Origin of the sequence: Streptomyces sp. NRRL S-37 (genome assembly GCF_000721605.1) — a bacterium.
In the GTDB taxonomy this organism is placed as follows: domain Bacteria; phylum Actinomycetota; class Actinomycetes; order Streptomycetales; family Streptomycetaceae; genus Streptomyces.
Genome location: NZ_JOIZ01000004.1, coordinates 230,229 through 285,078 on the forward strand (window position 1 = coordinate 230,229; position 54,850 = coordinate 285,078).

General features: G+C 71.4%; 56 protein-coding genes (1 of these 56 running past the window's edge). 33 read left to right on the forward strand and 23 right to left on the reverse strand.

Annotated features, from left to right (window positions below; translation table 11 throughout):
- From IH50_RS0106560 to IH50_RS0106585, 6 genes are all read left to right on the forward strand, one after another.
- Positions 1-422 carry the 3' portion of a 16S rRNA (uracil(1498)-N(3))-methyltransferase gene (locus tag IH50_RS0106560; protein ID WP_030858257.1) on the forward strand. 319 nt of this gene lie to the left of the window's left edge, so 422 of the gene's 741 nt are visible here — the last part of the coding sequence; its start codon lies off the left edge, out of view; its stop codon occupies positions 420-422.
- Between the two features lie 241 nt (positions 423-663).
- Positions 664-1,173 (forward strand): hypothetical protein, encoded by a 510-nt coding sequence (locus tag IH50_RS0106565; protein ID WP_420709018.1) that lies wholly within the window; start codon positions 664-666, stop codon positions 1,171-1,173.
- Between the two features lie 45 nt (positions 1,174-1,218).
- Entirely contained in the window at positions 1,219-4,425 is a 3,207-nt protein-coding gene (locus IH50_RS0106570) for a S41 family peptidase (RefSeq protein ID WP_030858261.1), read from the forward strand.
- 227 nt (positions 4,426-4,652) lie between these two features.
- Positions 4,653-5,006: a histidine triad nucleotide-binding protein gene (locus tag IH50_RS0106575; RefSeq protein ID WP_030858263.1), complete on the forward strand. Its 354-nt coding sequence runs from the start codon at positions 4,653-4,655 to the stop codon at positions 5,004-5,006.
- 6 nt (positions 5,007-5,012) lie between these two features.
- Positions 5,013-5,918 (forward strand): ribonuclease Z, encoded by a 906-nt coding sequence (locus IH50_RS0106580; protein ID WP_030858265.1) that lies wholly within the window; start codon positions 5,013-5,015, stop codon positions 5,916-5,918.
- A gap of 20 nt (positions 5,919-5,938) precedes the next feature.
- Positions 5,939-6,937 carry an adenosine deaminase gene (locus IH50_RS0106585; RefSeq protein ID WP_030858267.1) on the forward strand — a complete coding sequence of 333 codons (999 nt, stop codon included), beginning with the start codon at positions 5,939-5,941 and terminating at the stop codon, positions 6,935-6,937.
- A gap of 9 nt (positions 6,938-6,946) precedes the next feature.
- Here the strand turns inward: IH50_RS0106585 and IH50_RS0106590 are convergent, their stop codons facing one another.
- Together IH50_RS0106590 and IH50_RS0106595 are read right to left on the reverse strand one after the other, a co-directional pair.
- Complete coding sequence (locus tag IH50_RS0106590) at positions 6,947-8,284, reverse strand: MFS transporter (RefSeq protein WP_030858269.1); 1,338 nt, start codon at positions 8,282-8,284, stop codon at positions 6,947-6,949.
- 186 nt (positions 8,285-8,470) lie between these two features.
- The gene (locus IH50_RS0106595) at positions 8,471-9,253 is read right to left on the reverse strand and encodes an IclR family transcriptional regulator (RefSeq protein WP_030858271.1); all 783 of its coding nucleotides are present in this window, start codon (positions 9,251-9,253) and stop codon (positions 8,471-8,473) included.
- Positions 9,254-9,482: 229 nt separating this feature from the next.
- Between IH50_RS0106595 and IH50_RS0106605 the strand changes: the two genes are divergently transcribed.
- The 9 genes from IH50_RS0106605 (at position 9,483) to era (ending at position 17,822) form a co-directional block, all read left to right on the forward strand.
- A complete protein-coding gene (locus IH50_RS0106605; RefSeq protein ID WP_030858272.1) occupies positions 9,483-10,790 on the forward strand; it encodes a glucarate dehydratase family protein in 1,308 nt (435 codons plus the stop codon).
- 95 nt (positions 10,791-10,885) lie between these two features.
- Complete coding sequence (locus tag IH50_RS0106610; RefSeq protein WP_030858275.1) at positions 10,886-12,007, forward strand: carbohydrate kinase family protein; 1,122 nt, start codon at positions 10,886-10,888, stop codon at positions 12,005-12,007.
- 469 nt (positions 12,008-12,476) lie between these two features.
- A complete protein-coding gene (locus tag IH50_RS0106615) occupies positions 12,477-13,547 on the forward strand; it encodes a PhoH family protein (RefSeq protein WP_030858277.1) in 1,071 nt (356 codons plus the stop codon).
- 12 nt (positions 13,548-13,559) lie between these two features.
- The gene (gene ybeY / locus IH50_RS0106620; RefSeq protein ID WP_030858279.1) at positions 13,560-14,057 is read left to right on the forward strand and encodes an rRNA maturation RNase YbeY; all 498 of its coding nucleotides are present in this window, start codon (positions 13,560-13,562) and stop codon (positions 14,055-14,057) included.
- Complete coding sequence (locus tag IH50_RS0106625; protein WP_030858282.1) at positions 14,054-15,370, forward strand: hemolysin family protein; 1,317 nt, start codon at positions 14,054-14,056, stop codon at positions 15,368-15,370. The genes ybeY and IH50_RS0106625 overlap by 4 nt, the downstream gene beginning before the upstream one ends.
- Positions 15,367-15,726 (forward strand): MmcQ/YjbR family DNA-binding protein, encoded by a 360-nt coding sequence (locus tag IH50_RS0106630; protein WP_030858284.1) that lies wholly within the window; start codon positions 15,367-15,369, stop codon positions 15,724-15,726. The genes IH50_RS0106625 and IH50_RS0106630 overlap by 4 nt, the downstream gene beginning before the upstream one ends.
- Before the next feature lie 31 nt (positions 15,727-15,757).
- Positions 15,758-16,111, forward strand: a complete 354-nt coding sequence (locus tag IH50_RS0106635) for a cytidine deaminase (RefSeq protein WP_030858286.1) — start codon at positions 15,758-15,760, stop codon at positions 16,109-16,111.
- Positions 16,112-16,282: 171 nt separating this feature from the next.
- Positions 16,283-16,762 carry a hypothetical protein gene (locus IH50_RS0106640; protein ID WP_030858288.1) on the forward strand — a complete coding sequence of 160 codons (480 nt, stop codon included), beginning with the start codon at positions 16,283-16,285 and terminating at the stop codon, positions 16,760-16,762.
- Positions 16,763-16,868: 106 nt separating this feature from the next.
- The gene (gene era / locus IH50_RS0106645; RefSeq protein WP_030858290.1) at positions 16,869-17,822 is read left to right on the forward strand and encodes a GTPase Era; all 954 of its coding nucleotides are present in this window, start codon (positions 16,869-16,871) and stop codon (positions 17,820-17,822) included.
- A 4-nt stretch (positions 17,823-17,826) separates the two neighbouring features.
- Here the strand turns inward: era and IH50_RS0106650 are convergent, their stop codons facing one another.
- The 3 genes from IH50_RS0106650 to IH50_RS0106660 are packed head-to-tail and all read right to left on the reverse strand — an operon-like array spanning position 17,827 to position 20,554.
- Positions 17,827-19,137 carry a GH1 family beta-glucosidase gene (locus tag IH50_RS0106650; protein WP_030858292.1) on the reverse strand — a complete coding sequence of 437 codons (1,311 nt, stop codon included), beginning with the start codon at positions 19,135-19,137 and terminating at the stop codon, positions 17,827-17,829.
- 58 nt (positions 19,138-19,195) lie between these two features.
- On the reverse strand, positions 19,196-19,462 hold the full coding sequence (locus IH50_RS0106655) for a protealysin inhibitor emfourin (RefSeq protein WP_030858294.1): 267 nt from the start codon (positions 19,460-19,462) through the stop codon (positions 19,196-19,198).
- A 21-nt stretch (positions 19,463-19,483) separates the two neighbouring features.
- Positions 19,484-20,554, reverse strand: a complete 1,071-nt coding sequence (locus IH50_RS0106660) for a M4 family metallopeptidase (RefSeq protein WP_030858301.1) — start codon at positions 20,552-20,554, stop codon at positions 19,484-19,486.
- A 347-nt stretch (positions 20,555-20,901) separates the two neighbouring features.
- Here IH50_RS0106660 and leuA point away from each other — a divergent pair, with 347 nt between their 5' ends.
- A complete protein-coding gene (leuA, locus tag IH50_RS0106665; RefSeq protein ID WP_030858302.1) occupies positions 20,902-22,623 on the forward strand; it encodes a 2-isopropylmalate synthase in 1,722 nt (573 codons plus the stop codon).
- Positions 22,624-22,808: 185 nt separating this feature from the next.
- Positions 22,809-23,510, forward strand: a complete 702-nt coding sequence (locus IH50_RS0106670; RefSeq protein ID WP_030858303.1) for a TerB family tellurite resistance protein — start codon at positions 22,809-22,811, stop codon at positions 23,508-23,510.
- Positions 23,511-23,554: 44 nt separating this feature from the next.
- Here the strand turns inward: IH50_RS0106670 and IH50_RS0106675 are convergent, their stop codons facing one another.
- A complete protein-coding gene (locus IH50_RS0106675; protein ID WP_030858310.1) occupies positions 23,555-24,100 on the reverse strand; it encodes a GNAT family N-acetyltransferase in 546 nt (181 codons plus the stop codon).
- Between the two features lie 332 nt (positions 24,101-24,432).
- On the opposite strand from IH50_RS0106675, the gene IH50_RS0106680 reads away from it, so the two are divergent.
- The 6 genes from IH50_RS0106680 to IH50_RS0106705 all read left to right on the forward strand — a co-directional run bounded on the left by IH50_RS0106680 (position 24,433) and on the right by IH50_RS0106705 (position 31,165).
- Positions 24,433-25,185, forward strand: a complete 753-nt coding sequence (locus tag IH50_RS0106680) for an SCO2525 family SAM-dependent methyltransferase (protein ID WP_037872139.1) — start codon at positions 24,433-24,435, stop codon at positions 25,183-25,185.
- A gap of 55 nt (positions 25,186-25,240) precedes the next feature.
- Complete coding sequence (locus IH50_RS0106685) at positions 25,241-27,082, forward strand: SCO2524 family protein (RefSeq protein ID WP_030858314.1); 1,842 nt, start codon at positions 25,241-25,243, stop codon at positions 27,080-27,082.
- A gap of 3 nt (positions 27,083-27,085) precedes the next feature.
- Positions 27,086-28,003 (forward strand): SCO2523 family variant P-loop protein, encoded by a 918-nt coding sequence (locus IH50_RS0106690; protein WP_030858316.1) that lies wholly within the window; start codon positions 27,086-27,088, stop codon positions 28,001-28,003.
- Complete coding sequence (locus tag IH50_RS0106695) at positions 28,000-28,962, forward strand: SCO2522 family protein (RefSeq protein WP_030858319.1); 963 nt, start codon at positions 28,000-28,002, stop codon at positions 28,960-28,962. Before IH50_RS0106690 ends, IH50_RS0106695 begins: the two co-directional genes overlap by 4 nt.
- Before the next feature lie 16 nt (positions 28,963-28,978).
- Positions 28,979-29,971 (forward strand): SCO2521 family protein, encoded by a 993-nt coding sequence (locus IH50_RS0106700; protein ID WP_030858321.1) that lies wholly within the window; start codon positions 28,979-28,981, stop codon positions 29,969-29,971.
- Between the two features lie 81 nt (positions 29,972-30,052).
- The gene (locus IH50_RS0106705; protein ID WP_030858323.1) at positions 30,053-31,165 is read left to right on the forward strand and encodes a hypothetical protein; all 1,113 of its coding nucleotides are present in this window, start codon (positions 30,053-30,055) and stop codon (positions 31,163-31,165) included.
- Positions 31,166-31,545: 380 nt separating this feature from the next.
- On the opposite strand, the gene IH50_RS0106710 is transcribed toward IH50_RS0106705, so the two are convergent.
- The 6 genes from IH50_RS0106710 to IH50_RS0106735 all read right to left on the reverse strand — a co-directional run bounded on the left by IH50_RS0106710 (position 31,546) and on the right by IH50_RS0106735 (position 36,155).
- Positions 31,546-31,866, reverse strand: coding sequence for a hypothetical protein (locus tag IH50_RS0106710; RefSeq protein WP_030858325.1), 321 nt, complete (start codon positions 31,864-31,866; stop codon positions 31,546-31,548).
- 173 nt (positions 31,867-32,039) lie between these two features.
- Entirely contained in the window at positions 32,040-32,591 is a 552-nt protein-coding gene (locus IH50_RS0106715; RefSeq protein ID WP_030858327.1) for a hypothetical protein, read from the reverse strand.
- A gap of 25 nt (positions 32,592-32,616) precedes the next feature.
- Positions 32,617-34,098, reverse strand: a complete 1,482-nt coding sequence (locus tag IH50_RS0106720) for an alpha/beta hydrolase (protein WP_030858329.1) — start codon at positions 34,096-34,098, stop codon at positions 32,617-32,619.
- A gap of 140 nt (positions 34,099-34,238) precedes the next feature.
- Positions 34,239-34,952 (reverse strand): DUF4328 domain-containing protein, encoded by a 714-nt coding sequence (locus IH50_RS0106725; protein WP_051767205.1) that lies wholly within the window; start codon positions 34,950-34,952, stop codon positions 34,239-34,241.
- 118 nt (positions 34,953-35,070) lie between these two features.
- Complete coding sequence (locus IH50_RS0106730) at positions 35,071-35,340, reverse strand: DUF397 domain-containing protein (protein WP_030858333.1); 270 nt, start codon at positions 35,338-35,340, stop codon at positions 35,071-35,073.
- Complete coding sequence (locus IH50_RS0106735; protein ID WP_030858335.1) at positions 35,322-36,155, reverse strand: helix-turn-helix domain-containing protein; 834 nt, start codon at positions 36,153-36,155, stop codon at positions 35,322-35,324. The genes IH50_RS0106730 and IH50_RS0106735 overlap by 19 nt, the downstream gene beginning before the upstream one ends.
- Positions 36,156-36,270: 115 nt before the next feature.
- Between IH50_RS0106735 and IH50_RS0106740 the strand changes: the two genes are divergently transcribed.
- Genes IH50_RS0106740 through IH50_RS0106760 form a run of 5 tightly spaced genes read left to right on the forward strand, consistent with a single transcriptional unit; the run spans position 36,271 to position 38,904 of the window.
- Positions 36,271-36,480, forward strand: a complete 210-nt coding sequence (locus IH50_RS0106740) for a hypothetical protein (RefSeq protein WP_030858337.1) — start codon at positions 36,271-36,273, stop codon at positions 36,478-36,480.
- The gene (locus tag IH50_RS0106745) at positions 36,477-36,692 is read left to right on the forward strand and encodes a hypothetical protein (protein ID WP_030858339.1); all 216 of its coding nucleotides are present in this window, start codon (positions 36,477-36,479) and stop codon (positions 36,690-36,692) included. The genes IH50_RS0106740 and IH50_RS0106745 overlap by 4 nt, the downstream gene beginning before the upstream one ends.
- A 21-nt stretch (positions 36,693-36,713) precedes the next feature.
- Positions 36,714-37,460 (forward strand): DNA repair protein RecO, encoded by a 747-nt coding sequence (recO, locus tag IH50_RS0106750; RefSeq protein WP_030858341.1) that lies wholly within the window; start codon positions 36,714-36,716, stop codon positions 37,458-37,460.
- 21 nt (positions 37,461-37,481) lie between these two features.
- Positions 37,482-38,315: an isoprenyl transferase gene (locus IH50_RS0106755; RefSeq protein ID WP_030858344.1), complete on the forward strand. Its 834-nt coding sequence runs from the start codon at positions 37,482-37,484 to the stop codon at positions 38,313-38,315.
- Positions 38,316-38,361: 46 nt separating this feature from the next.
- Positions 38,362-38,904: a hypothetical protein gene (locus IH50_RS0106760; protein ID WP_030858346.1), complete on the forward strand. Its 543-nt coding sequence runs from the start codon at positions 38,362-38,364 to the stop codon at positions 38,902-38,904.
- Between the two features lie 183 nt (positions 38,905-39,087).
- Here the strand turns inward: IH50_RS0106760 and IH50_RS0106765 are convergent, their stop codons facing one another.
- The 4 genes from IH50_RS0106765 to IH50_RS0106780 form a co-directional block, all read right to left on the reverse strand.
- On the reverse strand, positions 39,088-39,498 hold the full coding sequence (locus IH50_RS0106765) for a Fur family transcriptional regulator (RefSeq protein ID WP_030858347.1): 411 nt from the start codon (positions 39,496-39,498) through the stop codon (positions 39,088-39,090).
- A 65-nt stretch (positions 39,499-39,563) separates the two neighbouring features.
- Positions 39,564-40,466 carry a metal ABC transporter permease gene (locus IH50_RS0106770; RefSeq protein ID WP_030858349.1) on the reverse strand — a complete coding sequence of 301 codons (903 nt, stop codon included), beginning with the start codon at positions 40,464-40,466 and terminating at the stop codon, positions 39,564-39,566.
- A 5-nt stretch (positions 40,467-40,471) separates the two neighbouring features.
- Positions 40,472-41,242, reverse strand: coding sequence for a metal ABC transporter ATP-binding protein (locus IH50_RS0106775; protein ID WP_030858351.1), 771 nt, complete (start codon positions 41,240-41,242; stop codon positions 40,472-40,474).
- Between the two features lie 23 nt (positions 41,243-41,265).
- A complete protein-coding gene (locus IH50_RS0106780; protein ID WP_030858352.1) occupies positions 41,266-42,252 on the reverse strand; it encodes a metal ABC transporter substrate-binding protein in 987 nt (328 codons plus the stop codon).
- 161 nt (positions 42,253-42,413) lie between these two features.
- Between IH50_RS0106780 and IH50_RS0106785 the strand changes: the two genes are divergently transcribed.
- Positions 42,414-43,796 (forward strand): glycine--tRNA ligase, encoded by a 1,383-nt coding sequence (locus IH50_RS0106785; protein WP_030858353.1) that lies wholly within the window; start codon positions 42,414-42,416, stop codon positions 43,794-43,796.
- 41 nt (positions 43,797-43,837) lie between these two features.
- Here IH50_RS0106785 and IH50_RS39420 read toward each other — a convergent pair whose 3' ends face one another.
- Positions 43,838-44,104 (reverse strand): hypothetical protein, encoded by a 267-nt coding sequence (locus IH50_RS39420; protein WP_234328102.1) that lies wholly within the window; start codon positions 44,102-44,104, stop codon positions 43,838-43,840.
- 156 nt (positions 44,105-44,260) lie between these two features.
- On the opposite strand from IH50_RS39420, the gene IH50_RS0106790 reads away from it, so the two are divergent.
- Entirely contained in the window at positions 44,261-44,719 is a 459-nt protein-coding gene (locus IH50_RS0106790; protein WP_158801174.1) for a hypothetical protein, read from the forward strand.
- Here the strand turns inward: IH50_RS0106790 and IH50_RS0106795 are convergent, their stop codons facing one another.
- Positions 44,720-46,165 carry an MFS transporter gene (locus IH50_RS0106795; protein WP_030858355.1) on the reverse strand — a complete coding sequence of 482 codons (1,446 nt, stop codon included), beginning with the start codon at positions 46,163-46,165 and terminating at the stop codon, positions 44,720-44,722.
- A gap of 107 nt (positions 46,166-46,272) precedes the next feature.
- Here IH50_RS0106795 and dusB point away from each other — a divergent pair, with 107 nt between their 5' ends.
- Positions 46,273-47,427, forward strand: coding sequence for a tRNA dihydrouridine synthase DusB (gene dusB, locus IH50_RS0106800; RefSeq protein ID WP_030858356.1), 1,155 nt, complete (start codon positions 46,273-46,275; stop codon positions 47,425-47,427).
- On the opposite strand, the gene IH50_RS0106805 is transcribed toward dusB, so the two are convergent.
- Positions 47,428-49,131: a hypothetical protein gene (locus IH50_RS0106805; protein WP_030858357.1), complete on the reverse strand. Its 1,704-nt coding sequence runs from the start codon at positions 49,129-49,131 to the stop codon at positions 47,428-47,430.
- A 482-nt stretch (positions 49,132-49,613) separates the two neighbouring features.
- Here IH50_RS0106805 and ppdK point away from each other — a divergent pair, with 482 nt between their 5' ends.
- Complete coding sequence (ppdK, locus tag IH50_RS0106810; RefSeq protein WP_030858358.1) at positions 49,614-52,334, forward strand: pyruvate, phosphate dikinase; 2,721 nt, start codon at positions 49,614-49,616, stop codon at positions 52,332-52,334.
- 99 nt (positions 52,335-52,433) lie between these two features.
- On the opposite strand, the gene IH50_RS0106815 is transcribed toward ppdK, so the two are convergent.
- The gene (locus IH50_RS0106815; protein ID WP_030858359.1) at positions 52,434-52,754 is read right to left on the reverse strand and encodes a hypothetical protein; all 321 of its coding nucleotides are present in this window, start codon (positions 52,752-52,754) and stop codon (positions 52,434-52,436) included.
- A gap of 230 nt (positions 52,755-52,984) precedes the next feature.
- Between IH50_RS0106815 and IH50_RS0106820 the strand changes: the two genes are divergently transcribed.
- Positions 52,985-53,392 carry a hypothetical protein gene (locus IH50_RS0106820; protein WP_051767206.1) on the forward strand — a complete coding sequence of 136 codons (408 nt, stop codon included), beginning with the start codon at positions 52,985-52,987 and terminating at the stop codon, positions 53,390-53,392.
- Positions 53,393-53,423: 31 nt separating this feature from the next.
- Here the strand turns inward: IH50_RS0106820 and IH50_RS0106825 are convergent, their stop codons facing one another.
- The 3 genes from IH50_RS0106825 to IH50_RS0106835 all read right to left on the reverse strand — a co-directional run bounded on the left by IH50_RS0106825 (position 53,424) and on the right by IH50_RS0106835 (position 54,702).
- The gene (locus tag IH50_RS0106825; protein ID WP_030858362.1) at positions 53,424-53,858 is read right to left on the reverse strand and encodes an LAETG motif-containing sortase-dependent surface protein; all 435 of its coding nucleotides are present in this window, start codon (positions 53,856-53,858) and stop codon (positions 53,424-53,426) included.
- Between the two features lie 176 nt (positions 53,859-54,034).
- Positions 54,035-54,427 carry a type II toxin-antitoxin system VapC family toxin gene (locus IH50_RS0106830; protein WP_030858364.1) on the reverse strand — a complete coding sequence of 131 codons (393 nt, stop codon included), beginning with the start codon at positions 54,425-54,427 and terminating at the stop codon, positions 54,035-54,037.
- Entirely contained in the window at positions 54,424-54,702 is a 279-nt protein-coding gene (locus IH50_RS0106835) for a hypothetical protein (protein WP_030858366.1), read from the reverse strand. The genes IH50_RS0106830 and IH50_RS0106835 overlap by 4 nt, the downstream gene beginning before the upstream one ends.
- Positions 54,703-54,850: the final 148 nt, after the last annotated feature.

Genomic DNA, 54,850 nt, shown 5'->3' on the forward strand with positions numbered 1-54,850 from the left:
CGATCGTGCCGTGGGCGGCGTCGCGCTGCATCACGCAGTGGAAGGGCGAGCGGGGGCTGAAGTCCCTCGGCAAGTGGCGGGCGACGGCGCGGGAGGCCGGCAAGCAGTCCCGCCGGGTGCGCTTTCCGCGGGTCGCGGACGCGGCGACGAGCAAGCGGGTTGCGTCACTTCTGGCCGAAGCGGAGTTCGCTGCCGTGCTGCACGAGAGCGCTACGGAGTTCCTGGCGACCGCCGAACTTCCCGCCTCCGGGGACATCGTGCTGGTCGTCGGGCCGGAAGGCGGTGTCTCTCCGGAGGAGTTGGCGCTCTTCGAAGAGGCCGGCGCGCGTGCCGTGCGGCTGGGACCCAGTGTGCTGCGTACGTCCACGGCGGGAACGGCCGCGGCGGCGCTGCTGCTCGGGCGTACCGGGCGCTGGTCCTGACCTGAGGGTTTCTTCGCCCCCGCCGCCCTTACCCGTCCCATCCCGGGGGCGCTGCCCCCGGACCCCCGCTCCTCAAACGCCGGAGGGGCTGACTCCTAGCCCCTCCGGCGTTTGAGGAGCGGGGTCTGGGGCGGAGCCCCAGGTTCGGGACGGGAAGGGGCGGCGGGGGCGGACAACCAAGTGACCATATGCGCCCTACCGTCCCGCCGGTGACGGTGGCAGGCTGCCGTCCATGGGGGCGATGAACAGGGTTCCGCGTCAGTGGCGACGACAGGCACTCGCCGCCGGCTTCGCCGTGGCCGCCGTGGCCGGGATCACCGCGTGCGAGGGCGGCGGACTCAGCTCCGCGGCCGTCGCGTTCACGACCGACACGACCGTGACCGAGGAACTCGACCGGCGGAAGACCGACGTGCGCTGGCTCAGCTGCACCGGATCCTTCGGGGACAAGGGAAGCCAGGACACCGTCGCCTCCGTCGACTGCCAGGGCGAGACCCGGGACGGCAAGGAGATCACCGTCACCGGAAGGATCACCCACGCCGTCAACGGCGCCTGCGTACGCGGCAATCTCACCGCGAAGGTCGACGGGAAGCGGCTCTTCCAGGTCGACGGCCTGGGCGACTGCGACTCCACCAGCCCCCCGCGCGTGGGCGAACCCACGCACCGCGGCCCGAACCCCACCGTCACCGTGACCGTCACGACGACCGTGTGGTGCGAGCAGTACCCCTCCTGTCGCCCCGTCGAGGGCAAGTGATCCAAACCCCTGTCCAGGCGGCTCCCCCGTGCATAGGGTGATCGGGTGACACAGCCCGCATCGGTCGCATCCGCCGCTTATCTCCGGTTCCCGCATCTGCACGGCGAGTTGGTCGCCTTCACCGCCGAGGACGACGTGTGGCTCGCCCCGCTCGACGGCGGCCGGGCCTGGCGGGTCAGCGCGGACAACGTGCCCGTGACCCGGCCCCGTATCTCGCCGGACGGCACCACCGTCGCCTGGACCTCCACCCGCGACGGCGCCCCCGAGGTGCACGTCGCGCCCGTCGACGGCGGCCCCGCCAGACGCCTCACCCACTGGGGCAGCACCACCACCCGGACCCGCGGCTGGACGGCGGACGGCCGGGTCCTGGTGACCAGCTCCCAGGGCCAGGCCAGTTTCCGCCGCACCTGGGCCCGCGCCGTCCCCCTCGACGGCGGCCCCGCCGCCACCCTGCCCTACGGCCCCGTCGGCGACGTCGCCCAGGGCCCGCACACCGTGCTGCTGTCCGCGCCGATGAGCCGCGAGGCCGCCTGGTGGAAGCGCTACCGGGGCGGTACGGCGGGCAAGCTGTGGATCGACCGCGAGGGCGACGGCGAGTTCGTACGGCTGCACGAGGACCTCGACGGGAACATCGAGTGCCCGCTGTGGGTGGGGGAGAGGATCGCGTTCCTCTCCGACCACGAGGGCACCGGCGCCCTGTACTCCTCCCTCGCCGACGGCTCCGACCTCCGCAGGCACACCCCCCTCGGAGGCTTCTACGCCCGGCACGCCGCCGGCGACGGCACCCGCGTCGTCTACTCCAGCGCCGGTGAACTGTGGCTCCTCGACGACCTCGACGGGGCGGAGCCGCGCCGCCTCGACATCCGGCTCGGCGGGCAGCGCGTCGACCTCCAGCCGTTCCCGGTGAACGCCGCCCGCTGGTTCGGCGCCGCGTCCCCCGACCACACCGCGCGCGGCAGCGCCGTCTGCGTGCGCGGCACCGTCCACTGGGTCACCCACCGTGCCGGCCCCGCCCGCGCGCTCGCCGCGACCCCGGGCGTACGGGCCCGGCGGCCCCGCACCTTCCGCGCGGACGGCGAGGAGTGGGTGGTGTGGGTAACCGACGCCGAGGGCGACGACGCCCTGGAGTTCGCCCCCGCCACCGGACTCGCCCCGGGCGCCACCCCGCGCCGGATCGCCGCCGGGCGGCTGGGCCGCGTCGTGGGGCTCGCCATGGCCCCCGACGGCAGCCGCGCCGCCGTCGCCTCCCACGACGGCCGGGTCCTCCTCGTTGAGCGGGAGAGCGGCGAGGTCCGCGAGGTCGACCGCAGCGACAACGGCGACGTCTCCGGGCTGGTCTTCTCACCCGACTCCTCCTGGCTCGCCTGGTCCCACCCGGGACCGCGCCCGCTCAGCCAGCTCAAACTCGCCCACACCACCGACCTGTCGGTCACCGAGGCGACCCCGCTGCGCTTCCGGGACTACGCGCCCGCCTTCACCCTCGACGGCAGGCACCTCGCGTTCCTGTCGACCCGCTCCTTCGACCCGGTCTACGACGAGCACGTCTTCGACCTGGCCTTCGTCGAGGGCGTACGGCCGTACCTGATCACCCTCGCGGCGACCACCCCGTCGCCGTTCGGCCCGCAGCGGCACGGGCGGCCCTTCGAGACCCCGGACCGCGACGAGACCCCCGACAGCGAGGGCGCTCCCACCACCCGGATCGACCTCGACGGCCTCGCCGACCGCATCGTGCCGTTCCCGGTGGAGGCCGCCCGCTACACCAACCTGCGTGCCGCCAAGGACGGCGTGCTGTGGCTGCGGCACCCGGTGCGCGGCGTGCTCGGCGCCTCCCGCGCCACGCCCGACGACCCGGACCCCAAGACCGACCTGGAGCGCTACGACCTCGCCCAGCAGCGCATCGAGCATCTGGCCGTGGACGCCGACCACTTCGAGGTCAGCGGCGACGGCAAGCGGGTGCTGCTGTGGACGGACGGGCGGCTGAAGGTCGTCCCCAGCGACCGGCGCGCCTCCGGCGACGACGACAGCGACACCAACATCACCGTCGACCTGGACCGCGTACGCCAGTTCGTCGACCCGGCCGTCGAGTGGCGGCAGATGTTCGACGAGAACGGCCGCATCATGCGGGACAACTTCTGGCGTCCCGACATGAACGGCGTCGACTGGGACGGGGTCCTGGACCGCTACCGGCCCGTGCTCGACCGGCTCGCCACCCACGACGACCTGGTGGACCTGCTGTGGGAGGTGCACGGCGAACTCGGCACCTCGCACGCCTACGTCATCCCGCGCGGCGGCTACGGCGACGGGGCCCGGCAGGGACTGCTCGGAGCGGACATCTCCCGCCACGAGGACGGAAGTTGGCGGGTCGACCGGATCCTGCCCGCGGAGACCTCCGACCCGGACGCCCGCTCGCCGCTCGCCGCGCCCGGGGCCGCCGTACGGGTCGGGGACGCGATCGTCGCCGTCGCCGGACAGCCGGTCGACCCGGTGACCGGGCCGGCGCCGCTGCTGGTGGGGACGGCGGGGAAGCCGGTGGAGCTGACGGTGTCACCCGCGGGGGGCGGTGAGCCGCGGCACGCCGTGGTGGTGCCGCTCGCCGACGAGGAGCCGCTGCGGTACCACGCGTGGGTCGCGGACCGGCGGGCGTACGTGCTGGAGAAGTCCGGCGGGCGGCTGGGATACATCCACGTCCCCGACATGCAGGCGCCCGGGTGGGCGCAGATCCACCGCGACCTGAGGGTGGAGGTGCTGCGGGAGGGGCTGATCGTGGACGTGCGGGAGAACCGGGGCGGGCACACGTCGCAGCTCGTGGTGGAGAAGCTGGCCCGGCGGATCGTGGGATGGGACCTGCCCCGCGGGATGCGGGCGGAGAGCTATCCGCGGGACGCGCCCCGGGGGCCGGTGGTGGCGGTCGCCAACGAGTTCTCCGGGTCCGACGGGGACATCGTCAACGCGGCGATCCGCGCGCTGGGGATCGGGCCGGTGGTCGGCACCCGTACGTGGGGCGGCGTGATCGGCATCGACAGCCGGTACCGGCTGGTCGACGGGACGCTGGTGACCCAGCCCAAGTACGCCTTCTGGCTGGAGGGGTACGGGTGGGACGTGGAGAACCACGGGGTCGATCCGGACGTGGAGGTCGTGCAGCGGCCGCAGGACTACGCGGCGGGGCGGGACGTCCAGCTGGACGAGGCGGTTCGGCTGGCGCTGGAGGCGCTGGAGTCGACGCCGGCGAAGGTTCCTCCGGAGGTCGGGTGAGTCGGGGGCGTTGGTGTGTGCCGGGGGTGTCTGCGCAGCCCGGCGCTTACGGGGTGCCGCCGCGCCCACCCTCCCCCACTCTCGGCTTCGCTCGAGCGGGAGGTACCCCCACCGCCCTGGGGGTACCTCCCAGGCCCTTAAGGCACTGGGGGAGGCACGACTGCCCGCGGGAACGCCGGGCGCGGGTACGATGCTTCGTACGTGATCAGGTGGCTTGAGGAGGGTTCATGGCTGGGGAGCCTCAGGACGACTGTCTGTTCTGCAAGATCGTCGCGGGGAGCATTCCGGCGACGATCGTGCGGGAGACCGAGACCACCGTCGCGTTCCGTGACATAAACCCCCAGGCGCCCACCCATGTGCTGGTGATCCCGAAGGCGCACCACAAGGACGCCGCCGCCCTCGCCGCCGCCGCGCCCGAACTCGCCGCGGACGTACTGCGGGAGACGCAGGCCGTCGCCGACGAGGAAAAGCTGGAGAGCTACCGCATCGTCTTCAACACCGGCAGCGGCGCTGGCCAGACCGTCTGGCACGCGCACGCCCACGTCCTGGGCGGCCGCGGTCTCCAGTGGCCCCCGGGATAAGCAGCCTTGTCCGTACGTGAACTGGTGGTGCTCGGCACCGCCAGCCAGGTCCCCACCCGGCACCGCAACCACAACGGCTACCTGCTGCGCTGGGACGGCGAGGGCATCCTGTTCGACCCCGGCGAGGGCACCCAGCGCCAGATGCTGCGCGCCGGGGTCGCCGCCCACGACCTGAACCGGATCTGCGTCACCCACTTCCACGGCGACCACTCCCTCGGCCTCGCCGGAGTGATCCAGCGGATCAACCTCGACAAGGTGCCGCACCAGATCACCGCCCACTACCCGCGTTCCGGCCGGCGCTTCTTCGACCGTCTGCGCTACGCCACCGCCTACCGCGAGACCGTCGTCCTCACCGAGGCCCCGGTCGACACGGACGGCCCCCTCGACCGCACCCCCGGCTACACGCTGGAGGCACGCAGGCTCTCCCATCCCGTCGAGGCGTACGGCTACCGGCTGGTCGAACCCGACGGCCGGCGCATGCTGCCCGACCGGCTGGCCGCGCACGGCATCAAGGGCCCGGACATCGGCCGCATCCAGCGCGAGGGCGTGCTCGACGGGGTCCCGCTGGAGGAGGTCAGCGAGGTGCGGCGCGGGCAGCGGTTCGCGTTCGTCATGGACACCCGGCTGTGCGACGGGGTGTACGCGCTCGCCGAGGGCTGCGACATGCTGGTCATCGAGTCGACGTTCCTCGACGAGGACGAGGCGCTCGCCGTCGACTTCGGCCATCTGACCGCCGGACAGGCCGCCCGGGTCGCGCGCGACGCGGGCGTACGGCACCTCGTCCTCACCCACTTCAGCCAGCGCTACGCCGACCCCGAGGAGTTCGAACGGCAGGCGCGGGCGGCCGGGTACGAGGGCGAGCTGACCGTGGCACGGGACCTGCAACGGGTGGCACTTCCGAAGCGTCGGTGAAAACGCCGTACGATATTTCGATGCCCGTACCAAAAGCCGAATTGCACCTTCATATCGAAGGCACCCTGGAGCCCGAGCTGGCCTTCGCCCTCGCCGCCCGCAACAGTGTCGAGCTGCCCTACGCCGACACCGAGGCGCTCCGTGAGGCGTACCGCTTCGAGGACCTGCAGTCCTTCCTGAACCTGTACTACGAACTCATGGCGGTCCTGCGCACCGAGCGGGACTTCGAGGACCTCGCCGACGCCTACCTCGCCCGCGCCGCCGCGCAGGGCGTGCGGCACGCGGAGGTCTTCTTCGATCCGCAGGCGCACCTGGCGCGCGGTGTCGGCATGGGCACCGTCGTCGAGGGGCTGTGGCGGGCGCTGGGCCGGAGCCAGGAGACGCACGGGGTCTCCACCCGGCTGATCATGTGCTTCCTGCGGGACGAGTCCGCCGAGTCGGCGCTGGCCACGCTGGACGCCGCGAAGCCGTACCTGGACCGGATCACCGGGGTCGGCCTGGACTCGGCGGAGGTCGGGCATCCGCCGGCGAAGTTCCGGGAGGTGTACGAGGCCGCCGCCGCGCTGGGGCTGCGGCGGGTCGCCCACGCGGGGGAGGAGGGGCCGCCGGAGTACATCACCGAGGCGCTGGACGTCCTCGGCGTGGAGCGGGTCGACCACGGGCTGCGGTGTGTGGAGGACCCGGCGCTGGTGGAACGGCTGGTGCGGGAACGCGTGCCGCTGACGCTGTGTCCGCTGTCCAACGTCCGGCTGCGCACCGTGGACACCCTCGCCGACCACCCGCTGCCCGCGATGCTCGACGCCGGTCTGATGTGCACGGTCAACTCCGACGACCCGGCGTACTTCGGCGGCTACGCCGGGGACACCTTCGACGCGGTGCGCGAGACCCTGGGTCTCGGCCCGGAGCGCCTGCGTGAGCTGGCCCGCAACTCCTTCCTGGCCTCCTTCCTGGAGGACGACGAGGCGCTGCGGGCCCGGTACCTCGCCGAGGTGGAGGCGTACGACTTCTCGACCGTGTAGCCGCGGGCTTCAGTGGGGGGCGCCCGGTGCCCGGGTCGCCGCCGCCGTGTCGTAGGTGCGCCGGGCCGGGGCCGGGGTGCCGTCGAGGGGGATCTCGACCACCGGCTGTTCCGGGGCGCCGACCTCGGGGACCGCGCCCGTCGGGGTGCCGGTGGCCGCGGCGACCACCGCCGCCGGGTGGCCACCGCGGCGGCGGACCGCGCCCGGCAGCAGCGGACGCCCCCCGGTGTGCAGCGCGACCGCGGTCATCGGCAGCGCGACCAGCAGCAGACCGGTTCCGAGCACCGCGCCCATCACCGGGAACCCGGCCTGCGCGGACAGCACGCTGCCGGTCAGCGGCCCGGCGGCGGTCCCCAGGGACGACGCCGAGCCGACCAGCACGGCCCACCGCCCGCGCGGATCCAGCGAGGCCGCCAGCCCGATCAGGTACGACAGCACCACCGGGTAGACCGTGTTCCAGGCGATCTCACCAGTGGCGAAGCCGCCGAGACCGGTCGCGGAGGCGCTGAGCGCGATGCAGCCGGCGATGAGGACCGTGCCGCCGCCGATGGGCAGCGCCCGCCCCAGCCGCGATCCCAGCGCGCCCGCGCCCAGGACGCCCAGCAGTCCGGCGCCCAGCGCCACCGCGAAGACGACCCCCACGGTCGGCTCGGACAGGTGCGCCTGGCCGACCCCGATGCGCCCGCTCACGCCCCACAGCGCGTTCTGGGCGAGCGACCACAGCAGCATGGTGCCGGCCAGGACCGCGCCGGAACGCCGGTGCGGCAGCCGGGCGGCGGCGGTGTCGCCGGCCCCGGTGCGGCGCGGACCGGGCGTGCCGGCCGGCAGCCGGGACGTCAGCGGCCACACGGCCAGCGCGGTCAGGGCGATGGCGGCCAGGGTGAGCCCGTGTCCCGGCAGCCGCGGCACCGTCAGGTACACCACCCCCGCGAGCGCGGAGACGCTGAGCAGCCCGAGGGCGGACGCCCGGTGCGGATCGCGTTCGGCGGCGATCCGGGTGGCGGCGACCGTCGTGGCCGTACCGGAGCCGAACCCGCCGATCACCGCGCCGGCGACGACGGCCGGTACGGAGGTGGTGAGGGCGGCCCCGCCGTAGCCGACGGCGGCCAGCAGCAGGCCCAGCCGGGCCAGGGTCCGCGCCCCGGCCCGCTCCACGCGCGACGCCAGCAGGAACCCGGCGGTCGCCGAGCTCAGCAGCAGCGCGCTGCCGACGGCCCCCGCCTGGGTGGCGGAGAGGGCGAGTCCGCGTTCCAGCCGGCCGACGGTGGTCGGCAGCAGATACGGGGCGAGGTACCCGGCCGTGAAAAGGGCGACGAGGGGCCAGGGGGTGGTGCGGGGGGCGAACACGGGCGTTCCCAGGGCGTGCGGAAGGGACGGTGCGAGGACCGTGGGGAGGGAGGGGGCGACGACCGTCGATCGACGGGAGCGCGCGGGCAATTTGTATCAAGCGGGGGGAGGGCAGCGGGAGCGCGCGAGGTGTGATCTAGGTCACTATCGCGTTTGGGGTTCGGCGGGACTGGGTAACAGCGTCCGCTATCGCCAGTGAACGGCCCCGCCACCTGCGGGAATCGTCGTCTCCACCTTCGTCCGGATCTCCCGCATCACGGCGACGATCCGCTCCTCCCGCTCCGGCGTCAGCCGGGCCACCGGCACCGAGCAGCTGATGGCGTCCTGCGCCGGGGAGGCGTACCGCAGGGCGAAGCCGAAGCCGACGATCCCGGGCACGCCCTCCTCGCGGTCCACGGAGTAACCGCGTTCCCGCACCCCGGCCAGATCGGCGGCCAGCGACTCCCGTGAGGTGTGCGTGTTCGGCGTGGCCGCCTCGTACGGCCCCTCGGGCAGTTCCTCGTCCGGCCGCTCCGCCAGCAGCGCCTTGCCGAGCGCGCCCACGTGCGCCGGCAGCCGCCGCCCCACCCTGCTGATCGTCCTCAGGTACTCGTGCGACTCGCGGGTCGCCAGGTACGCCACGTCGTGGCCGTCCAGCCGCCCCAGGTGGATCGTCTCGCCCAGCGCGTCGGACGCCTCGTCCAGATACGGGCGTACGGCCCGCACGCGCGGGTCCGAGTCGAGGTAGCTGGTGCCGGTGAGCAGGGCGCGGATGCCGATGCCGTACAGCGAGCCGGTGACGTCGGTGCGGACCCAGCCGCGCGCGATCAGGGTCTGCAGCAGCGCGTACATCGAGCTGCGCGGCACCTTCAGCGTGTCCGCCAGCTCCTGGAGGCGCGCCGGACGGTCACCGCGCGCGGCGAGCAGCTCCAGTACCTCCATCGTGCGCGCGGCGGACTTGACCTCGCGCACGCCCCCTGTCTCCGGCATGCGCCGATCGTAGACCGGCCCGACGAGGTCCGGGACGGGCCATTGACGGTTCTCGTTCGCCTACTTAACCTTCATTTTCATACATGGATGACGTCTACATGGGGAGATGGGTGAGGGTGAGTCCCGATACGGACGGCTTCCGTGCCCCTCTCACCGACCCCGCCCCCGGCGACCTCGCCGACCTGCGCACTCTCCGCACCGCCGGACTCGACCTCGTAGGAGCCGCCCTGTGACCACGCCGACGTCCCGCGACCTGACCGTCACCGAGGTCCGCCTCACGCCGATCCTCGTCGCCGACCCGCCCCTGCTCAACACCCAGGGCGTCCACCAGCCGTACACCCCCCGCCTGATCGTCGAGGTGGTCACCGCCGACGGCACCACCGGCCTCGGCGAGACCTACGGCGACACCAAGTACCTGGACCTGGCGCGGCCCCTCGCCGACCGGCTCGTCGGCCGTCAGGCGGGCGACCTGAACCGGCTGTTCACCGAGGCCGACGACGTGGCCGTCGACAGCTCCCAGGTCTCCGGACAAGTCGACGTCGGCGGACTGCGCGGCGTGCAGACCGCCGACAAGCTGCGCCTGTCCGTGCTCTCCGCCCTCGAGGTCGCCTGCCTCGACGCCCTCGGCAAGAGCCTCGGCCTGCCCGTGCACGCCCTGCTCGGCGGCAAGGTCCGCGACGCCGTCGAGTACAGCGCGTACCTCTTCTACAAGTGGGCCGGCCACCCGGACGGCGTGCCGGCGGAGAAGGACGACTGGGGTGCCGCCCTCGACCCGGCCGGCGTCGTCGAGCAGGCCCGGATCTTCACGGAGCGGTACGGCTTCACCTCCTTCAAGCTCAAGGGCGGCGTCTTCCCGCCCGACGAGGAGATCGCCGCCGTACGCGCCCTCGCCGCCGCGTTCCCCGGACACCCCCTGCGCCTGGACCCCAACGGCGCCTGGTCCGTGGAGACTTCGCTGAAGGTGGCCGGGGAGCTCGGGGACGTCCTCGAGTACCTGGAGGACCCCGCGCTCGGCACCCCCGCCATGGCCGAGGTCGCTGCCCGCACCTCGGTGCCGCTCGCCACCAACATGTGCGTGACGACGTTCGCCGAGATCAAGGAGGCGTTCACGCGGGACGCCGTCCAGGTCGTCCTCTCCGACCACCACTACTGGGGCGGACTGCGCAACACCCAGCAGCTCGCCGCGATCTGCCGCACCTTCGGCGTCGGCGTCTCCATGCACTCCAACACCCACCTGGGCATCAGCCTCGCCGCGATGACCCACGTGGCGGCCACCGTGCCCAACCTGCACCACGCCTGCGACTCCCACTACCCCTGGCAGTCGGAGGACGTCCTCACCGAGCGCCTCACCTTCGAGGACGGAACCATGAGGGTCTCCGACGCGCCCGGCCTCGGCGTCGAGCTCGACCGCGACCGGCTGGAGGCCCTGCACCAGCGGTGGCTCGACGACGACGGCTCGCTGCGGGACCGCGACGACGCGGCGGCCATGCGCGTCGCCAACCCGGAGTGGGTCACCCCGGCCGTGCCGCGCTGGTGATCCTCCCAGGGGTGAACCTGGAGTGACGGCCGTCACGCTGTCGGTGGTGTGGTGCACACTGGCCTGAACCGCACCACGTCAGGGAGCGCACCGTGATGGCGTTTACCGGGAAGGCACGCGTCGAGGGACCGCCCTGCTCGTCCCAGGTCGATCCCCTCGCCGCCCTGCGCGCACCGGACGACCCGCCCTGGGACGTCTACCTCACCGGCACCGTCTTCCTCGACATCGTCTTCACCGGGCTCGGCTCCGCCCCGGTGCGCGGGACCGAGTCCTGGGCGCGCGGGATGGGGTCGAGCCCCGGCGGCGTCGCCAACATGGCCACCGCCCTGGCCCGCCTCGGTCTGCGCACCTCCCTCGCGGCGGCCTTCGGCGACGACCACTACGGCGAGTACTGCTGGGACGCGCTGGAACAGGGTGAGGGCATCGACCTCTCGCCCTCGCGCACGGTCCCCGGCTGGCACTCGCCGGTCACCGTCTCCATGGCGTACGACGGTGAGCGCACGATGGTCTCCCACGGCCACGAACCTCCGCCCGAGGAACCGGCCCCCGACTGCCCGCCCCGCGCGCGTGCCGCCGTGGCCTCCCTCACGCCCGGCCGCGGCGCGCCGTGGATCGCGCAGGCCGCGCGCAAGGGGGCGCGCATCTTCGGTGACGTCGGCTGGGACGACACCGGGGCGTGGGACCTGGCCGCGCTGCCCGACCTGCGGCACTGCGAGGCGTTCCTGCCGAACGCGGAGGAGGCGATGCGGTACACCGGCACGGACTGCCCGCGCGCGGCGGCGCACGCCCTCACCGAGCACGTTCCGGTCGCGGTGGTCACCCTCGGCGCGGAGGGCGCGTACGCGGTGGACCGGCGTACGGGGGAGACGGCGTCGGTGCCGGCGATCGAGGTGGAGGCGCTGGATCCGACCGGCGCGGGGGACGTGTTCGTCGCCGGGTTCGTCACGGGATCGCTGGCGGGGTGGCCGCTCGCCGACCGGCTCGCCTTCGCGGGGCTCACGGCGGCGCTGTCCGTCCAGGAGTTCGGGGGGTCGCTGTCGGCGCCGGGGTGGACGGAGATCGGGGCGTGGTGGCGGCGGGTGCGGTCGGTCGAGGGGCAGGACCCCTCGGCGCTGGGGCGGTACGCGTTCCTGGCGGGGCTGGTCTCGGGGGAGCTGGTGCGGCCGTGGCCGCTGCGGCGGGCGGTGCCGACGATCGGCTTCCGCCGGCCGGCCTGACACGGGGGCCCGCCCCCGTGGCCCCGTGTGAGGGCCTGCCCCCACGCTCCCGCAGCGGGGGCTCCGCCCCCGTGCCCCGTTCCGGGGGCTCCGCCCCCGCACCCCCGCCAGGGGGCTCCCGCCCCCTGGACCCCCGGCCTATGCCCGCCCACCACCCGACTCGGCCGGCTGGAAAGCGGGCCACGGGCCCGGGGCCGGTCTGACTCGGTGGGCCGGGGTGTGGGGCACGGGCCCGGACGCCGGCCCGACTCGACGGGTTCGAGATGCGGGCCGCGGGCCCGGGTGCCGGTCTGACTCGGTGGGCCGGGACGCGGACCCCGGCCGGGGCACAGGGCCGGATCGGTGGGGCGAGAGGGCACGTAAAAGGCCTACGGGGTTGTCACCCCTCCGTCGTACCCTGGGAATCGCGAGGCCGCCCTCCGCTGTGCGGCCGTGACGAGGAGGATCCGCAGGCCTTCAGAGCCGGCCCATGACTCAGACACCCACAGCTCACACCCCCGCGCAGGGACAGGCGAGAGTGCAGCTCACCGTCCCCGCCCAGCACCCCATGGTGACCGTGCTGGGGTCAGGGGACTCCCTCCTGCGCGTGATCGAGAAGGCCTTCCCGGGGGCCGACATCCACGTCCGGGGCAATGAGATCAGCGCGGTCGGCGACGCCACGGAGGTCGCCCTCATTTCGCGCGTGTTCGACGAGATGATGCTGGTGCTCCGCACCGGGCAGCCGATGACGGAGGACGCAGTGGAACGCTCGATCGCCATGCTCAAGGCGAGCGACAACGGGGAGAGCGACGGCCAGGAGACCCCGGCCCAGGTGCTCACGCAGAACATCCTCTCCTCGCGCGGCCGCACGATCCGCCCCAAGACGCTCAACCAGAAGCGCTACGTCGACGCGATCGACAAGCACACCATCGTCTTCGGCATCGGCCCGGCCGGCACCGGCAAGACGTACCTCGCCATGGCCAAGGCGGTGCAGGCCCTGCAGTCCAAGCAGGTCAACCGCATCATCCTGACCCGCCCCGCGGTCGAGGCCGGCGAGCGGCTCGGATTCCTGCCGGGCACGCTCTACGAGAAGATCGACCCGTACCTGCGCCCGCTCTACGACGCGCTGCACGACATGCTCGACCCCGACTCGATCCCCCGGCTGATGGCGGCCGGCACGATCGAGGTCGCACCGCTCGCGTACATGCGCGGACGCACGCTCAACGACGCGTTCATCATCCTCGACGAGGCCCAGAACACCAGCCCCGAGCAGATGAAGATGTTCCTCACCCGCCTCGGCTTCGACTCGAAGATAGTGATCACGGGTGACGTCACGCAGGTCGACCTGCCCGACGGCACCAAGTCCGGTCTGCGGCAGGTGCAGGACATCCTGGAGGGTCTGGACGACGTCCACTTCTCCCGGCTGTCGTCCCACGATGTCGTCCGGCACAAGCTGGTGGGCCGTATCGTCGACGCGTACGAGCAGTACGACAGCCAGCACGGCACCCAGAACGGCACCCACAAGGGTGGCCGGGGCAAGTCCGGGCACAAGGGGAAGTAGACCGAGCACCAGATGTCGATCGACGTCAACAACGAGTCCGGAACCGAGGTCGACGAGCAGGCGATCCTCGACATCGCCCGCTACGCGCTCGCACGGATGCGCATCCACCCGCTCTCCGAGCTCTCGGTGATCGTCGTGGACGCCGGCGCCATGGAGCAGCTCCACATCCAGTGGATGGACCTGCCCGGCCCGACGGACGTCATGTCGTTCCCGATGGACGAGCTGCGGCCCCCGTCCAAGGACGACGACGAGCCCCCGCAGGGGCTGCTCGGCGACATCGTGCTCTGCCCCGAGGTCGCCGCCAGGCAGGGCCAGGAAGCGGAGACGCGGCACACCATGGACGAGGAGCTCCAACTGCTCACCGTCCACGGTGTGCTGCACCTGCTGGGCTACGACCACGAGGAACCGGACGAGAAGGCCGAGATGTTCGGCCTGCAGGCCGCCATCGTGGACGGCTGGCGCGCGGAGAAGGGCCTCACCGGCCCGTCCCCGGCCCCGACCGTGTCATGAGTCCGGCACTCGTCCTCGGCGCGATCGCCCTGGTCGTCGTCGCCTGGCTGGCCGCCTCCGCGGAGGCCGGCATCGCACGCGTCTCCAGCTTCCGCGCCGAGGAGGCCGTACGCTCCGGCCGCCGGGGCGCCGCCAGGCTCGCGCAGATCGCCGGCGACCCCACCCGCTACCTCAACGTGGCGCTGCTGGTCCGCGTCGTCTGCGAGATGGCCGCCGCCTCCCTGATCACCTACGGCTGCCTGCGCGAGTTCGACGGGACCGCCGAGGCACTGCTGATCGCCATCGCGATCATGGTCCTCGTCTCGTACGTCGCCGTCGGGGTCTCCCCGCGCACCATCGGCCGCCAGCACCCGCTGAACACCGCCACGGCCGCCGCGTACGTCCTGGTGCCGCTCGCGCGGGTCATGGGACCGATCCCGAACCTGCTGATCCTCATCGGCAACGCGCTCACCCCCGGCAAGGGCTTCCGGCGCGGCCCCTTCGCCTCCGAGGCGGAGCTGCGCGCGATGGTGGACCTCGCGGAGAAGGAGTCGCTGATCGAGGACGAGGAGCGCCGCATGGTGCACTCGGTCTTCGAGCTCGGCGACACGCTCGTGCGCGAGGTGATGGTGCCGCGCACCGACCTCGTGGTGATCGAGCGGTACAAGACCATCCGCCAGGCCCTCACCCTCGCCCTGCGCTCCGGTTTCTCCCGCATACCGGTGACCGGCGAGAGCGAGGACGACATCGTCGGGATCGTCTACCTCAAGGACCTGGCCCGCAAGACGCACATCAGCCGGGACGCCGAGAGCGAACTGGTGTCCACGGCGATGCGGCCCGCGTTCTTCGTGCCCGACACCAAGAACGCCGGCGACCTGCTGCGCGAGATGCAGAAGGAACGCAACCACGTCGCCGTCGCCGTCGACGAGTACGGCGGCACCGCCGGCATCGTCACCATCGAGGACATCCTCGAGGAGATCGTCGGCGAGATCACCGACGAGTACGACCGTGAGCTGCCGCCCGTGGAGGAGCTGGGCGAGGACCGCTACCGGGTCACCGCCCGCCTCGACATCACCGACCTGGGCGAGCTGTACGGCCTGGAGGAGTTCGACGACGAGGACGTGGAGACCGTCGGCGGGCTGCTCGCCAAGCACCTCGGCCGGGTGCCGATCGCGGGCGCCTCGTCCCTGGTCGCCCTCCCCGACGCCCGTGAGCTGCGGCTGACGGCCGAGGCGGCGGCCGGCCGCCGGAACAAGATCGTGACGGTGCTGGTGGAGCCGATGGCCCCCGCGGACCCGCCCGCCGGTGAGGACGCGGAGGAGAAGCCGGAGTGACCCCGCAGGAGCTGCGCGCCCTCTGCCTCTCCTTCGACGCGGCGGTGGAGGAGTTCCCCTTCAACCCGGATACCTCCGTCTTCAAGGTCCGGGGTAAACTCTTCGCCCTGACCGCCCTCGACGCCGAGCCCCTCACGGTCAACCTCAAGTGCGACCCGGACGACGCGATCCGCCTCCGCACCGAGCACCCGGACCTGATCGTCCCCGGCTGGCACATGAACAAGCGCCACTGGAACACGGTGACGGTCGACGGCACCCTCCCGGACCGTCTGGTCCGGGAGCTGGTCGAGGACTCCTACGACCTGGTCGTGGCCGGTCTGCCGCGAGCGGACCGCCTCCGTCTCGACCGGCCCTGAGGCCCAGGGCACGCCCCCTTATGCTCGGATCATGACCGACACCACCGCGCTCGACCCCGAGGACCGCAAGATCGTCACCCTGGCCCGTTCCGCGCGGGCCCGCAACGGCGTGCCCGAGGGGGCCGCCGTACGCGACGAGACCGGCCGGACGTATGTCGCCGGGACCGTGGCCCTGGACTCCCTGAAGCTCAGCGCCCTGCAGACGGCGGTCGCGATGGCCGTGGCGTCCGGGGCGACGTCGCTGGAGGCGGCGGCCGTGGTGACCGAGGCGGAGTCCGCGTCGCCCGAGGACCGCGCGGCCGTACGGGACCTCGGCGGCCCCTCCACCCCGGTCCTGGTGGCCGGTACGGACGGCACGGTCCGGGAGACGGTCACCGCGGGCTGAGCACGCACTTGTTACCGACGGTAAGTAGGCCGGAATCCTCCCTTGTCGCGCGCCGCCTCCCGCGCATCAATGGAACCCGCCGGTACGGACGACACGTCGGCCGGCGTGATCGCGGCGGGTCCGGACCCACGCTGCCGAGCAGTTCCCCCCACGGAAAGGGACCGGAATCTCATGAGAGGCAAGCGATTCGGAACAGGTGTGTCCCTGGCGGCCGGCGCTCTCGCCGTCTGCGGCCTGGCCTTCGCCCCCACCGCCGCCGCCGTCGCCCCCGGGTCGGCGACCGTCAACGCCGACTGCGGCACCTGGGGCGGCGGCGACGCCACCCTCACCGCCACCCAGAACGGCACGTCCGCCACCGTCACCCTCACCACCTCCGCGGTGACCGCGCCCCTCGCGATCGGCCAGGACTCCCTGGTCTCGCGGCTCACCCTGGTGAAGGCCGGCGGCGGCACGGTCACCTTCAGCGGCACCGAGAACCCGGCCATGGCGACCGGCGACGCCCTCGAGGTCGGCCCGCTCACCGGCACCGTGGCCTCCGGCGACAGCCTGGAGGCCTTCGGCGGCACCCTGAGGGTGACCGCGTTCGGCTTCATCACCATCACCTGCACGGCGACCGCACCGCAGGCGCCGGGCCCGTTCGTCTTCGACTGACCTCACCGGGCGGACGGCCGGACCGGGCCCTCACGGGTGCCCGGTCCGGCCCCCGTCCCGGACGGGTGGTACGGCGGGGTCTCCCGCATCAGGGAGAATGGGCGGCATGAGTGTTCGTACCCAGTCATCCGAGCAGCCCGCCGACGCCGTCCACCGGGCCGGCTTCGCCTGCTTCGTGGGCCGCCCCAACGCGGGCAAGTCCACCCTCACGAACGCTCTGGTCGGGCAGAAGGTGGCGATCACCTCGAACCGGCCGCAGACCACCCGGCACACCGTGCGCGGGATCGTGCACCGCGAGGACGCGCAGCTCATCCTGGTGGACACCCCCGGACTGCACAAGCCGCGCACCCTGCTCGGCGAGCGGCTGAACGACGTGGTCCGCACCACCTGGGCCGAGGTCGACGCGATCGGCTTCTGCATCCCCGCCGACCAGAAGATCGGCCCCGGCGACCGCTTCATCGCCAAGGAACTGGCCGGGATCAAGAAGACCCCGAAGATCGCGATCGTCACCAAGACCGACCTGGTGGACGGCAAGGCGCTGGCCGAGCAGCTCATCGCCGTTGACCAGCTCGGCCGGGAGCTGGGCATCACCTGGGCCGAGATCATCCCGGTCTCGGCGACCGCGAACCAGCAGGTCGACCTGCTGGCCGACCTCCTCATCCCCCTGATGCCGGAGGGCCCCGCCCTCTACCCCGAGGGCGACCTCACCGACGAACCCGAGCAGGTCATGGTCGCGGAGCTGATCCGCGAGGCGGCCCTGGAGGGCGTCCGCGACGAGCTCCCGCACTCCATCGCCGTGGTCGTCGAGGAGATGCTCCCGCGCGAGGACCGCCCCGCCGACAAGCCCCTCCTCGACATCCACGCCAACCTGTTCATCGAGCGCCCCAGCCAGAAGGGCATCGTCATCGGCCCCAAGGGCAAGCGCCTGAAGGACGTCGGCATCAAGTCCCGCAAACAGATCGAGGCCCTCCTCGGCACCCCCGTGTTCTTGGACCTGCACGTGAAGGTCGCCAAGGACTGGCAGCGCGACCCGAAGCAGTTGCGGCGCCTCGGCTTCTGATTCCTCACGCGCGCTGCTCGCGCAGCAGCTCCCTGAACCAGCCGTACGACGCCTTCGGGGTCCGTTCCAGCGTGCCGAAGTCGACGTGGACCAGGCCGAAGCGGCGGGCGTAGCCCTCCGCCCACTCGAAGTTGTCCATCAGGGACCACACGAAGTAGCCGCGCACGTCCACGCCCGCCTCCACCGCCCGGTGCAGCGCGCGGATGTGGCCGTCGAGGTAGGTGATGCGGTCGCGGTCGTCCAGGCCGTCGTACGCGCAGCCGTTCTCGGTGACGACCACGGGCGGGAGGCGGTCGCCGTACCGGGCGCGGAAGCCGGTGAGGAGTTCCGTCAGGGCCTCCGGGACCACCGGCCAGCCGAAGTCCGTCACCGGGTACCCCTCGGTCTCCCGCACCGAGAAGGGGAGTCCGGCCGGCATCCGGACCCCGCCGAAGTCGGTCTCCGTGTCCCGCGGGGCGCCCACGCTCGTCGGCGCGTAGTAGTTGATCCCGTACCAGTCCAGCGGCTCCGCGATGACCTTCAGGTCCGCCTCGACGTCGCCCGGCATCAGCTCGCCGATGCCCTCCGGGTAGCGGCCGAGGAGCAGCGGGTCGGCGAACATCCCGTTCAGCAGGGTGTCGTAGAAGCCGGCCGCCGCCACGTCCGCCTCGTCCCCGGAGACCGGCCAGGTCGGCGCGTGGGAGTTCGCGATGCCGATGTCGCCGGCCCCCGCCGCCCGCAGTGCCCGTACCGCGAGCCCGTGGGCGAGGAGCTGGTGGTGGGCCGCCGGAAGCGCGTCGAACAGCAGCTTCCGGCCGGGGGCGTGCACGCCCAGCGCGTGCCCCAGCAGGGTGTGCTCGGCGGGTTCGTTGAGGGTGATCCACTTCGTCACCCGGTCGCCGAGCCGTCCGGCGACCTCCGCCACGTACTCCGCGAACCGCCCGGCCGTCCCCCGCTCCAGCCAGTCCAGCCCGGCCGGCAGGTCCCAGTGGAACAGCGTCGGCACCGGCCGTACGCCCGCCGCGCACAGCTCGTCGACCAGCCGGTCGTAGAAGTCCAGGCCGCCGCGCGCCCGCACCCTCGGCCAGGAGACCGAGAAGCGGTACGCGTCCACGCCCAGCCCGGCCAGCAGCGCCACGTCCTCGCGGTAGCGGTGGACGTGGTCGCAGGCCACCGCCGCCGTCGAGCCGTCCCGCACCCGCCCCGGACCGTCCGTGAACACGTCCCACACGGACGGCTCGCGCGTGTCCGCCGCCCCCTCGATCTGGTGCGCCGAGGTCGACACGCCCCACAGGAAACCGGCCGGGAAACGGGGGAGCGGGTTCGTCGTCGCCATGGCCCGGATCATCCGCACCCGAGCCGGACCACGTCAACGCCCGTGCACGACAAGCGCGTTACGCGCCTTCCTTCAGCACCCTCCGGATCAGCTCCCGCTGCTCGTCCGTCAGCCGGGGATCCGCGCAGTACACCGACCTCCCGTCCACCGTGATCCGGTAGCCGAAACCGTCCGGCACCCCGGCCGGGGGCGTGTCCCGGCCGGTGGCCAGGACCCGCTCGGCCAGGGCGTGCCACTCGTGGGCGTCGGCCCGCCCCGAGGTGTCCACCTCGGCCCGCCGCTCGATCCCCGCGAACCCGCCCGTACGCCGCACCTGAATACGCATGGGTCCGTGTCTAGTACGGAACTACAGCGTCCGCACCCCCACCCGCTCCCAGGCCTTCGACACCGCCTGGAGTTCCTCGCCCTCCCCGTACCGGGCGCGCGCCGCCTTCACCGTCAGCGTCGCGAAGTCCGTGAACTTCGCGTCCTGCTCCAGCTCCCCGCCGGTCAGCACGTCGTACCAGACCTGCCCCGCCCGCTCCCAGGCGTGCCCGCCGAGGGTGGTGGCCGCCAGGTAGAAGGCGTGGTTCGGGATGCCCGAGTTGATGTGCACGCCGCCGTTGTCCCGGCCGGTGCGGACGTAGCCGTCCATCGTCGCGGGCTGCGGGTCCTTGCCGAGGACGTCGTCGTCGTACGCCGTGCCCGGCTCCTTCATGGAGCGCAGCGCCGTGCCCGTGACGCGCGGGGCGAGCAGCCCGGCCCCGATCAGCCAGTCGGCCTCGTCGGCGGTCTGGCCGAGCGTGTACTGCTTGATGAGCGCGCCGAAGACGTCCGACACCGACTCGTTGAGCGCGCCCGGCTGGCCGAAGTAGGTCAGGTTCGCGGTGTACTGCGTGACGCCGTGGGCGAGTTCGTGGCCGATGACGTCGACGGGGAGGGTGAAGTCGAGGAAGATCTCGCCGTCCCCGTCGCCGAACACCATCTGCTCGCCGTTCCAGAAGGCGTTGTTGTACTCCTCGTCGTAGTGCACGGTCGCGTCCATCGGCAGCCCGTTGCCGTCGATGGAGTCGCGGCCGTACGCCTTCAGCAGCAGTTCGAACGTGGCGCCGAGGCCGGCGTAGGCGCGGTTGACGGTGGCGTCCTGGCCGGGCTCGTCGCCCTCGCCGCGCACCTTCGTTCCCGGCAGGCGGGTGCCGTGCCGGGCGTCGTACACGGTGCGCTGCGGCTTGCCGGCCTCGGCCTCGGCGGGCACGGCGACGGCCGGGGCGCCGGCGACCGTGGTCAGGTGGCGCTGGGTGCGCTCGTAGGCGTCGCGCTGGATGGTGCGGCGCGCGGGACCGTGGAGCACGGGGTCCTCGGCCTGCGCGAGCCGGTCGAGGACGTGCGGCGGGACGATCGTGCAGAAGACGGGCTCGAAGCCCCCGTTCTTGGTCATGTCCGGCACGATGACACCGCGTTGGCCGCATGTCACTAGGGGCGACCTTGGTTGGGTGAAATATTGGTATTTGGCCGTCGTGTGGGTAGCCGTGTGTTATCTCTGCGGGTGGTTTGTGGCTTATCGCGCAGTTCCCCGCGCCCCTCGGGGGTGCCGCGGTCCCGCATACTGATACATACGGCCCGCGTCAGGGAAAGCTCGGCTAGCATGCTCCGCATCATGCGTTTCGGGCTGCTTCTCCTTAGCTGCCGCGGTGAGGGTCCGCAGTAGAGGCCGACCCCCTCCCCGCGGAGTTCGGCGCTGCGCCGTCGGCCGTCCACCAGGACACACCGAGGAGCCCTCGCATCATGGCGAACCGCCAGCAGCCCAGCCCCATGCCGATCCACAAGTACGGCCGCTACGAGCAGGTCGACATTCCCGACCGCACCTGGCCCGGCCGGCGGATCACCACCGCCCCCCGCTGGCTCTCCACCGACCTGCGCGACGGCAACCAGGCCCTGATCGACCCCATGTCGCCCGCCCGCAAGCGCGCCATGTTCGACCTGCTGGTCAAGATGGGCTACAAGGAGATCGAGGTCGGCTTCCCGGCCTCCGGCCAGACCGACTACGACTTCGTCCGCTCCATCATCGAGGAGCCCGGCGCCATCCCGGACGACGTCACCATCTCCGTACTGACCCAGGCCCGCGAGGACCTGATCGAGCGCACGGTGGAGTCCCTCAAGGGCGCCAGGCGCGCCACCGTCCACCTGTACAACGCCACCGCCCCCGTCTTCCGCCGCGTGGTCTTCCGCGGCTCCAAGGACGACATCAAGCAGATCGCCGTCGACGGCACCCGCCTGGTGATGGAGTACGCCGAGAAGCTGCTGGGCCCGGAGACCGAGTTCGGCTACCAGTACAGCCCGGAGATCTTCACCGACACCGAGCTGGACTTCGCGCTGGAGGTCTGCGAGGCGGTGATGGACACCTACCAGCCCGGTCCCGGCCGCGAGATCATCCTCAACCTGCCCGCCACCGTCGAGCGCTCCACCCCCTCCACGCACGCGGACCGCTTCGAGTGGATGGGCCGCCACCTGTCCCGCCGCGAGTACGTCTGCCTGTCCGTCCACCCGCACAACGACCGCGGTACGGCGGTGGCGGCGGCCGAGCTGGCGCTGATGGCCGGCGCCGACCGCGTCGAGGGCTGCCTGTTCGGGCAGGGCGAGCGCACCGGCAACGTCGACCTGGTCACCCTGGGCATGAACCTGTTCTCCCAGGGCGTCGACCCGCAGATCGACTTCTCCGACATCGACGAGATCCGCCGTACGTGGGAGTACTGCAACCAGATGGAGGTCCACCCGCGCCACCCGTACGTGGGCGACCTGGTCTACACGTCCTTCTCCGGCTCCCACCAGGACGCCATCAAGAAGGGCTTCGACGCCATGGAGGCCGACGCGGCCGCGAAGGGCGTCACCGTCGACGACATCGAGTGGGCGGTCCCGTACCTGCCGATCGACCCCAAGGACGTCGGCCGCTCCTACGAGGCCGTCATCCGCGTCAACTCGCAGTCCGGCAAGGGCGGCATCGCGTACGTCCTGAAGAACGACCACAAGCTGGACCTGCCGCGCCGGATGCAGATCGAGTTCTCGAAGATCATCCAGGCGAAGACGGACGCCGAGGGCGGCGAGATCACCCCGGCCGCCATCTGGGACGTCTTCCAGGACGAGTACCTGCCCAACCCGGAGAACCCCTGGGGCCGCATCCAGGTCGCCAACGGCCAGTCCACCACCGACCGCGACGGCGTGGACACCCTCACCGTCGAGGCCACGGTCGACGGCACGGAGACCACCCTGGTCGGCTCCGGCAACGGTCCGATCTCGGCGTTCTTCCACGCGCTGCAGGGCATCGGCATCGACGTACGGCTGCTGGACTACCAGGAGCACACGATGAGCGAGGGCGCCTCCGCGCAGGCCGCCTCCTACATCGAGTGCGCGATCGGCGACAAGGTGCTGTGGGGCATCGGAATCGACGCGAACACCACGCGGGCCTCGCTGAAGGCGGTCGTCTCGGCCGTCAACCGCGCAGCGCGCTGACCAGCCGAATCGGCGATTTGAGGCCCCGCCCGCCGGAAAACGGCGGGCGGGGTCCCGTCATATACCGGCCATATATCTGTGATGGTCACGGAAAGGTCTCGTCCTGGGTACTGACTCCGCCTCCCCGATGTGGCTAACATCACGCAAGCGCGGCGACGAGGCTGTGGCGGTTATGGAGGTGCGACGTGCTGCCAGGACGGGGACCCAACGGCCGTTCCGCTGCCACCAGACTGTCGCGCCTGCTGGGCACCCGCACCGCGTGGACGGCCGTCGGTGACGGGGAGTTCTTCTGCCCCGGCTGCGGCGGCGACCGCAACTACCAGCGGCTGACCGGACACCGCCGCTTCGCCCTCCTCGGCGTGCCCGTGCTGCCGCGCGGCGGGACCGGGCCGGTCGTCGAATGCGCCGCCTGCCGCCGCCACTTCGGCACCGACGTCCTGGACCACCCCACCACCACCCGCTTCTCCGCGATGCTCCGCGACGCCGTCCACACCGTCGCCCTCGCGGTGCTGGCCGCCGGCGGCACCTGCTCGCGCGCCTCCCTGGAGACGGCCGCGGCCGGGGTGCGCGCCGCCGGCTTCGAGGACTGCACGGAGGAACAGCTCGCCGCGCTCGTCGAGGCGCTGGAGGCGGACACCGGCCGCTTCACCGGGGAGCCCTGCACGGCGGGCCTCGCCATCGAGCTCCACGAGGCCCTGGACCCCCTCGCCCCGCACCTCGCCGCCCCCGGCCGTGAGTCGATCCTCCTCCAGGGCGCCCGTATCGCCCTCGCCGACGGCCCCTACACCCCCGCCGAACGCGACGCCCTGGCCACCGTGGGCGCGGCCCTCACCATCTGCTCGGACGACGTGACCCGCCTGCTGGCGGCGGCGCGCACCCCGTCCTGATGCGGCGCCGGGGCGGCGCGGGGCGCGTCACGGCACGGGGCGTGTCACAGCACGAGGCACATCACCTCGCGGTCCTCACCCGGACCGAAGTAGTCCCGGCGCATCCCCCCGTCGGGCGGCTCCGGGCGGAAACCCAGGGAGCGGTAGAGCAGGATCGCGGCGTCGTTGGCGGGCTCCACGGTCAGCCGGACCCGTTCGGTCCCGCAGCGGCGCAGCCGCTCCAGGACCTCCACCATCAGCTCCCGGCCCAGGCCGTGCCGGCGCCGGTCCTCGGCCACGCACAGGCCGAGTATCCAGCTGTCCCGGTGGAACGCCGCGGTGGCCGCCAGGACGTAGCCGCGCAGCCGGCCGTCACCGTCGTCGAGGACGAGGAGGTGGCCGGCGGGACCGGCGTACAGGTCGTGGAGCTGCCGCAGCAGGAACGCCGGATAGGCGACCTCCCGGAAGACCTCCTCGTCGAGCCGTTGCAGTTCGGGCAGATCGGACTCCCGTGCCGGCCGCAGCAGCGGGGGTGGTGGTTCCGGTAGAGGCGTCGGCCGGGTGAGGCGCTGCTCGTGGTCCAGGGCGCGCTCAAGCGGTTCGGCGGTCATGCCACCCCCAGTCGGGACGTGAGACGTCAACACGGCAGCCGGGGCCGCCGTTCACACGAAGGAGGGAATGGGGACCCCGGTGGCGGCCGGTGACTGCTTCTGGCTAGAGTGAGCGTCCAACTCGCCTCTCGCAAGGGCGAGTTCAGGTGTGACAGGACTGTGCTGGCGTGCGCCTGATGTGCGCCCGGTCACGGAGGACTGGCGTGTTCCTGGCTGTCTCCGCGTGCCGACCGGGCTTACCGTGCGAGCACCGGGGCCGCTTCTTCGTCCGCTGGGGACTCGTGCGCTGGGCACACGGTCTTGTCCGACACTGAATGGAACTTGGCAGGGTGATGATGGATCGCAACGCCGACGCGCCATGGTCGCAGTTCGATCCGGAGGCGTACGTCGACCTCAATTACCGCACCCCGCTCGAGGTCGATCTGCTGATCGTGCGGCTCATGCGCGACTATTTCAGCCGCTGCTACGCGCAGGGTGTTCCGGCATCGGTCCGGGGGGTCGACGTGGGCGCCGGCGCGAATCTCTATCCGGCCCTTTCCATGCTGCCCTGGTGCGAGAAGATCCTCCTTCTGGAATACGCGACTCCGAATGTCGAATACCTGGAGAAACAGGCGTCCGGCGGGGGATACGACACGGCGTGGGACGCGTTCTGGGACGTACTGGCCGAGGCTCCCGCCTACCGGGACGTCGAGCCGCGGAGCCGGTTCGGCGAGATCGTCCGGGTGGAGCGCGCCAACCTGCTGGACCTCGACGGACAGCGCCGCTGGGACATCGGCACGATGTTCTTCGTCGCCGACTCGATGTCCGAGTGCGCCGACGAGTTCCAGCGGGGCGTGGAGTGCTTCATGGACGCGCTCAACGGGGGAGCCCCCTTCGCCGCCGCTTTCATGAAGGAATCCCTCGGATACCAGGTCGGCGCACACAAGTACCCCGCCTACCGGGTCAACGCCAACCGGATCCGGGAGAGCCTGGAACCCTTCGCCGCCGCACTGGAAATCCACGACATGGACCACATGGTGCGGCCGGGACACGAGGGAATGATTCTCGCCCTGGGACGGCGGAATTCGGCGATTGCCACCCCGTAGGAACGGGGACCATGTCTGAACACAGGGCAACGAGATCTGTACGAGGGGTGCGGGGATGCAGATCAAGCCGCGGCAGCACATGCTGGACATCTGGCGGGCCATGGCCCGCCATTCGTTCGACGACGGGAAGCTCGTCTGGGAGGACACCGACGGGCTGAGCAGCGTCGCCGACGCCGAGCGGCTGCTCTGCCTGCTCTACCCCGCCACCGAGGTCCCCGCGTTCCGCCTCGACCAGCCCGACACCACCGAACGGGACGTGCTGCGCGCGCTGGAGGGGGTCGGCAGCCGGCTGGAGATCCCGCCCAACCTGATCACCGCGCTCTCCCAGTTCATGCGCAGCCACACCGGCCCCGACGACAGCCCCACCTTCGCCGGCGGACACTACTTCAGGCCGGCCGAACCCCAGCAGAGACTCACCCACGAGCAGTACCAGCTCGGCGTGGTCGACTCCTACTCCATGTCCGTCACGCTCTGCCTGGCCACGCTCGGCTTCCTCAAGGTCTACGAGCCCAGCACCACCCGCCCCGACGTGCGCAAGGCCCTCGCCGAGCTGAGGGAGGCCACCAACACCCGGCTGACCGCCGCGATGATCAGCCTGCTGCGCTCCTTCACCGTCAACGTCTTCGACGCCGAGTCCGAACAGGGCCGGCGGCTCATCCAGGTCATCGGCCAGGACAGACAGTCCGACCGGGCCGTCCTCCAGCAGTTCTCCCGCCGCTTCCGCCCGCTGCGCGCCACGATCATCGAAAGCCTCAGCCGCGGCATCCAGGTCGACGAGTCCATCCGCGACGAGAGCCAGCTCTTCGAGTGCGGCTGGGCCTGGGGCGTGGTCAAGGACGCGCCGACCATCACCGACCTGGACGTCCAGGTCCCCGGCCAGCCCGACGGCATCGCCGACCGGCTGCCGTACGTGTACTTCACCGTCATCGCCCTGGACGGCATCCAGGACCTGTTCTCCGACCGCACCCTCACCCTGGGACTGCTCGACGCCGACCAGCAGAAACTCGCCGAGGCGTTACGCCTGCGCTGGGAGCTCAGCCAGCAGTACTGGTCGGCCATCGCCCGGTTCGGCAGTGAGCGCTGGCCCCTGGAGGACCTGCCCTGGCAGACCACCGGACTGCGGCTGGAGTCGGAGTACTTCTCCCTGACCGTCGCGGCCATCCTCGTCCACGACCTGGTCCGCCGGAAGGCCACCGACGACGACCTCACCCGCACCGTCGCCATCATGGAGCGCCTCGCCGACCGAGGCCGCGTCACCAGCCGCATGACCAGGAACGATCCCGTCATCGAGCTGCACAGCCCGGGCGTCACCATGCCGCTCGCCGGCTCCGAACGGTCCGGCTCCCCGCTGCTGTGGCGGATGACCGACTTCTCGGCCCAGCTCCTCAAGCGGATCATCCAGCTCGCGGAGCTCTCCCGGAACATCGACGCGCAGGACCGGCTGCTCCGCCTCGGCGAGCAGGCGTTCGAGCACCTGTGGAACCGGCGGATCGAGGACGGCGAGGGAGCGGGCCTCTGGGACCACGCGGGGGCCGTCTTCCCGGACACGCGCGTCGGCAAGCGCCTCTCCTGGAGCATCACCGAACGCGTCACCGAGTGCCTGGTCGCCGCCCGCAACCTCTACGAACAACAGCCCATCCGCAGCCCCGAACTCGCCCAGCTCGCCCGCGACCTGCTCAGCGAGGCCACCCACCTCTTCGGCAAGGAACAGCTGGAGGCCTCCGCGAGCCCCGACGGCAGCCGGGGCCGGGCCATGCGGAGCATAGAAAGCCGCCTGGACCACGCCCGCAGCCTGGTCGACGAGCGGCCCGCGACCGCGTTCGCCCTGGCCCTGCCCGTGCTCCAGGAACTCGACACCCTGGCCCAGGCACGGGGCGCGGCCGCCCAGGAGGTGTGAGCCGTGCTCGTCTTCGCGGCCTCCGACAAAGGGGGCACCGGCCGTTCGGTGACCAGCGCCAACCTGGCCTACCAGCGTGCCCTCACCGGCGACCACGTGGCCTACGTCGACTTCGACTTCGGCTCGCCCACCGCCGCCGCCGTCTTCGACGTGCCCGGCGCGATGCGCGGCACCGAGGAACGCGGCCTGCACTCCTACCTGGAGGGCTCGGTCACCGAACCGGCCAGGATCGACGTCTGGCGGCAGACCGAGCACCCCCAGCTGCGCGCCCGCCCGAACCAGGCCGGCCGTCTGGTGCTGCTCCCCGGCGACGCCGGCGGCGGCGAGTTCGCCGTCGGCGAGGACGCCCTCGAACGCTGCGTCGACCTCCTGCTGCGGCTGCACGGCGAGTTCGACCTGATCGTCGTCGACCTCAGCGCCGGCCGCAGCTACGCCGTCGACATGGTCCTCGCCGCCACCGCCCACCCCCGGATGCGCTACGTCCCGTTCCGCTGGCTGGTCTTCCACCGCTGGACCCGGCAGCACGTGATCGCCGCCGCCGGACTCGTCCACCGGGACCACGGCATCATCAGGGGCGGCGTCGAACGCGGCCACGACGAGGAGGCGCTGCGGGGCGCCGTCCGCTTCGTCCGGGCCGCCGTACCCGATCCGGACTCGCCGCTGTGGTCCCAGGGCTCGCCCGCCCAGGCCGCCTGGATGCAGTCCTGCGACGAGGCGCTGCGCCGGCTCGCCGCCGAACACCGCATCGGCGACAGCGTGGTGCTCGGCATCGTCCCCCTGGAACCCATCCTGCAGTGGCGCGAACAGCTCATCACCGAAGAGGACGTCCTCTCCACACAGATCGCCAACAAGGAGACACTGGAGGCGCTGGAGGAGATCGCGCGACGGCTCACCGACGACGACCACTGGGGGCGGCCATGACGGAAGCGGTGTTCCGTGAGACGGCCGCCGAACCACGCACCCAGGCGGTGCCCCTGTCCCACCTCTCCCTGGAACTCGGCCACCTCTACATGGAGGACTTCGAGGCCGGCCCCGGACACCTGCGGCGGCACTTCGAGCGGGTACGGCCCTGGGCGGAGGCGGCCCGCGCCACCGCCGCCGCGACCGGCGGCAAACGCCCCCGGATCAGCACCTGCTTCCTGATCGACGACTACTTCACCCGCTTCTCCACCCCCGCCGACGTCGTCCCCATGCTCCTGGAGGAGGCCGGCCGGGCCGGGCTCGCCGTCGACTACCTGGCCCGCGAGTCCGGCTGCGCCGTCGCCGGCAAGGTGCCCGTCGCCGAGGCCGTCGCCGGACGGATCGTCGAGGAACCGCCGCCCGGCAGCTACGGCCTGCGCCCGCCGGCCACACAGACCGGCTGGCTGGCCAACGGCGAGCGCGGCCCCGTCGCACGCGCCCCGCAGGCCATGAAGAAGGCCACCGCCTGGCAGCCGCCGAAGGAGACCGCCGCCCGCCGCCACTCCGTCTTCCTCGACGTCGAACTCTGGGACGACGGCCCCGACGGGCACCGCACCTGGTCCTGCCCCTTCCTCGCCGCCGTGTGGCAGCTCGCCCGCCTCGGCCTGCTGCGCGACGACGGCGAGGCCGTCCTCGTGCCCCAGCCGCACACCGCCGACGCCTTCCCCGACGACTGGGACGAACTGCCCCCGCTGCTCCGCCTCAACCCCCGCGCGGACCCGTTCACCGCCTACCGGACCTGCTCGGTGATCCCCAGCCGCTTCTTACCCGTCGAACACGCCGTCCGCGTGATCCTCGACCAGATCGAGGTCGACCCCGGAGCACTGGCCCAGACCGCCGAGCGCTCCGCCCGCGAGAACGCGGCCGTCCCCGACTCGGTCGCCGACCGCATCTCCTACGTCTTCTACGCGGGGCAGTGACATGGCGCCGGGGGACATGACGCCGGGGAAGACGTGGCCGCCCGTCGTGCTCGCCTGCGGCGAGGTCCGCACCTGCCTGCTGCCCGCCCTGCAGGCCCTCGACAGCCGCGCCGCCGCCCAGCTCCTCGGACTGCGCGCCGACGAACGCGTCCTGCTCTCCGAACGCCCCAACCTCTACGGCCGCTCCCCGGACACCCTCACCGGCGTCGACTGCCCCCTGCCCAGCGCCGACGGCGCCAGGATCCGCGCCGTCGGCACCGTCGCCGCCCGCGCCTCCCTCACCGAGGGGCGCGTCCTGCAGAGCTCCGCCTACTTCCGCGTCCCCGCCTCCGGCCCCGACCACCGGCGCCCCTGGGGCCAGTACCTGGTACGGCCCGCGACGGTCGAACCGTTCGGGAAACTGCCCTACGAGGCGGTCGCCCAGGGCCTGCTGAACGGCGGGCGGCACGGCGAGCTCGACGTCGGGCTGATCGCCGACCAGCTCCTCACCCGCCTGCTGCGCCACCCCCTGCTCGACCACCGACCGCCCCTGAAGTCCCGCCCCACCCGGCTGCGCTGGGCCGCCCTGCCCGCCGAACCCGGCGAGGGGCCGTCGATCGAGCGGTTCACCCTCGCCGAGGACGAGCTGCGCACCGTACGGCTCCGCGTCCCCCCGGGCACGCCCGCCGACGAGATCGCCGGGCTCTGCGAGGACCTCGCCCTGCACGACTGGCTGCTCACCACCGTCGTCCGCATCCTGGACGGCATCCGGCTGGGCCTCGCGGAACCGCCCGCCCGGGCACGGCCCCGGACCGGCGAGGACCGCCCCGCCGTCGTCACGGCGCTGCGGCCCGCCGTCGACCACCTGCTGCACCTGTGGATGCCACGGGCCCGCGTCGCGCACGGCCTCGCCCCCCTCTGGGAGGCGCTGGAGGACCGCCCCGGCTTCACCCGGCAGTGGCGCACCCTGGTACAGCGCATCCGGGACCAGCTCGCCCTGCACGCGATTCCCCTCCAGGAGGCGAGTTGAGCCCCTGAGCACGCCGTCACGGCCCCCACGCACATCCCCGCACCCCGATCCGACGCGCATCCCAACGGGGGGAGAAGCGAGATGAGCACGGCACAGTCACCCCAGCCCGAGGACACGGCATCCCCGCCCGGCGCGGACGTACGTTCCCCGGCACCGTCACCCGACCGGACCGAGTGGACGCGCAGACTCCTGACCGGCCTCACCGCCGGCCTCGCCGTCTGGGGCGTCGCCGCACTGCTGAGCCCCGGGGCCGGAGCGCTCCGGCAGCTGGCCGCCGCCGCGCTCTGCGCCGCCGCCACGGTGGCCGTCCCCTCCCTCCTCGCCCGGGACCGGGGACCCGACGAACAGGCCCTGCGCACCCAGAGCGTCCTCGCCGAGACCGCTGCTACCGTGCGGGACGGCCTGGAGCGGCACGACGCCGACCTGCGGACCGGCCTGGCCCGGCACACCGAGGACATCCGGCAGCTCGTCGAGAGCCGCCTCCCCCAGCCGGCCCCGCCCCCCGAGTCCTACCCGCCGCTCGACCGCGTCCGCACCGACGGCGTACCGGAACTGGCCGAGCGCTTCGCCGAGGCCCTCGCACCCGGACCGTCGATCCTCCACACGTTCGTCCGCCTGGAGATGCAGCGGGTGATCGGCCACATGGCGGCGCTCACCAGCATGAGCGTGGAGTGCCACGGCGAGAACCACGACTGGATGCTCAGCCTCACCCACGCCGCGGAGCGCTCCGTCGACGCCATCAGCACCTCCGTCGACCGCGAGTTCTGGAACAGCGAGCCCGCCAGCCGCTACCTCGACGCCCAGCGGGAGGCGATCGAGGAACACGGGGTGCCGGTACGGCGGCTGTTCCTGCTGGCGAGCGCGCGCGAACTCGACGACCGGCTGCTGCGGCTGTGCGACGAACAGCAGGCGCTGCGCATCGAGGTCCGGGTGGCGGTGCTGCCCGAACTGCCGCCGCACCTCCAGCGCGGCACCACCGACGACTTCATCGTCTACGACGAGGAGGTCTCCTTCGAGATCGAGCAGGACCTGCGCGACGTCAACGTCAGGACCCGGCTCATCGCGCGACGCGACCACGTCCAGGACCGGATGAAACGCTTCCGGGAACTGTGGGAGGCGGGCATGAGCATCCGCGAACTGGAGGTACGGGTCGACGACGAGGAGGACGGCACCTGGATGGTCGACCGGGCGTAGCCTCCGGGCGGTTACTCCCGGGGGAGTAACCGCGCCCCCGTGCCGCCCCACGCAGTACTCCGCGACTCGATCCCACGTCCGACGACCCGCGCCCCTTCCGCCGGGAGTCTGGGAACCGACCCAGACACCCGACCGGAGGGGAGCCCCGACTCATGGGGGACGCAAGGACACACGCACGGCGACGGCGCCTCGTGCCCTGGGCGGTGGTCGGGCTGTGGCTGGCCGCGCTCGTGCTCGTCGGACCGCTCGCCGGCACGTTCGGCGAGGTCCAGCAGAACCGGGCCGTCGACTACCTGCCCGACAGCGCCGACTCCACTCAGGTGGCCCGTATCCAGCGAGTCGGGGCTGGTGGCACCGGGGAGTCCGTGAGCCGGCAGGTTTTAGAGCGTGTGGTGCAGCCACCGCTGAACGGTGCTGTTGATGCTGCCGGACAGGGCGCTCAGACTCTCGATGGCCTCACGGTCCTCGGGCCGGGGCGGGATACCGGCGGCGGTCAAGGCGGCGTGAAGCTCCAGCCGACGCCGGTCGCGCGGGGCGATTCCGGTGCCGAGCCGGTCGGCCGGGTTGGGCGGGGCCAGCAGGTAGTCGCTCTCCGGCTGTCCGGCGGCCGCAGGCCACCAGCGGGCGGCCGTGCCGTCCGCGACGGCGTAGGGGTCGACGAAGGCATGGTTCGGGCCGTACTCGAAAGCAGTCGCGGTCATGTCGGTCTCCTCACCAAGGGGTGTCGGTTCTGCAGGACAGGAGCCGGGTCGTGGGCGCTCCGGTTGCGACCGTGGTGAAACGTCACGCCAACGGAGTCATCGGCATCTCATCGGCCGGTCGGATGAACGCTTCTGAGGACCTTCGACGCCGCCTGCTCCGACCGCCCCGCCCGTCACGCAGTTCGCCTGTGTCCCAGTAGACGTGCCTGTTCGCTTTTGAGCCGGGTGAACCGGTCATGGATGTACTCCTTGAGCTCCTGGCCGGGGAAGGATATGAGGGACAGGTGTTCCTCGTAGTTGCCCTGGGCCCAGCGTGCGGCCGTGATCTCGTAGCCCGAGACATGGGCGCACAGTTGGAGCAGCGCTTCGGGCATCTCCTCTTCGATGAGGAGGTCGGTCTTGGTGACCACCACGTCACGCATGGCCTGGATGTTGGGGATGAAGATGGTGCTGGCCCAGGTGCGCCACTCCGTGAGTTCCTGCTCGGTAGGGGGTGTGTCGCGGTAGAAGGGACCGCCACCGTCGGCGCGGGAGTACTTCTCCGAGAAGGCCTCGTAGGTACGGCTGTTGGCCTCCATCAGGGCGAACAGCGGCCCGTAGAAGTCGCTCAGCTGCTGGTTGACGCGGGTGAGCCGGGCCTGCCTCTGGGTAAGGCGCACTCCGTTCAGGTAGGTCGCGAGATAGCCGATGAACGCCAGCCCGACGGTCACGATCACTGTAGCCATGACGGGTGATGCTAGGGGCTCCTCTTCAGCGGCAGTACGTGTCCTGCCGGGGCCGGTCACCGGTGGCGAGGAAGCGGGAGACCGTGCGGTCGCCGCACTCGTTGCCGTTGGCGAGGTAGGCGTCATGGCCGGTGGAGTTCACGGTGACCATGACCGCCCGCCGGCCGAACGCCTCGCGGAGCTTCCGCGCGCCGCTGAGCGGGGTGGCGACGTCCCGTTCGTTCTGGATCAGGAGGATGTCGGACGGTCCCCGGCCGGTGATCCGCACGGGTGCCTCACGGGGCGGGTAGGGCCAGGCGGCGCACGGCATCACGTTGCGCGGCATCCCGGCGGTGAGCGGGTACTTGGCGCGACTCTCCGCGACGCCCTTCTCGTACACGGCGGCCGACCTGGGCCAGGCCACGTCGTTGCAGAGCGTCCCCACGCCGACAGCGGTCACGTTCTGCAGCACCGACTCCGGCGGGGCGGACGGCGCGGGCGGTACGGTGCCCTGCCGGGCGGCCAGCATCAGCTTGGCGAGGGCCGGGTAACTGCTCGGCCGGTAGAGGCTGTCCAGCAGGGTCTGGCGCAGGACGTTGCCGTTCAGCTCCTCCGGGTTGGCGCCGGGCCAGGGGAGCGGCTCACGGTCGAGACGGGCGGCGAGCCGCAGGAACAGCGGACGCACCTCGGCGGCCATGTCCGCAATGCGGTCCGGGTTGCCGGGCGCCGACGCCCACGCCGCGAAGTGCGGGAACGTGTCCTCGACACCCCGCTCGTGTCCGGCGAGCCAGGCGCGGGCCACCCGGGTGGGGTCGGGGTCGTCGTTGCTGTCCAGCACGATCCGGTCCGTGCGGTGCGGGAACAGCTGGCTGTAGACGGCTCCGACGTACGTCCCGTACGAGACACCCCACGCGGAGATCTTCCGTTCGCCGAGCGCGGCCCGGAGGCGGTCGAGGTCGCGGGCGTTGTCGCGTGTGCTGATGTGGCGGATCAGCTCACCGGCGTTGCGGACGCAGGTGGTCGAGATGCGCTCGGCGGTGGCGATGTTCCCGTCGATCGAGCCGTCCGGCGCGGGCCAGGGGCGCAGCTTGGAGGTGGCGAGGTCGGCGCGGTCCAGCCCGCAGTCGACGGAGGTGGAGGGGGAGACGCTGCGGGGTGCGAAGCCGATCAGGTCGTACTGGTCGCGGACCCGCTGGGGGAGCTTCTGCCCTTTGCCGGAGGGGTCGTCGAGACTGGAGCCGCCTGGTCCCCCGGGGATGAGGAAGAGGGTGCCGCGGCGGGACGCGGGGTTCTCGGCGGGGATACGGGAGACGGCGAGGGAGATCTGCGGGCCGTCGGGGTCGGCGTGGTCCATGGGGACCCGGAGGGTGGCGCACTCCTGGCGGGGGTCGGCGCCGGTCGTGTCCGCGCAGGGTCCCCAGGCGAGGGACGCGGGTACGGCCTGGGCGGTCAGGGGTGGGAGCAGGGCGACGAGGAGGGCGGCGGGTACGGCGGTGAGGGCGAGGGTGCGTGATGTGGTCAGCGACATGCCCACGAGCCTCGCGGCGACTCGCCCCCGCTCCCATCCGGGCAACGGGCGGATTTCTACGGGGGTTTACCCCAGGGTGCGCTGACCAGTGGACCGACGGTGCGTGTGAACTCCGGCCAGGAACACGCCCCGGCCGACGGTCACGCCCCGACCGGCGTCCAGTACGGTCCCTGGGTCGCCTTCAGCCGCTGAAGGGCTGTCAGCCGTACCGCGAACAGCACAGCGGCGCCGGCGGTGACGGCGTACAGGAGGTCGACGGCGAGGTACAGCGTCACGGCGTCGCTGAGCCCGGTGAGCGAGTCGGTCATGTCGAGGCGTGCGGAGGCGTACCGGCCGAGCAGGACCGTTCCGACGAACAGGGTCCACCACAGGTTCACCGGCCACGTCGGCACCCGGTGCGATTCCCCCTCGGTCGGCAGCGGTGTGCAGGCACCCCACATGTCGACCGCGACGCGGTACGGCAGCCACAGGTTGGCCACGGGGACGAACCACGCGCCGATCGCCCACCCGGACCCCATGCGGAACCGGTCCGGCGCCAGGGGCCCGGTGCGGCGGCGCATCAGGAAGAACCAGGTGATGAAGAGCGCCGCGCAGAGCAGGCTCGTGGCCACCTGGACCCGCCCCGCGTTCTCGTACAGCGAGTACGCGGACTCCAGGTTCGACACGGTCGTGGCGGTCACATCGCCGTCGACCACCGCGCGGAGCCGGACGCCGGTGTACACGGCGAACAGGTCGCCGAGCGCGGCGGCCGCGAACGCCGCCACCACGGCGATGAGGAGGCCGTGTGGAGCGAGTGGCGGAGTGTTGCCGGGCAGCGGTGGACGCGGGCTGAGCCCATCCTTGGATGTGAGCATGATGACGGCCCCCCACGGGCGGTAGAACGGAGATCACCCGCGGAAGATCGCGCGCGGACGCACGATACGTCGGACGGCGAGTAGCCGTCCACGTCAATTAGCCTGTGACCAGGGCCTCTTAGCGACCGATGCCGCCTATGAACTCCGCCCAGGCCACCGGCCCGACGACGATCACCGGACCGCCGTCCACCTTGCTGTCCCGGACGGGGACGACGCCGGGGAGTCCGGCGGCGACTTCGACGCAGTCCTCGCCGCCGCTGTACGTGCTCTTGCGCCAGCGTGCGGCGCCGGGGAAGTCATACGCGACTTCGACACAGGCCTCGCCGCCGTCACCGCCGCTGTAGCTGCTCTTGCGCCAGCCTGCGTTGCTCAGGTCGAACTCGCGCATCGTCTGTAGTCCTCCGCAGCCGACTCGATCAGGGGCAGGGACGCCTCCGACGACAGCGCGGCGGCCCTGATGTGATCGTAGGACGCCCGGATTCGCTTCACCAGCGCCGGTTCGTCCAGCAGGCTGCCCGAAAACACGCCCTCTGTATAGACGGTCGGTGGCGCGTCCTCGAACTCCATGAGCCACATCATCTTGCCCATGGCCGGGTGCGCCCCTGCGGAGAACGGGAGCACCTGGAGCAGCACCTTGCGCTCGCGCGCCATGGCCGCGATGTGGTCCAGTTGGTGCGCCATGACCGCCGGACCGCCCACGGGGACGCGCAGTGCCGTCTCGTGCAGCACCACCCAATACACGGGCCGTGTGGCGTCCTTGAGGACCCGCGTCCGCTCCATCCGGCCCTTGATGAGTTCTTCGATGTACTCGTCGGCGGCGAACGGATTGCCCGCCAGGAACATCGCCTGTGCGTACTCCCGTGTTTGCAGGAGCCCTGGGATCACAGCCGGCGCGTACTCGCAGATTTCCGTCGCCAGCCGTTCCAGTTCGGCCGCGTGCGCGAAGTACTCCGTATAGGTCTGATCCTTGATGAGCTTGCGCCACATCCGCTCGAAAATACCGTCGGTTTGCAGCGCGTCGTCGATCCGCTGGGCCACATCCAATTGTGGCTTACGAATCGCCTGTTCGAACTGGCCGATGTAGCCGCCCGACACGAACACGCGCGTACCCAGATCCACCTGCGTGAACCCCGCGTCCTCGCGCCGGCGCTTCAGTTCCGCGCCGAAGAACTCCCACGCCGCTTGACGTGAACCGTTGGCCATAACCAACCCCCTTGTGCTGACTCGCACTTGTAGAGCGCGAGCCCCTCCCGAGTGTAGACACGGAATGTCACCCTTGGGGTACGAAGAGTGAAAGCCGAAAGGAAAGGGGAGCACGGTGAAGGCACGACACTCGGCGCTCTGCGTCGAAGAAGCGGAGGAAGTGGTGAAGGAATTGCGGGCGGCGCTCGCGAAGGCCGGAATTTCCCTGCCGTCACTGGGGATGGACCCGGTGAGTCTTGCGCGGGAGGCGCCCTGTCCGCTCATCGAACTGGGACGGTGTTCGGTGGAGACCGCGCGGCGGATCGCGGCGGCGGTGATGCGGTGAAGCCGCCCGTCGGCGCGTATGTCGTGGACACCAGGACCGAGCGGATCGGCGTCGTCATGGGGCACGAGGGACCCTACGTCCAGCTGAGACCGTTCGGCGGCGGCCGGGAGTGGGACGCCGACCCCCGTGCCGTACGGCGCGCCACGCCCGCCGAGCGGTTGCGCGCGGCGACGGCGTACGCCAATGCCCGGAGCCGGGGGGAGGTGCCGTGAACGTGGGCGACAATGGATGCCATGAGTCTGTTCCGCGACGACGGCATCGTGCTGCGCACCCAGAAGCTGGGTGAGGCGGACCGGATCATCACCCTGCTCACGCGCGGTCACGGACGGGTACGCGCGGTGGCGAGGGGCGTGCGCCGGACGAAGTCGAAGTTCGGTGCGCGCCTCGAACCGTTCTCGCACGTGGACGTGCAGTTCTTCTCGAAGGGGAGCGAGCTGGTCGGGCGCGGCCTGCCGCTGTGCACGCAGAGCGAGACGATCGCGCCGTACGGTGGCGGGATCGTCACCGACTACGCGCGGTACACGGCCGGAACGGCCATGCTGGAGACGGCGGAGCGGTTCACCGATCACGAGGGCGAGCCGGCGGTGCAGCAGTACCTGCTGCTGGTCGGGGCCCTGCGGACGCTGGCGAGGGGCGAGCACGCGCCGCATCTCGTGCTCGACGCGTTCCTGCTGCGCTCCCTCGCCGTCAACGGGTACGCGCCCAGCTTCACCGACTGCGCGAAGTGCGGCATGCCCGGTCCGAACCGGTTCTTCTCGGTCGGGTCGGGCGGTGTCGTCTGCGCCGACTGCCGGGTGCCCGGCAGCGTCGTACCCTCGCCGCAGGCCTTGGGACTCCTCGGAGCGCTGCTTACGGGAGACTGGGAGACCGCGGACGCGTGCGAGGCGCGGTACGTCCGGGAGGGGAGCGGGCTGGTGTCCGCCTACCTGCACTGGCATCTGGAGCGCGGGCTGCGCTCGCTGAGGTACGTCGAGAAGTAAGCACGAGGAGACGAGAGACACATGGTGGTACGCGGGTTCCTGGGGCGTCGGCGCCAGGAGTACAGGACGCCGGAACCGCACCCGTCCGGCGCGCGGCCTCCGAAGATCCCCGGGGAACTGGTCCCGAAGCATGTGGCGATCGTCATGGACGGCAACGGGCGGTGGGCGAAGGAGCGGGGGCTGCCGCGCACCGAGGGGCACAAGGTCGGCGCCGAGCGGGTACTGGACGTGCTCCAGGGCGGGATCGAGATGGGGGTCGGCGCGATCTCGCTGTACGCCTTCTCCACCGAGAACTGGAAGCGGTCGCCGGACGAGGTGCGCTTCCTGATGAACTTCAACCGGGACTTCATCCGCAAGACGCGCGACACGCTCGACGAGCTCGGCATCCGGGTGCGGTGGGTCGGGCGGATGCCCAAGCTGTGGAAGTCGGTGGCCAAGGAGCTCCAGGTCGCCCAGGAGCAGACGAAGGACAACGACGGGCTGACGCTGTACTTCTGCATGAACTACGGCGGGCGGGCGGAGATCGCGGACGCCGCGCAGGCGCTCGCGGAGGACGTGCGGGCCGGGCGGCTCGACCCGTCGAAGGTCGACGAGAAGACCCTCCAGAAGTACATGTACTACCCGGACATGCCGGACGTGGACCTGTTCCTGCGGCCCAGCGGGGAGCAGCGCACCTCCAACTACCTCCTCTGGCAGAGCGCGTACGCCGAGATGGTCTTCCAGGACGTGCTCTGGCCGGACTTCGACCGGCGTGACCTGTGGCGGGCGTGCCTGGAGTTCGCCTCCCGCGACCGGCGGTTCGGCGGGGCGATCCCGAACGAGGAGCTGCTGGCCATGGAGGGCAGGCAGGAGTAGCCGGCGTTACGATCACGGCTCGTCGCCGAAGGACCGGGGAGGGGCCGTGACGGAACAGGCCGTGGCGCTGGACGAGGGGACCGTCGAGCTGGAGTTCATGCAGCTCCGGGAGGACATGGCGGACGCCGTGCGGCTGGTGATCCGCAAGCGCGGCGGCGTCACGCGTCTGCTGCACCACCCCGCCTTCCTCGCCTGCGCCGTGTCGGCGGGGATCGTCCTGGGCGTCCTCGGCGTCCTGAACGGTGAGGCGGCGGGGGTGGGGTGGGGTGTGGGCCTCACCGTGTGGGCGGTGGCGGTGTTCCTGAGCCCCGGCATCTCGGCCGGCCGCATGCTCGAGGCGAACAGGCACCACGGCCTGATCCGGATCACCGTCGGATCCGGGGGCGTGCGCATGGTCAGCGAGCACAGTGATCTGCGCATGGGGTGGGCCAACTTCGGCAGTTACGCGGAGTCCGGGCGGGTCTTCGTGCTGCGCAGTCCCGACCGGGCGGGGAACTGTGCGCTGGTGCTGGTGAAGCAGGGGGTCCGTGGGGAGCGGGGCGGGGAGCGGTTGCGGGCGCTGCTCGATCGGCATCTGGCCCGCGTGTGACGAGTGCCTGCGGGGTGGCGCCGGGCGGGGGTGGGTCGCGCTGCCCGGTGCTTTAGGGGTGCCTCCCCCAGAGGGGGTACCCCCAGCCCACCCGTGCCGCCCTGGGGGTACCTCCCAGGCCTTCAAGGCACTGGGGGAGGCGCGATTGCCCGCAGTTTCGCGGCGCGTGTGCCCGCGGTTACGTCATGCCGCCGCGCACTCCGCGCACGTGCCGAAGATCTCCACCGTGTGGGCCACGTCGACGTAGCCGTGTTCCGCCGCGATGGCCTCCGCCCATTTCTCCACCGCCGGGCCCTCCACCTCCACCGCCTTGCCGCAGCTGCGGCAGACCAGGTGGTGGTGGTGATCGCCGGTGGAGCAGCGGCGGTAGACGGACTCGCCGTCGTCGGTGCGCAGGACGTCGACCTCGCCGGCGTCGGCGAGGGACTGGAGGGTGCGGTAGACCGTGGTGAGCCCGACCGAGTCGCCCTTGTGCTTGAGCATGTCGTGGAGTTCCTGCGCGCTGCGGAACTCGTCGACCTCCTGAAGGCAGGCCGCCACAGCGGCACGCTGCCGGGTGGAGCGGCCCTTCACGGGTGGTCCTGCGGTCGTCACCGGACTGCCTCCTCACATCTGGCCCCGTCTGCCCGGGCCATTGTGCCAGCCCGGGCCGAGGGCGGTCAGGCGCCGACCGCGTCGCCGGCCTCGCGGCTGGCCGGAATCGTGCACTCCGCGGGATCGCCGCCGGGGTGCGCGGCGGCCAGGGCCCGGGCGCGGCGGCGGGCCAGCGGGGCGGCCAGCGCGGTCAGCGCGATGAACGCGGCGATGGTCAGCAGCACGATCGTCGCGCCGGGCGGCACGTCCTGGTAGTACGAGGTGACCGTGCCGCCGATGGTCACGCTCACGCCGATCGCGACGGCGATGGCGAAGGTGGCGGCGAAGCTGCGGGTGAGCTGCTGGGCCGCCGCCACGGGCACCACCATCAGCGCGCTCACCAGCAGCAGGCCGACCACGCGCATGGCGACGGAGACGGTGACCGCGGCCGTGACCGCCGTGAGCAGGTTCAGGAACCGCACCGGCAGGCCGGTCACCCGGGCGAACTCCTCGTCCTGACTGACGGCGAAGAGCTGCCGGCGCAGACCGACGGTGACCAGGACCACGAACGCGGCCAGCAGGCAGATCGCGGTCACGTCGGACTCGGAGACCGTGGACAGGGAGCCGAAGAGGAACGAGGAGAGGTTGGTGGTGGAGCCGCCGGGGGCGAGGTTGATGAACATCACGCCGCCGGCCATACCGCCGTAGAAGAGCATCGCGAGGGCGATGTCGCCGCGGGTCCTGGCGTACCAGCGGACCAGTTCCATGAAGACGGCGCCGAGGACGGAGACGAGCGTCGCCATCCACACCGGGGACCAGGAGAGCAGGAAGCCCAGGCCGACGCCGGTCATGGCGACGTGGCCGATGCCGTCGCCCATGAGGGCCTGGCGGCGCTGGACGAGGTAGATGCCGATGGCGGGGGCGGTGATGCCGACCAGGACGGCGGCGAGCAGTGCCCGCTGCATGAAGGCGTAGTCGAGGATGTCCATCGGATTCAGCTCAGCAGTCCCGTGCGGATCGGTTCGGTACCCGCGGGGGCGTGCGGGTGGACGTGGTCGTGGCCGGGCAGCGCGTGCTGGCCGACGGCCTTCGGGGGCGGGCCGTCGTGCAGGACGCAGCCGTCGCGGAGCACGACCGCCCGGTCGATCAGGGGCTCCAGCGGGCCCAGTTCGTGCAGGACGAGGAGGACCGTGGCGCCCCCGGCGACCTGGACCTTCAGCGTCTCGGCGAGGATCTCCTGGCTGGCCAGGTCGACGCCCGCCATCGGCTCGTCCATGATCAGCAGTTCGGGGGCGGCGGCGAGCGCGCGGGCGATCAGGACCCGCTGGTGCTGGCCGCCGGAGAGGGCGTCGACGGAGTCCTTCGCCCTGTCCGCCATGCCGACCAGGTCCAGGGCGTGGCGTACGGCCGCGTGGTCGGCCTTGCGGAAGAGGCCGAAGCGGGTACGGGCCAGGCGGCCGGAGGAGACGACCTCGGTGACCGTGGCAGGCACGCCGCCGGCGGCGGTGGTGCGCTGCGGGACGTAGCCCACGCGCGCCCAGTCGCGGAACCGGTGCCGGGGGGTGCCGAACAGTTCGATCTCGCCCGCGCTGACGGGTACCTGGCCGATGACGCTGCGTACGGCCGTCGACTTGCCGGAGCCGTTGGCGCCGAGCAGGGCGACGACCTCACCGCGGCGCACGGTGAGGTCGATGCCGCGCAGGACGGGGCGCGAGCCCAGTTCGGCGCGGACGCCGCGCAGGGAAATGACGGGCTCGGTCGTCATGCCGTCCTCCGGTGGTTCGTCGGTCACTTGGTTCCCAGGGCCGTCCGCAGGGCCTTCAGGTTGGCTTCCATGACCTGGAAGTAGTCGTCGCCGCGGGAGGCGTCGGTGATGCCCTCGACCGGGTCCAGGACGTCCGTCTTCAGTCCGGTGTCGCCGGCCAGGGTCTTGGCGGTCTTGTCGCTGACGAGCGTCTCGTAGAAGACGGTGGTGACGCCGTCGGCCTTCGCCATCTCCTGGAGCTCCTTCACGCGGGCCCCGCTGGGCTCGGACTCGGGGTCCAGGCCGCTGATGGCCTCCTCGGTCAGGCCGTAGCGCTCGGCGAGGTAGCCGAAGGCGGCGTGCGTGGTGAGGAAGACGCTGTTCTTCCTGTCCGCGAGGCCGGCCCTGAACTTCTCGTCGAGGTCGTTCAGCTCGCCGACCAGGGCCGCGGTGTTCTTCTCGTAGTCGGCGGCGTGGTCCGGGTCGGCCTTCTCGAAGGCCTTGCCGACGCCCTCGGCGACCTCGGCGTACTTGACCGGGTCGAGCCAGATGTGGGGGTCCTTGCCGCCCTCGTGCTCGTGCTCGTGGCCGTGCTCCTCCTCGGCGTGCTCCTCCTCGGCGTGCTCCTCCTCGTGGCCGCCGGCCTCGGTGCCGTGCTCCTCCAGGGAGGTCAGGGTCGCGGCGTCGATCTTCGTCTTCACCGGGGACTGGCCGATGGCCTCGTCGACGGTGGGCTGGAGGCCCTTGAGGTAGAGCGCCGCGTCGGACTCCTCGAGCTGCGCGGTCTGCTTGGCGCTGATCTCCAGGTCGTGCGGCTCCTGGCCGGGCTCGGTGAGGCTGGTGACGCTGACGTGCTCGCCGCCGATCCGCTCGGCGAGGAAGGCCATCGGGTAGAACGACGCGACGACGTCGAATTTTTCGGTGTTGCCCGCGGCGGCGCTGTCGGAGGAACAGGCGGTCAGGGTGCCGAGACCGAGGGCGGTGACCGCGGCCAGAGCGGCCGTGGATATGTGAGGTCGTCGTACGTTCATGACAGTCATTTTCAACAAATATGGAAACCGTTGTCAACAAAGCACGTGAGGGCGCTGTAGGGGACACCGAATTGGTCGCGGGGCAGGCCGCGCCGGTAGCCTGAGGGCTTCGCTGGAAGCAATCTCGCTTCGTCGCCCGTCGTCGTAATGAAGAGAGCACCGTGGCCGCCGACAAGATCGACACCATCGTCAGCCTGAGCAAGCGCCGTGGCTTCGTATTCCCCTGCAGTGAGATCTACGGCGGTCAGCGTGCCGCCTGGGACTACGGACCGCTGGGTGTCGAGCTCAAGGAGAACCTGAAGCGCCAGTGGTGGCGCTACATGGTCACCTCGCGCGAGGACGTGGTCGGTCTCGACTCGTCCGTGATCCTCGCCCCGGACGTGTGGGTCGCCTCCGGTCACGTGGCGACCTTCACGGACCCGCTGACCGAGTGCACCTCCTGCCACAAGCGGTTCCGCGCGGACCACCTGGAGGAGGCGTACGAGGAGAAGAAGGGCCGCGCCCCGGAGAACGGCCTCGCCGACCTCAGCTGCCCCAACTGCGGCAACAAGGGCACCTTCACCGAGCCCAAGCAGTTCTCGGGCCTGCTCTCCACCCACCTCGGCCCCACGCAGGACTCCGGCTCCATCGCCTACCTGCGCCCCGAGACCGCCCAGGGCATCTTCACCAACTTCGCCCAGGTGCAGAGCTCTTCGCGCAAGAAGCCGCCGTTCGGCATCGCCCAGATGGGCAAGTCCTTCCGCAACGAGATCACGCCCGGCAACTTCATCTTCCGCACCCGCGAGTTCGAGCAGATGGAGATGGAGTTCTTCGTCAAGCCGGGCGAGGACGAGCAGTGGCAGGAGTACTGGATGGAGCAGCGCTGGAACTGGTACACCGGTCTCGGCCTGCGCGAGGAGAACATGCGGTGGTACGAGCACCCGAAGGAGAAGCTCTCCCACTACTCCAAGCGCACCGCTGACATCGAGTACCGCTTCCAGTTCGGCGGCAGCGAGTGGGGTGAGCTGGAGGGCGTCGCCAACCGCACCGACTACGACCTCTCCGCCCACTCCAAGGCCTCCGGCCAGGAGCTCGCCTACTTCGACCAGGAGGCCGGCGAGCACTGGACGCCGTACGTCATCGAGCCGGCGGCCGGTGTCGGCCGGGCGATGCTCGCCTTCCTGCTCGACGCGTACGTCGAGGACGAGGCGCCCAACGCCAAGGGCAAGCTGGAGAAGCGGACCGTGCTGCGGCTCGACCACCGTCTGGCCCCGGTGAAGGCCGCGGTGCTCCCGCTGTCCCGCAACGCGGAGCTGTCGCCGAAGGCGAAGGGGCTCGCGCAGGCGCTGCGGCAGCACTGGAACGTCGAGTTCGACGACGCCGGTGCGATCGGGCGCCGTTACCGCCGCCAGGACGAGATCGGTACGCCGTTCTGCGTCACCGTCGACTTCGACACGCTGGACGACAACGCGGTGACCGTGCGCGAGCGCGACACGATGAAGCAGGAGCGGGTGTCGCTGGACCAGATCGAGGGGTACCTCGCCTCCCGGCTGATCGGCGCGTAGCCGCTGCGCGGGCTCGCTTCAGGCCCCTGGTGCCGGATCACTCAGTGGTCCGGTACCGGGGGTCTTGCGTTCGGCACCCTCGGCACCCTTGGTACTCGTCGGTTCGGGTTCGACGGGTCCACCGTCGCCTGGTGCGCCCGTGTCAGGTGCTCCTGTGCTTTGGGCCAGGGCAGGAACCGGGCGCTTGCGCGCCAGCCGCAGGTGTCGCACCTGAGCGTGCGCTGCACGCCGGTGCGCTGGAGGCGCACGGTGTGCGCACGGCCGTGCAGGTCCCAGCGGCTGACCTTGCTGGTGTCGATCCGCGGCATGGTTTCTCCGGTGGCCGGGGCGGGTGTCGCCGTTCTTCTGCCCCGCATCGGGGACGGTAAGGAGCATGAGGCAAGAACGACATCAACAGGTGTTCTCCCGGAGGGAGTTCCATCACGGTACGGTTCCACCGGTGCCGTGGGGGAGGGGCGGGCGGAATGGCTGATGTGGTGAGCGCCTTCGTGGCCGCGATCGCGCTGGTGGTGTCGGTGTGGTCGGTCCTGTATGCGGCCAGACAGACGAAGGCCGCCGCCGAGCAGGCCGGGATCAGCAACACGGTGGCCTCCATCTCGGCGAACGACATGGTCCTGCGCGCGTTGCGGGAGGTGCATCTCCTGATGCTCGAACGCCCCGGCTCCCGAGCGTACTTCTACGGCGGCAAACCGCTGCCGGAGCACCAGGACGAGCGTGACGCGATCACCACGATCGCCGAGCTGCTGGCGGACGTGATGAGCAGCGGCCTCCTCGTCCACGCCGAAGTACCCGACAGCAAAAGCGCCCATCCGTGGAGCGACTACTGCCGGCACACCCTGGCGAACAGTCCGGTCATGCGTGACCTGGTGCGGGCACACCCCGCATGGTGGCCCCCGCTCCCCGCACTGCTCCCGCCGGGCTGATCAGGCGGGCACGTCCGCGTCCTGCCGGATCTCCGCCGTCTTCAGCCGCTCCGCCGTCCGCTCGGCGGTGCGGCGTGCCCAGCGGCCCGACGTCAGCAGGCCCACGACCAGCACCACCAGCCCGCACACGACGAGGATCCACCAGCCGGGCCGCGCCGCCGTCACGAACGTGTCCGTGTATGACGACGAGCCCACCCCCGCCGCCAGCACCGCGCCGATCACCGCGACGCCCAGCGCCTGGCCGAGCTGGCGGCTGGTGGACGCGACCGCCGAGGCCACCCCCGCCTGCGCGGTCGGCATGCCGGAGACGGCGGTGTTGGTGATGGGGGCGTTGACGAAGCCGAAGCCGACGCCGAAGAGGACGTACCCGAGGAAGAGGGTGACGTTCGACGTCTCGGCCTCGAAGAGGGCGAAGAGGAGCCCGCCGGCCGTCATCGCGCCGCCGGCGATCAGCAGCGGCAGGCGCGGGCCCCGGCTGCCGACGAGGCGGCCGGAGAGCGGGGCGCACAGGAAGGTCGGGACGGCCATCGGGAGCATCCACAGGCCCGCGTCCAGGGCGCTCAGGCCCCGCACGTTCTGCAGGTACAGCGTGGACAGGAACAGGAAGCCGCCGAGCGCGGCGAACGCGCTCACGGCTGTCACCGTGGCCCCGCTGAACGGAGCGGAGCGGAAGAAGCGCAGGTCGATGAGGGGTTCGCGGCGGCGGGGCGCGTAGTACAGGAGGGCGGCGAGGGCGGCCAGGGCCAGGACGGCGTACGGAGCGGTCGCCGCGAGGGAGACGTGCGGGGCCTCGATGATCGCATACGTCAGGGAGCCGAACAGGACGATCACCAGGAACTGGCCGACCGGGTCCGGGCGGCGGGCCTTCGGTGCGCGGGACTCCGGGACGAAGCGCCAGGTGAGCAGCAGCGCGGCCAGGCCCACCGGCAGATTGATCCAGAAGATGGAGCGCCAGCCGACCGACTCCACCAGCAGCCCGCCGACCAGCGGTCCCGCGGCCATCGAGATCCCGACGACCGCGCCCCACGCGCCGATCGCGCGGGCCCGTTCGCGGGGGTCGGTGAAGGTGTTGGTGATGATCGACATGGCGACCGGGTTGAGCATCGAGCCGCCGACCGCCTGCACCATCCGGAACACGACCAGCCACGACAGGTCCGGTGCCAGGGAGCACAGCACCGAGCCGAGGGTGAAGACCACCAGGCCCGCCATGAACACCCGTCTGCGGCCGGTCCGGTCGGCGGTGGAGCCGGCCAGCATCAGCAGGGACGCCAGGACGAGCGTGTACGCGTCGATGGTCCACTGCAGCCCCGAGGTGCTCGCGTGGAACTCCCGTTGCATGGCGGGCAGGGCGACGTTGAGGACCGTGTTGTCCAGGCTCACGATCAGCAGGCTCATGCAGCAGATCGCGAGCACCAGCATGCGTCGGCCATGGCTGAGCTCGGGCATGGGTGCCATCGTACGCGCGTTTCGATAGTGCGGTTAACTAATGACCATTACACGGTCTTCGTGCGGTGACGTGTCGGGTACCCCTCGGCATGCGGGACAATGGGGGAATGCCCACTTCGTCGCCGACCACGGACACGGCCCTGCGTATCGGCCCGCACGCGGTTCAGCCGCCCGTCGTGCTCGCCCCCATGGCCGGGATCACCAACGCGCCTTTCCGCACCCTGTGCAGGGAGTTCAGCGGCGGCAAGGGCCTGTTCGTCAGCGAGATGATCACCACCCGGGCGCTGGTCGAGCGCAACGACAAGACCATGCAGCTCATCCGGTTCGACGAGACCGAGAAGCCGCGCTCCATCCAGCTCTACGGCGTCGACCCGGTGACCGTCGGCAAGGCCGTCCGCATGATCGCGGAGGAGGACCTCGCCGACCACATCGACCTCAACTTCGGCTGCCCGGTTCCCAAGGTGACCCGCAAGGGCGGCGGCTCGGCCCTCCCGTACAAGCGGAACCTGCTGCGGTCGATCCTGCGTGAGGCGGTCAGCGGGGCCGGGGACCTGCCGGTGACGATGAAGATGCGCAAGGGCATCGACGACGACCACCTGACCTACCTGGACGCCGGCCGGATCGCCGTCGAGGAGGGTGTCACCGCCATCGCGCTGCACGGCCGTACCGCCGCCCAGCACTACGGCGGCACCGCCGACTGGGACGCCATCGCCCGGCTGAAGGAGCACGTCCCGGAGATCCCGGTGCTCGGCAACGGCGACATCTGGTCGGCCGGGGACGCGCTGCGGATGGTGCGCGAGACCGGATGCGACGGGGTGGTCGTGGGGCGTGGCTGCCTGGGGCGGCCGTGGCTGTTCGCGGACCTGGTGGCCGCCTTCGAAGGCCGCGCCGACGCCTTCGTACGGCCCGCCCTGCGCGAGGTCGCCGACGTCATGGTCCGGCACGCCACGCTGCTGGGGGAGTGGATCGGCGACGAGTCGCGCGGGGTGATCGACTTCCGCAAGCACGTGGCCTGGTACCTGAAGGGCTTCGCGGTCGGCTCCGAGATGCGCAAGCGGCTCGCGGTCACCTCCTCGCTGGAGGAGCTGCGGTCCGGGCTGGACGAGCTGGACCTCGACCAGCCCTGGCCGGCCGGCGCCGACGGGCCCCGCGGCCGTACGTCCGGCAACAACCGGGTGGTGCTGCCGGACGGCTGGCTGAAGGACCCGTACGACTGCGCGGGCGTCGGCGAGGACGCGGAACTGGATACCTCCGGCGGCTGATCACTCCCCGGTGGGGTGCGGGGTGGAGCCGTAGGCGGTCAGGAAGCGGTCGCGGAAGGCGCTCATCTTCCACACCGGCGCGTCCTCCGCCGGGCGGAGCCCTTCCGTCCAGTTCCAGGAGTCGATCTTCTCCAGTACCTCCGGGTCCTTGGCGACGACCGTCACCGGCACGTCCCGGCTCGCACCGTTGCCGCTGACGCGGGCGATGGGCTGGTGGTCGCCGAGGAAGACGAGGACGGTGTCGTCGGTGCCGTAGCGCTCCAGCCACTGGGTGAGGCTGGTGACCGAGTACTGGACCGACCTGCCGTACTCCCGTCGGGACGCGGTGGAGTCGGCGATGACGTCGGAGGGCTTCTTCCCCGCCTTCTGGATGGCGTCGAAGACCGAGCCGTCGCCGAGGTCGTCCCAGTCGACCAGCTCGGGGACCGGTGCCCAGGGCTGGTGGCTGGAGGTGAGGATGATCTCCGACATCAGCGGCCGGTCGCGTTCGCGGCCGTGCTCCAGGCGCTGGAAGGCCTCCAGGGCGTACTGGTCCGGCATGGTCGACCAGCTGAACTTCGGTCCCCGGTAGCCGAGGCCGAAGGCGTCGTAGACCTTGTCGAGGCCGTACCACTTCGCCTCCGGCCAGGCCTTCTGCACACCCGGCATGACGCCGACGGTGTCCCAGGCGCCGGTCTTCCGGAACGCCTTGGTGAGGGTGAGGTGGTCGCCGGAGGTGACGGTGCGGTAGCGCTGCTGGTTGTCGATCCACAGGCCGGACAGGGCGGTGGAGTGGCCGAGCCAGCTGCTGCCGCCGTACGTCGCCGAGGTGAGCCAGCCGCTGCGGGCGTGGTAGCCGGCCTGCGCGAGCGCGGCGGTGCGGGTGTCGAGGACGCGGGTGACGCCGGGGCCGATCAGGGGGTCCTCGACGGCGGTGCGGCCGTAGCTCTCGATGAAGGCGAAGACGACGTCCTTGCCGCGCAGGTCCGGGACGAGCTGGTCGGGCGGAGTGGCGCCGAAGGCGTCCGCCCGCGCCTCCTTCGCGAACGCCGCCTCGTCGCGCAGCGTGTCCACCACCCGCCGCGTCTGCCCCTTCAGGGCGCCCGCGGCGCGGTCGGAGGCGACCGGCACACCGGAGACCTGCACCCCGAGCGCGGCGCAGGCGACCCACGCCGTCCCCGCGATCAGCACGCCCCGGCCGGCGCGGGCGCGGTGCCGGGCCAGCAGGTCGCCGAGCCGGACGGTGGCCAGCGCCATGACGGTCACCAGGAGCAGGGCGAGGACGACCGCGCCGACGGTGGCGGCGGTCGCGGCCGCGGAGCCCATCGAGTCCGCGACGTAGGACTGGGCGTCGTCGAGCAGCCCCCAGTCGAGTACGACGTTGAAGCCGCGGCCCAGATACGCGGTGAACCCGATGTCCAGCAGGTTCAGCACGGTCAGGACGCCGATGCCCGCCCCGTACAGCGCCGCCACGACGATCCGCGGCCGGCGGGGCAGGACGAGCAGCAGGACGGCCCCGACGACCGCCTCCGCCGGTATCCGGGTGAACCGGTCGGGCCGGAGGGCCGGAGCGGTGTTCGGCATCAGGAGGGCGCCGACGACGAGGGCGGCGGCGAGGACGTGGACCGTCCGGCGGAGGGCGCGGGCGGCGACGGGGTGCGCCTCCCGCGCGTCGCGCAGGCGGGTGCGGACGCGCGGGAGGCGCAGGCGTGTGAAGACAGGCAACCCGGAGGTTCCTTCCGTACCGAGCCCGGTGGGAGGCGGACCCGGCGTGGGGGTCCGGGTCCGCCGTCCTTCCGTACGGGCGGCGGGGACGGTGTGTTCACCCGGTCCGCATGGTGGAACCCGATGCGCTGTGGCAGCGTGATTCTCGCCACCCCTGATAAGGGTTGCGCTCAGATGAGCGGATCATGGGCGACTGCACTTCTCAAAGGGTGGCACTCGGTGCCATCCCTTGATCGTTCATCGAGCGAAATCAAGCGTGGCGATTGCCGCTCATGTGAGCGCCTAAAGGGTGGCGGGAAGGTGGATGCGTTCAAGAGGTGAAAACATTCGGCCGTCGCGGCTTGCCAAGCTTTGACTTTCGATCCGCTGGCGGACGACCGGTTACAGGCGCATGACGCACGAGTGGACGTACCCAGAAGCCTTTGATCTGGGTACATTCTCGCCGTCAGGGCAGCCACCGCGTCCTCGAGGAGTCGAGACCCGTGTCGGAAAACAAAGATCCCCACGTAGCGAAGTTCGTTTACGACTTCACCGAGGGCAACAAGGACCTGAAGGACCTGCTGGGCGGCAAGGGCGCCAACCTCGCCGAGATGACCAACCTGGGCCTTCCCGTCCCGCCCGGCTTCACCATCACCACCGAGGCGTGCAAGACCTACCTCGACAGTGGCGAGGAGCCGGCGGCACTGCGTGACGAGGTGAGTGCGCACCTCGATGCCCTCGAAGCGACGATGGGCAAGAAGCTCGGCCAGGCCGACAACCCCCTCCTCGTGTCGGTCCGCTCCGGGGCGAAGTTCTCCATGCCGGGCATGATGGACACCGTCCTCAACATCGGCCTCTCCGACACGTCCGTGCAGGGCCTGGCCAAGCAGGCCGGCGACGAGCGGTTCGCGTGGGACTCCTACCGGCGCCTCATCCAGATGTTCGGCAAGACCGTCCTCGGCGTCGACGGCGAGCTCTTCGAGGACGCGCTGGAGGCGGCGAAGGCGGCCAGGAAGGTCACCGTCGACACCGAACTGGAGGCGGCCGACCTCAAGAAACTCGTCACCAAGTTCAAGAAGATCGTCAAGACCGAGGCCGGCCGGGACTTCCCGCAGGACCCGCGCGAGCAGATGGACCTCGCCATCAAGGCGGTCTTCGACTCCTGGAACGGCGACCGCGCCAAGCTCTACCGCCGCCAGGAGCGCATCCCGCACGACCTCGGCACCGCCGTCAACGTCTGCTCCATGGTCTTCGGCAACCTCGGCCCCGACTCCGGCACCGGCGTCGCCTTCACCCGCGACCCCGCCTCCGGCCACCAGGGCGTCTACGGCGACTACCTCCAGAACGCGCAGGGCGAGGACGTCGTCGCGGGCATCCGCAACACGGTCCCGCTCGCGGAGCTGGAGTCGATCGACAAGAAGTCGTACGACCAGCTCCTGCGGATCATGGAGACGCTGGAGAACCACTACAAGGACCTCTGCGACATCGAGTTCACCATCGAGCGCGGCCGGCTCTGGATGCTCCAGACCCGCGTCGGCAAGCGCACGGCGGGCGCGGCCTTCCGCATCGCCACCCAGCTCGTCGACCAGGGCCTGATCGACGAGGCCGAGGCGCTCACCCGCGTCAACGGCGCCCAGCTCGCCCAGCTGATGTTCCCCCGCTTCGACGAGGACGCCAAGGTCGAGCAGGTCGGCCGCGGCATCGCCGCCTCCCCGGGCGCGGCGGTCGGCAAGGCGGTCTTCGACTCGTACACCGCCGTGAAGTGGTCGCGCTCCGGCGAGAAGGTCATCCTGATCCGCCGCGAGACCAACCCCGACGACCTGGACGGCATGATCGCCGCCGAGGGCATCCTCACCTCGCGCGGCGGCAAGACCTCCCACGCGGCCGTCGTCGCGCGCGGCATGGGCAAGACCTGCGTCTGCGGCGCGGAGGAGCTGGAGGTCGACACCAAGCGCCGCCGGATGACCGTCCCCGGCGGACACGTGGTCGAGGAGGGCGACGTCGTCTCCATCGACGGCTCCTCCGGCAAGGTCTACCTGGGCGAGGTCCCGGTCGTCCCGTCCCCGGTCGTGGAGTACTTCGAGGGCCGGATGCACCCGGGCGCCGACGACGCCGACGAACTCGTCGAGGCCGTGCACCGGATGATGGCCTTCGCCGACCGCAAGCGCCGGCTGCGGGTGCGGGCCAACGCCGACAACGCCGAGGACGCGCTGCGCGCGCGGCGCTTCGGCGCCCAGGGCATCGGCCTGTGCCGCACCGAGCACATGTTCCTCGGTGACCGCCGCGAACTGGTCGAACGCCTGATCCTCGCCGACACCGAGGCCGAGCGCGAGGAGTCCCTCAAGGCCCTGCTCCCGCTGCAGAAGCGGGACTTCGTGGAACTCTTCGAGGCGATGGACGGCCTCCCGGTCACCATCCGCCTCCTCGACCCGCCGCTGCACGAGTTCCTGCCCGACATCACCGAACTGTCGGTCCGCGTCGCCCTCGCCGAGTCCCGGCAGGAGCCGCACGAGAACGAACTGCGCCTGCTCCAGGCCGTGCACCGCCTCCACGAGCAGAACCCGATGCTGGGCCTGCGCGGTGTCCGCCTCGGCCTGGTCATCCCCGGCCTGTTCACCATGCAGGTGCGGGCCATCGCGGAGGCCGCCGCCGAACGCAAGGCCGCCAAGGGCGATCCGCGCGCGGAGATCATGATTCCGCTCGTCGGCACGGTCCAGGAGCTGGAGATCGTCCGCGAGGAGGCCGACCAGGTCATCGCCGAGGTCGAGCAGGCCACCGGCACCAGGCTGAAGCTCGCCATCGGCACGATGATCGAGCTGCCGCGCGCCGCGCTGACCGCCGGCCAGATCGCCGAGGCGGCGGAGTTCTTCTCCTTCGGCACCAACGACCTCACCCAGACGGTGTGGGGCTTCTCCCGCGACGACGTGGAGGCCTCGTTCTTCACCGCCTACCTGGAGAAGGGCATCTTCGGGGTCTCCCCGTTCGAGACGATCGACAAGGACGGCGTGGGCTCGCTGGTCGCCGCCGCCGCGCAGGCCGGCCGCGCCACCCGCCCCGACCTGAAGCTCGGCGTCTGCGGCGAGCACGGCGGCGACCCGGAGTCGGTCCACTTCTTCCACGAGGTCGGCCTGGACTACGTCTCCTGCTCCCCGTTCCGCATCCCGGTCGCCCGCCTGGAAGCCGGCCGCGCGGCCGTCACGTCGACGGGCAGCGACCACCGCTGAACCCCGGAGCCGCCGCCTGTCACCCGACCACCCTCACCGATCGGCGACGGCTCCGGACCACGAAAGAGAGGGCGGCACCCGTGCGGGGGTGCCGCCCTCTCATACAAGGGGCTCGTCCCCCACGCACGAGTCCAGCACGCGGAGGTACTCAGGCCCGAGATCTTCCAGCCGGGATCTGATCCAGCGCCTCCCGGACTCGTCGAGCACGCTCCAACGCCAGGAAAGCGCATGCCGCGAACGGCGCTCACGTGTGAACACGCTGCCGCCCAGAGCGTTCACGAACCCATGGCAGATGTCCGCGATCAGGTGGATCTCGCCCAGACGGTCCGCCTGGGCAGGGTCATCAGTGGTGACGGCGACTCCGGAGCGGGCCGACAGGCGGATCTCCAGAATCCCCCGCGTCAGCAACTCGCTGATCACCTTGCGTGCCGTGCATCTCTTCATTCGGCGCCCCCGAACACGGATCGGCGTATCCCACAGGCACACGGAGACCGACGGTCACCCCGGTGCGTTCGCTCGGGCTGCCGTCCTTCGACGGCAGGTCCCGATGTAGTGTCCCGTGCCGGACTTGCACAGCCGCCACGGCGGGGAACACGGGGAACGCGGTGCCGTTTCGGATACGCAGGAGCGGCATCAGGCCGTTGAGCGCCATGGACGGGTACGCCGTCGACCCCTGGCGGTCGTTCCGGCGCACGGTCGGGGTGGTGCTCTTCGGGTGGGCCGCCGCGGCCGTCACCGCCGGGGCGTCCTACCTGGCGCTGCGCTGGGTGTGGGTGCCCAGCGCGGTGGGGTTTTTGCTGTGTCTGGCGTTCGCCGTGTTCCTGATGCTGCTCCATCGTGCGGGGTGGATCGCCCTGCTGTCCTTCGTGCCGGGGCTGTTCGTCCCCGTCGGGGCCGTCCAGTACGCGCCCGAGGCGGCGCTGGAGGTGCGCGGGGTGCGCGAGAGCGTGGTGATCGGCGGGCTTGCGGCGTGGACACTGATGGCGGTCCTCGCCGGACGACGCGGGCATGTGCGCCGCCGACGCGGGAAGACCGACTCCCTGCTGCTGTCCCTGTAAGCAAGGGAGCCGGGCTTCGCGCGGGACGACGTCAGTCGGAGTCGCCGCGGCGCCTGCGGGCCGCGATCATCACGCCGCCGCCCAGGAGGACGACGGCCGCGCCGCCGGCCGCGATGTACGGCGTGGCGTTGCTGCCGCCGGTCTCGGCGAGGTCGGTGCCGCCGCCCTGCTCCTTGCTGTCGGAGCCGGTGTTCTCCGTGTTCTTCGTGTTCCCGGTGTCGCTCGCGGTCTCCTGGTAGGGCTTGAAGTCCGCCGGCGGCTTGTCGCAGCCGATGCCGTCGCCGTCGCGGTCCAGGTGCTCGCCGTAGTGGGCGCTGGTCTCGGGGATGTCGGCGTGCCCGTTCTCGTACGCCTCGGTGCAGTTCTCGAACGGGGTGTTGCCGCCGTGCGCCTCGGCGGTGGCCGGTACGGCGGCCAGGGCGAGCGCGGCGAGGACCGCGGCGGCGGAGGTACGGAACGGATGCATGGCGAAGAGTCCCCCAGATCGGGTTATTGCGTGTACTTGGTGCGAGGTGCCCGAAGTTACTGGGGAGCCTGTGACGCGTGGGGGATACGAGGAACTCGTGATGCGAACGTTACGTGACCGGAAGGTAACTCTCCGCTGCGGCGCGGTGTGATGGGTCGGCGTCGGCCTCTATGGCCTCAGATCTTGATGACGCGGACGCCCGGTTCGCACAATATGACGAGGTCCTCGGGGTCCGAAGTCAAAAGGGTGACGGGTGTGGGGGAGGCCAGGGCGGTGGCGGCCACGATGGCGTCGAGGGCGTACTTGTGACCGTGGAGTCCCGCCGTGGCGAGGAGCTTGCTGGCATGCCGTGCGACGGCCTCGGTGGGCGGGACGATGTTCACCCGGGAGACGGCGTAGTCGAAGCGGGCTTGGTTCGTCCCGGGGTCGCGGGCTTCGACGAGGGTGACCGAACTGGTGATGACGCGGATGTCCTCGGCCTCGGCAGCCGCGAGCCATTCGGTGAGCTCGGGCGCGCGGCGTACCAGTTTGGACAGGCCCTCGCAGTCCAGCACGAGGGTGCCGCTCATGCGGCGTCCGCTGAGCCGGCCGCGTCACCGCGCAGGATTGCCCGCTTGGCCTCGACGGCAGCGGGATCGGCCGGTCCGTGTTCGGCCTCCGCCTCCGTGATGAGCTCGTGCAGCCGGTCACGCTCCAGTTGGCGCTGGATGAGCGCTTCGACGTAGGCGGACATGCCCCGCCTGCCCGTGCGCGCCTTGAGGGCGGCGATGGTGCCTTCGTGAAGGGACACCGAGACCGGACGGACGGGGCCTTCGCCAGGAGTGGGGCCGGGAGAATCGGTCATGGAGGTGACTTTAACAAATTTCTTGTTAACTGCCGTCCGGCTTTCCCGCACCGTTCCTAAAGACTGAGCGGGAGTGAGTCCTGTCGCCAGGTCTCATGCTCGGCCGAACGCCCCGAACGGTGTTGGGCGTTCTGGTAGCCCGCGTTCG

Coding starts and splice junctions, on each gene's coding strand:
- IH50_RS0106565 (WP_420709018.1), top strand. CDS start 664: ATGAACAGGGTTCCGCGTCAGTGGCGACGACAGGCACTCGCCGCCGGC.
- IH50_RS0106575 (WP_030858263.1), top strand. CDS start 4,653: ATGGCTGGGGAGCCTCAGGACGACTGTCTGTTCTGCAAGATCGTCGCG.
- IH50_RS0106585 (WP_030858267.1), top strand. CDS start 5,939: ATGCCCGTACCAAAAGCCGAATTGCACCTTCATATCGAAGGCACCCTG.
- IH50_RS0106595 (WP_030858271.1), bottom strand. CDS start 9,253: ATGCCGGAGACAGGGGGCGTGCGCGAGGTCAAGTCCGCCGCGCGCACG.
- IH50_RS0106610 (WP_030858275.1), top strand. CDS start 10,886: ATGGCGTTTACCGGGAAGGCACGCGTCGAGGGACCGCCCTGCTCGTCC.
- IH50_RS0106615 (WP_030858277.1), top strand. CDS start 12,477: ATGACTCAGACACCCACAGCTCACACCCCCGCGCAGGGACAGGCGAGA.
- ybeY (WP_030858279.1), top strand. CDS start 13,560: ATGTCGATCGACGTCAACAACGAGTCCGGAACCGAGGTCGACGAGCAG.
- IH50_RS0106625 (WP_030858282.1), top strand. CDS start 14,054: ATGAGTCCGGCACTCGTCCTCGGCGCGATCGCCCTGGTCGTCGTCGCC.
- IH50_RS0106635 (WP_030858286.1), top strand. CDS start 15,758: ATGACCGACACCACCGCGCTCGACCCCGAGGACCGCAAGATCGTCACC.
- IH50_RS0106640 (WP_030858288.1), top strand. CDS start 16,283: ATGAGAGGCAAGCGATTCGGAACAGGTGTGTCCCTGGCGGCCGGCGCT.
- era (WP_030858290.1), top strand. CDS start 16,869: ATGAGTGTTCGTACCCAGTCATCCGAGCAGCCCGCCGACGCCGTCCAC.
- IH50_RS0106650 (WP_030858292.1), bottom strand. CDS start 19,137: ATGGCGACGACGAACCCGCTCCCCCGTTTCCCGGCCGGTTTCCTGTGG.
- IH50_RS0106655 (WP_030858294.1), bottom strand. CDS start 19,462: ATGCGTATTCAGGTGCGGCGTACGGGCGGGTTCGCGGGGATCGAGCGG.
- IH50_RS0106660 (WP_030858301.1), bottom strand. CDS start 20,554: ATGACCAAGAACGGGGGCTTCGAGCCCGTCTTCTGCACGATCGTCCCG.
- leuA (WP_030858302.1), top strand. CDS start 20,902: ATGGCGAACCGCCAGCAGCCCAGCCCCATGCCGATCCACAAGTACGGC.
- IH50_RS0106675 (WP_030858310.1), bottom strand. CDS start 24,100: ATGACCGCCGAACCGCTTGAGCGCGCCCTGGACCACGAGCAGCGCCTC.
- IH50_RS0106680 (WP_037872139.1), top strand. CDS start 24,433: ATGATGGATCGCAACGCCGACGCGCCATGGTCGCAGTTCGATCCGGAG.
- IH50_RS0106685 (WP_030858314.1), top strand. CDS start 25,241: ATGCAGATCAAGCCGCGGCAGCACATGCTGGACATCTGGCGGGCCATG.
- IH50_RS0106695 (WP_030858319.1), top strand. CDS start 28,000: ATGACGGAAGCGGTGTTCCGTGAGACGGCCGCCGAACCACGCACCCAG.
- IH50_RS0106700 (WP_030858321.1), top strand. CDS start 28,979: ATGACGCCGGGGAAGACGTGGCCGCCCGTCGTGCTCGCCTGCGGCGAG.
- IH50_RS0106705 (WP_030858323.1), top strand. CDS start 30,053: ATGAGCACGGCACAGTCACCCCAGCCCGAGGACACGGCATCCCCGCCC.
- IH50_RS0106710 (WP_030858325.1), bottom strand. CDS start 31,866: ATGACCGCGACTGCTTTCGAGTACGGCCCGAACCATGCCTTCGTCGAC.
- IH50_RS0106715 (WP_030858327.1), bottom strand. CDS start 32,591: ATGGCTACAGTGATCGTGACCGTCGGGCTGGCGTTCATCGGCTATCTC.
- IH50_RS0106720 (WP_030858329.1), bottom strand. CDS start 34,098: ATGTCGCTGACCACATCACGCACCCTCGCCCTCACCGCCGTACCCGCC.
- IH50_RS0106725 (WP_051767205.1), bottom strand. CDS start 34,952: ATGCTCACATCCAAGGATGGGCTCAGCCCGCGTCCACCGCTGCCCGGC.
- IH50_RS0106730 (WP_030858333.1), bottom strand. CDS start 35,340: ATGCGCGAGTTCGACCTGAGCAACGCAGGCTGGCGCAAGAGCAGCTAC.
- IH50_RS0106735 (WP_030858335.1), bottom strand. CDS start 36,155: ATGGCCAACGGTTCACGTCAAGCGGCGTGGGAGTTCTTCGGCGCGGAA.
- recO (WP_030858341.1), top strand. CDS start 36,714: ATGAGTCTGTTCCGCGACGACGGCATCGTGCTGCGCACCCAGAAGCTG.
- IH50_RS0106755 (WP_030858344.1), top strand. CDS start 37,482: ATGGTGGTACGCGGGTTCCTGGGGCGTCGGCGCCAGGAGTACAGGACG.
- IH50_RS0106770 (WP_030858349.1), bottom strand. CDS start 40,466: ATGGACATCCTCGACTACGCCTTCATGCAGCGGGCACTGCTCGCCGCC.
- IH50_RS0106775 (WP_030858351.1), bottom strand. CDS start 41,242: ATGACGACCGAGCCCGTCATTTCCCTGCGCGGCGTCCGCGCCGAACTG.
- IH50_RS0106780 (WP_030858352.1), bottom strand. CDS start 42,252: ATGAACGTACGACGACCTCACATATCCACGGCCGCTCTGGCCGCGGTC.
- IH50_RS39420 (WP_234328102.1), bottom strand. CDS start 44,104: ATGCCGCGGATCGACACCAGCAAGGTCAGCCGCTGGGACCTGCACGGC.
- IH50_RS0106790 (WP_158801174.1), top strand. CDS start 44,261: ATGGCTGATGTGGTGAGCGCCTTCGTGGCCGCGATCGCGCTGGTGGTG.
- IH50_RS0106795 (WP_030858355.1), bottom strand. CDS start 46,165: ATGCCCGAGCTCAGCCATGGCCGACGCATGCTGGTGCTCGCGATCTGC.
- dusB (WP_030858356.1), top strand. CDS start 46,273: ATGCCCACTTCGTCGCCGACCACGGACACGGCCCTGCGTATCGGCCCG.
- IH50_RS0106820 (WP_051767206.1), top strand. CDS start 52,985: ATGGACGGGTACGCCGTCGACCCCTGGCGGTCGTTCCGGCGCACGGTC.
- IH50_RS0106825 (WP_030858362.1), bottom strand. CDS start 53,858: ATGCATCCGTTCCGTACCTCCGCCGCCGCGGTCCTCGCCGCGCTCGCC.
- IH50_RS0106830 (WP_030858364.1), bottom strand. CDS start 54,427: ATGAGCGGCACCCTCGTGCTGGACTGCGAGGGCCTGTCCAAACTGGTA.
- IH50_RS0106835 (WP_030858366.1), bottom strand. CDS start 54,702: ATGACCGATTCTCCCGGCCCCACTCCTGGCGAAGGCCCCGTCCGTCCG.